At 36.3% G+C, this 43,949-nt stretch carries 42 protein-coding genes and 2 pseudogenes; 25 read left to right on the forward strand and 19 right to left on the reverse strand.

Annotated features, from left to right (window positions below):
* Positions 1-161 precede the first annotated feature (161 nt).
* From RT037_RS10105 to apaG, 4 genes are all read left to right on the forward strand, one after another.
* On the forward strand, positions 162-1,199 hold the full coding sequence (locus RT037_RS10105) for a polyketide cyclase (RefSeq protein ID WP_313030709.1): 1,038 nt from the start codon (positions 162-164) through the stop codon (positions 1,197-1,199).
* 128 nt (positions 1,200-1,327) lie between these two features.
* Positions 1,328-4,120: a 2-oxoglutarate dehydrogenase E1 component gene (locus tag RT037_RS10110; RefSeq protein ID WP_313030712.1), complete on the forward strand. Its 2,793-nt coding sequence runs from the start codon at positions 1,328-1,330 to the stop codon at positions 4,118-4,120.
* 60 nt (positions 4,121-4,180) lie between these two features.
* Positions 4,181-5,416, forward strand: coding sequence for a 2-oxoglutarate dehydrogenase complex dihydrolipoyllysine-residue succinyltransferase (gene odhB, locus RT037_RS10115; protein ID WP_313030715.1), 1,236 nt, complete (start codon positions 4,181-4,183; stop codon positions 5,414-5,416).
* A 75-nt stretch (positions 5,417-5,491) separates the two neighbouring features.
* Positions 5,492-5,878 (forward strand): Co2+/Mg2+ efflux protein ApaG, encoded by a 387-nt coding sequence (apaG, locus tag RT037_RS10120; RefSeq protein ID WP_079665868.1) that lies wholly within the window; start codon positions 5,492-5,494, stop codon positions 5,876-5,878.
* Here the strand turns inward: apaG and RT037_RS10125 are convergent.
* The 3 genes from RT037_RS10125 to RT037_RS10135 are packed head-to-tail and all read right to left on the reverse strand — an operon-like array spanning position 5,875 to position 8,330.
* On the reverse strand, positions 5,875-6,429 hold the full coding sequence (locus tag RT037_RS10125) for a 3'-5' exonuclease (protein ID WP_313030719.1): 555 nt from the start codon (positions 6,427-6,429) through the stop codon (positions 5,875-5,877). The genes apaG and RT037_RS10125 overlap by 4 nt on opposite strands.
* Positions 6,430-6,483: 54 nt before the next feature.
* The gene (locus RT037_RS10130) at positions 6,484-7,446 is read right to left on the reverse strand and encodes a glycosyltransferase family 2 protein (RefSeq protein ID WP_313030723.1); all 963 of its coding nucleotides are present in this window, start codon (positions 7,444-7,446) and stop codon (positions 6,484-6,486) included.
* Complete coding sequence (locus RT037_RS10135; RefSeq protein WP_313030797.1) at positions 7,443-8,330, reverse strand: lysophospholipid acyltransferase family protein; 888 nt, start codon at positions 8,328-8,330, stop codon at positions 7,443-7,445. The genes RT037_RS10130 and RT037_RS10135 overlap by 4 nt, the downstream gene beginning before the upstream one ends.
* An 89-nt stretch (positions 8,331-8,419) precedes the next feature.
* Between RT037_RS10135 and RT037_RS10140 the strand changes: the two genes are divergently transcribed.
* The 3 genes from RT037_RS10140 (at position 8,420) to RT037_RS10150 (ending at position 10,281) form a co-directional block, all read left to right on the forward strand.
* Entirely contained in the window at positions 8,420-8,974 is a 555-nt protein-coding gene (locus RT037_RS10140; protein ID WP_313030725.1) for a thioredoxin family protein, read from the forward strand.
* 107 nt (positions 8,975-9,081) lie between these two features.
* Positions 9,082-9,951, forward strand: coding sequence for an oxygenase MpaB family protein (locus RT037_RS10145; RefSeq protein WP_313030726.1), 870 nt, complete (start codon positions 9,082-9,084; stop codon positions 9,949-9,951).
* Positions 9,952-9,990: 39 nt separating this feature from the next.
* Positions 9,991-10,281: a hypothetical protein gene (locus RT037_RS10150; protein WP_313030727.1), complete on the forward strand. Its 291-nt coding sequence runs from the start codon at positions 9,991-9,993 to the stop codon at positions 10,279-10,281.
* Positions 10,282-10,285: 4 nt separating this feature from the next.
* Here RT037_RS10150 and RT037_RS10155 read toward each other — a convergent pair whose 3' ends face one another.
* Positions 10,286-11,647, reverse strand: a complete 1,362-nt coding sequence (locus RT037_RS10155) for an aldehyde dehydrogenase (RefSeq protein ID WP_313030728.1) — start codon at positions 11,645-11,647, stop codon at positions 10,286-10,288.
* Positions 11,648-11,738: 91 nt separating this feature from the next.
* Between RT037_RS10155 and RT037_RS10160 the strand changes: the two genes are divergently transcribed.
* Together RT037_RS10160 and RT037_RS10165 are read left to right on the forward strand one after the other, a co-directional pair.
* Complete coding sequence (locus RT037_RS10160; RefSeq protein ID WP_313030731.1) at positions 11,739-12,545, forward strand: SDR family oxidoreductase; 807 nt, start codon at positions 11,739-11,741, stop codon at positions 12,543-12,545.
* Positions 12,546-12,627: 82 nt separating this feature from the next.
* Entirely contained in the window at positions 12,628-13,197 is a 570-nt protein-coding gene (locus RT037_RS10165; RefSeq protein ID WP_313030733.1) for a hypothetical protein, read from the forward strand.
* A gap of 2 nt (positions 13,198-13,199) precedes the next feature.
* Here RT037_RS10165 and RT037_RS10170 read toward each other — a convergent pair whose 3' ends face one another.
* The 3 genes from RT037_RS10170 to RT037_RS10180 form a co-directional block, all read right to left on the reverse strand.
* The gene (locus tag RT037_RS10170) at positions 13,200-14,765 is read right to left on the reverse strand and encodes a hypothetical protein (protein ID WP_313030736.1); all 1,566 of its coding nucleotides are present in this window, start codon (positions 14,763-14,765) and stop codon (positions 13,200-13,202) included.
* 130 nt (positions 14,766-14,895) lie between these two features.
* Positions 14,896-15,945: an HlyD family secretion protein gene (locus RT037_RS10175; RefSeq protein ID WP_313030738.1), complete on the reverse strand. Its 1,050-nt coding sequence runs from the start codon at positions 15,943-15,945 to the stop codon at positions 14,896-14,898.
* 3 nt (positions 15,946-15,948) lie between these two features.
* Positions 15,949-17,280 carry a TolC family protein gene (locus RT037_RS10180; RefSeq protein ID WP_313030742.1) on the reverse strand — a complete coding sequence of 444 codons (1,332 nt, stop codon included), beginning with the start codon at positions 17,278-17,280 and terminating at the stop codon, positions 15,949-15,951.
* 136 nt (positions 17,281-17,416) lie between these two features.
* Between RT037_RS10180 and RT037_RS10185 the strand changes: the two genes are divergently transcribed.
* On the forward strand, positions 17,417-18,217 hold the full coding sequence (locus tag RT037_RS10185) for an AraC family transcriptional regulator (protein ID WP_312323137.1): 801 nt from the start codon (positions 17,417-17,419) through the stop codon (positions 18,215-18,217).
* Positions 18,218-18,444: 227 nt separating this feature from the next.
* Here RT037_RS10185 and rplI read toward each other — a convergent pair whose 3' ends face one another.
* The 9 genes from rplI to folP form a co-directional block, all read right to left on the reverse strand.
* Positions 18,445-18,963, reverse strand: a complete 519-nt coding sequence (gene rplI / locus RT037_RS10190; RefSeq protein ID WP_312323135.1) for a 50S ribosomal protein L9 — start codon at positions 18,961-18,963, stop codon at positions 18,445-18,447.
* Between the two features lie 183 nt (positions 18,964-19,146).
* Positions 19,147-19,449 carry a 30S ribosomal protein S18 gene (gene rpsR / locus RT037_RS10195; RefSeq protein ID WP_027382072.1) on the reverse strand — a complete coding sequence of 101 codons (303 nt, stop codon included), beginning with the start codon at positions 19,447-19,449 and terminating at the stop codon, positions 19,147-19,149.
* Between the two features lie 26 nt (positions 19,450-19,475).
* Positions 19,476-19,817, reverse strand: a complete 342-nt coding sequence (gene rpsF / locus RT037_RS10200) for a 30S ribosomal protein S6 (protein WP_300668990.1) — start codon at positions 19,815-19,817, stop codon at positions 19,476-19,478.
* 127 nt (positions 19,818-19,944) lie between these two features.
* Entirely contained in the window at positions 19,945-21,900 is a 1,956-nt protein-coding gene (locus RT037_RS10205) for a T9SS-dependent choice-of-anchor J family protein (protein ID WP_313030749.1), read from the reverse strand.
* A 313-nt stretch (positions 21,901-22,213) separates the two neighbouring features.
* Complete coding sequence (locus RT037_RS13900) at positions 22,214-22,453, reverse strand: T9SS type A sorting domain-containing protein (RefSeq protein WP_409529557.1); 240 nt, start codon at positions 22,451-22,453, stop codon at positions 22,214-22,216.
* Positions 22,410-22,892 (reverse strand): GEVED domain-containing protein, encoded by a 483-nt coding sequence (locus tag RT037_RS10210; RefSeq protein ID WP_313030751.1) that lies wholly within the window; start codon positions 22,890-22,892, stop codon positions 22,410-22,412. Before RT037_RS10210 ends, RT037_RS13900 begins: the two co-directional genes overlap by 44 nt.
* 269 nt (positions 22,893-23,161) lie before the next feature.
* Complete coding sequence (locus tag RT037_RS10215; RefSeq protein WP_313030756.1) at positions 23,162-23,482, reverse strand: hypothetical protein; 321 nt, start codon at positions 23,480-23,482, stop codon at positions 23,162-23,164.
* 541 nt (positions 23,483-24,023) lie between these two features.
* Complete coding sequence (locus RT037_RS10220) at positions 24,024-25,385, reverse strand: chloride channel protein (protein WP_313030757.1); 1,362 nt, start codon at positions 25,383-25,385, stop codon at positions 24,024-24,026.
* A 3-nt stretch (positions 25,386-25,388) separates the two neighbouring features.
* A complete protein-coding gene (gene folP / locus RT037_RS10225) occupies positions 25,389-26,222 on the reverse strand; it encodes a dihydropteroate synthase (protein WP_313030759.1) in 834 nt (277 codons plus the stop codon).
* Positions 26,223-26,346: 124 nt separating this feature from the next.
* Here folP and RT037_RS10230 point away from each other — a divergent pair, with 124 nt between their 5' ends.
* The 15 genes and pseudogenes from RT037_RS10230 to RT037_RS10300 all read left to right on the forward strand — a co-directional run bounded on the left by RT037_RS10230 (position 26,347) and on the right by RT037_RS10300 (position 41,125).
* Positions 26,347-26,883, forward strand: coding sequence for a DUF1599 domain-containing protein (locus RT037_RS10230; RefSeq protein WP_312321947.1), 537 nt, complete (start codon positions 26,347-26,349; stop codon positions 26,881-26,883).
* Between the two features lie 13 nt (positions 26,884-26,896).
* Positions 26,897-27,985, forward strand: coding sequence for a BT_3928 family protein (locus RT037_RS10235; RefSeq protein ID WP_313030764.1), 1,089 nt, complete (start codon positions 26,897-26,899; stop codon positions 27,983-27,985).
* 5 nt (positions 27,986-27,990) lie between these two features.
* The gene (locus tag RT037_RS10240) at positions 27,991-28,341 is read left to right on the forward strand and encodes a TerB family tellurite resistance protein (RefSeq protein WP_079665849.1); all 351 of its coding nucleotides are present in this window, start codon (positions 27,991-27,993) and stop codon (positions 28,339-28,341) included.
* 22 nt (positions 28,342-28,363) lie between these two features.
* Entirely contained in the window at positions 28,364-29,125 is a 762-nt protein-coding gene (tpiA, locus tag RT037_RS10245; protein ID WP_312321945.1) for a triose-phosphate isomerase, read from the forward strand.
* A gap of 384 nt (positions 29,126-29,509) precedes the next feature.
* Positions 29,510-31,060 carry an IS21 family transposase gene (istA, locus tag RT037_RS10250; RefSeq protein WP_313030769.1) on the forward strand — a complete coding sequence of 517 codons (1,551 nt, stop codon included), beginning with the start codon at positions 29,510-29,512 and terminating at the stop codon, positions 31,058-31,060.
* Between the two features lie 88 nt (positions 31,061-31,148).
* Positions 31,149-31,874, forward strand: a pseudogene (istB, locus tag RT037_RS10255) (IS21-like element helper ATPase IstB).
* Positions 31,875-31,978: 104 nt separating this feature from the next.
* A pseudogene (locus RT037_RS10260) lies at positions 31,979-32,266 on the forward strand (conjugal transfer protein TraG); the annotation flags it as partial.
* Between the two features lie 667 nt (positions 32,267-32,933).
* The gene (locus tag RT037_RS10265; protein ID WP_313030772.1) at positions 32,934-33,824 is read left to right on the forward strand and encodes a branched-chain amino acid transaminase; all 891 of its coding nucleotides are present in this window, start codon (positions 32,934-32,936) and stop codon (positions 33,822-33,824) included.
* Positions 33,824-35,500: a dihydroxy-acid dehydratase gene (gene ilvD / locus RT037_RS10270; protein ID WP_313030774.1), complete on the forward strand. Its 1,677-nt coding sequence runs from the start codon at positions 33,824-33,826 to the stop codon at positions 35,498-35,500. Before RT037_RS10265 ends, ilvD begins: the two co-directional genes overlap by 1 nt.
* Positions 35,501-35,506: 6 nt before the next feature.
* Entirely contained in the window at positions 35,507-37,243 is a 1,737-nt protein-coding gene (ilvB, locus tag RT037_RS10275) for a biosynthetic-type acetolactate synthase large subunit (RefSeq protein WP_313030776.1), read from the forward strand.
* Between the two features lie 17 nt (positions 37,244-37,260).
* Positions 37,261-37,800 (forward strand): acetolactate synthase small subunit, encoded by a 540-nt coding sequence (ilvN, locus tag RT037_RS10280; protein WP_313030780.1) that lies wholly within the window; start codon positions 37,261-37,263, stop codon positions 37,798-37,800.
* A 13-nt stretch (positions 37,801-37,813) separates the two neighbouring features.
* A complete protein-coding gene (gene ilvC / locus RT037_RS10285) occupies positions 37,814-38,857 on the forward strand; it encodes a ketol-acid reductoisomerase (RefSeq protein ID WP_313030784.1) in 1,044 nt (347 codons plus the stop codon).
* Positions 38,857-40,101 carry a threonine ammonia-lyase IlvA gene (ilvA, locus tag RT037_RS10290; RefSeq protein ID WP_409529558.1) on the forward strand — a complete coding sequence of 415 codons (1,245 nt, stop codon included), beginning with the start codon at positions 38,857-38,859 and terminating at the stop codon, positions 40,099-40,101. Before ilvC ends, ilvA begins: the two co-directional genes overlap by 1 nt.
* 298 nt (positions 40,102-40,399) lie before the next feature.
* Entirely contained in the window at positions 40,400-40,621 is a 222-nt protein-coding gene (locus RT037_RS10295) for a GIY-YIG nuclease family protein (RefSeq protein WP_313030786.1), read from the forward strand.
* A gap of 102 nt (positions 40,622-40,723) precedes the next feature.
* Complete coding sequence (locus tag RT037_RS10300) at positions 40,724-41,125, forward strand: hypothetical protein (RefSeq protein WP_313030790.1); 402 nt, start codon at positions 40,724-40,726, stop codon at positions 41,123-41,125.
* 204 nt (positions 41,126-41,329) lie between these two features.
* Here RT037_RS10300 and RT037_RS10305 read toward each other — a convergent pair whose 3' ends face one another.
* The 3 genes from RT037_RS10305 to RT037_RS10315 all read right to left on the reverse strand — a co-directional run bounded on the left by RT037_RS10305 (position 41,330) and on the right by RT037_RS10315 (position 43,782).
* On the reverse strand, positions 41,330-41,830 hold the full coding sequence (locus RT037_RS10305) for a GreA/GreB family elongation factor (RefSeq protein ID WP_312323380.1): 501 nt from the start codon (positions 41,828-41,830) through the stop codon (positions 41,330-41,332).
* A gap of 311 nt (positions 41,831-42,141) precedes the next feature.
* Positions 42,142-42,702, reverse strand: a complete 561-nt coding sequence (locus RT037_RS10310; protein WP_313030793.1) for a Crp/Fnr family transcriptional regulator — start codon at positions 42,700-42,702, stop codon at positions 42,142-42,144.
* Positions 42,703-42,783: 81 nt separating this feature from the next.
* Entirely contained in the window at positions 42,784-43,782 is a 999-nt protein-coding gene (locus RT037_RS10315) for an alpha/beta hydrolase (protein ID WP_313030794.1), read from the reverse strand.
* Between the last annotated feature and the right edge of the window lie 167 nt (positions 43,783-43,949).

Consider the following 43,949-nt stretch of genomic DNA (forward strand, 5'->3'; position numbering starts at 1 on the left):
TATAAAATTGTGTTAATTATTTTAACATTTGTTGCACTAGATTTCTGAAACGGCGTTTTTCTTTAAACCGAAAAATAGATTTGTTCGATTAAAGAAACTTACAAACTTAGAAATATAGACCACATACAATTCCTATATTTGCACTTGAATCATTCCTAGATATGCGCTGGATAAAATTTGGAGTTTTAATTTTAATAATACTTTTCGGGATTTACGCCGTTTCGATGACTTTTGTTGAGGAGCAAAAAGAATATACTGTACAGTCAAAAGTCGGTTATCCGATTGACAAGGTCTTTCCGCAGTTTAATATTTTGCAAAATTTTGCGCATTGGCATGATTTCTTCACGAGTGATAAAAATTTGGGATTCAGTTTTTTTACGCCTTATTCTGGACAAGGATCATCGATGAAATTCTTTAATAAAAAGAAACAAAATCAGTATGGCGAGATGTTTGTTAGGTACGAAAACCCAATGAGAACCTTGCGCTATCAACTGTTTTTGGAGGACGAATCTTATCCTTATTTAATCGATGTTAAATTTATGGCTAAAGGAGAATCGACGGATATTGTTTGGAAAGTTAAAACGCCAAAACAACCCTTGTTGAAACGTTCTATTAACTTAATGACCGAAGGTGTCTTCGTTGATAAAATTGATAAAAGTATTAAACATTTGACGGCGATTTTAGGAAATAAAGTTGATAAAGAAAACCTCATTGCGTCTATCAAATATGATAGCATTATGGTCGAAAATCAGGAAAGTGCTTTGTTATTGGGGGTTAATGTAACGACGTCTAACAAGAAGGATGCGCTTATCAAGAATATTGTAATTAACCATAATAAAGTCGTTAATTTTGTTAAACAAGATTTGGGCAAGAAAGATGACGAGTTCGGCAGTCCAATGTTAATCACCAATCCGAATAATTTTAAGGATAAAGAAGTGTCGTATTATTATGGCGTGGCTTTACCCAAAAGAATAGGCATTCAAGACAATAATTATACATTCCGTACAATTAATGGCGGAAAAACCTATGTGATTTATTATCAAGGAAGTTACGCTGGTAGGATAAAAAGCGTCCAACAGTTGATGCAAAAAGCCAAAAAAGATACCATGCGATATAACGATTTGCAAGAACAATTTTTGGAAGAACCCGATGCTGGATCTGACGTAAAACTAAAATTGCAGCTTCCCGTTTACCGATAATTGAAGACTTGGAAAACTGATATTTAACATATTGTTAAAAAGCAAATTCGATTGCCAGTTAATAGATAAAAATTTAGTAAATTTGTTGGCAATATTTGATAATTTTTATAAACAGATAATCTGTAATAATGGATAAATTTTCGTTTCTAAATGCCGCACATGCTCAGTTGATTGACGACATGTATGAGCAGTACCTGAAATACCCAGATTCTTTAGAACCTTCATGGAAGGCTTTTTTCCAAGGTTTTGACTTTGCAAGAGAATATTATGGTGATGATGAAAGCTATGACGTGTCACCTGTTGTACAGTATGCTCAACAAAGCGTAAACACTGGTCAAGCTTCGGAAGATATTAGCAAAGAATTCAAAGTTCTTAACCTAATCGAAGCCTACAGAACACGTGGACACCTTTTCACAAAAACCAATCCGGTTAGAGAAAGAAGACATTTTGTGCCAACTTTGGATATTGAAAATTTTGAATTGTCACAAGCTGACCTTTCTAAAAAATTCAATTCTGCAACAACAACTGGGATGTCTGGTCCCGCGACTTTAGCTGATATCATCAAGCATCTTGATGAGATCTATTGCGATTCTATCGGTATAGAATATATGCACATTAACGATGTTGATGAAAAGCAATTTATCAGGGATTGGGTTAGCGTTAACGAAAATCATCCGAAGTTATCTGCGGAAGAAAAAACGGAAATCCTTTTCAAACTTAACCAAGCGGTTGCTTTTGAAAATTATTTACATACAAAATTCGTTGGTCAAAAACGTTTTTCTTTGGAAGGTGGAGAGTCTTTGATTCCTGCACTTGATCAATTAATTACAAGATCATCTCAACTTGGTGTTGACGAGGTTGTATTAGGAATGGCACACAGAGGTCGTCTTAATGTTTTGACTAATATTTTTCAAAAATCATACAAAGAAATTTTCTCTGAGTTCGAAGGAAAAGAATTCGAAGAAGATGTATTTTCTGGAGACGTTAAGTACCATTTAGGTTCTTCTAAAACTATTACAACAGCAAGCGGCGAAGAAGTGATTATTAATTTAACACCAAACCCTTCGCATTTAGAGACTGTAGCAGCTTTGGTAGAAGGTATTTGCCGTGCAAAAGTTGATCACAAATACAAAGATTATAACAAAGTATTGCCAATCATCATCCATGGTGATGGTGCGATTGCTGGACAAGGTATCGTGTACGAAGTTGCACAAATGATGACTTTGGACGGATACAAAACTGGTGGTACAGTACATATTGTTGTTAACAACCAAGTGTCATTTACGACCAATTATTTAGATGCGAGATCATCGATCTATTCTACAGATATTGCAAAAGTAACGCAATCTCCAGTGATGCATGTTAATGCTGACGATGTGGAGGCTGTTGTACATGCAATTCGTTTTGCTGCGGACTTCCGTGCAAGATTCGGAAAAGATGTGTATATCGATCTTTTAGGTTATAGAAAATATGGTCACAACGAAGGTGACGAACCAAGATTTACGCAACCAAATCTTTACAAGAGCATTTCTAAACATCCTAATCCAAGAGAAATCTACAAGCAAAAGTTGATTCAGGAAAACATTGTTTCTGACGAAGTTCTTAAAACAATGGAGCAAGATTTCAAAAAGTTGTTGGATGAAAATTTTGATGCTTCTAAAGAGATTACGCGTAATGCAATGACACCTTTTATGGCCGAAGATTGGGTAGATTTTCCAATGGCGCCAAAAGGTTCGCTTCTTAAAGATTTTGATACTAAATATGATTTAGCGAAACTTAAAGAATTAGCTATTAAAATTTCAACACTTCCGGCTGATAAAAAATTCTTGAACAAAATCACAAGATTGTTTGAAAACCGTATCAAAATGGTAGATAACGATTCTTTGGATTGGGCAATGGGAGAGTTGTTGGCTTATGCAACACTTTTAACAGAGCAATTCGGAATCAGAATTTCTGGTGAAGATGTAGAAAGAGGAACTTTCTCTCACCGTCATGCTGTTATTAAAACTGAAGATACAGAGGAAGAATACACGCCGCTTAAGCATGTTTCTGACGCACAATTTGATATTTTCAATTCGCACTTGTCAGAGTACGCAGTTTTAGGATTTGACTATGGTTATGCAATGGCTTCTCCTAATACATTGACGATTTGGGAAGCACAGTTCGGTGACTTTATGAATGGTGCACAGATCATCATCGACCAATATCTAGTTGCTGCGGAGGAAAAATGGAAAATCCAAGATGGTCTAGTAATGTTACTACCTCACGGATCAGAAGGTCAAGGTGCAGAGCACTCTTCTGCAAGAATGGAAAGATTCTTGACATTGTGTGCTAACGACAATATTATTGTTGCTGACATCACATCGCCAGCCAACTATTTCCACTTGTTGAGAAGACAAATGAAATTTAATTTCAGAAAACCATTGGTTGTATTTACACCAAAATCATTGTTAAGACATCCAAAAGTGGTTTCTAGTCTAGAAGATATGGCAAACGGAGAATTCCAACCAATTTTGGATGATCCAACGGCTGATCCTAACAAAGTAGAACGTCTTGTTCTTTGTACTGGTAAATTGTATTTCGATTTATTAGCGAAGAAAGAAGAAAGTGGCGACGAGTCTGTTGCTTTGGTAAGATTGGAGCAATTGTATCCGCTTAACTTAGAAAAGATTGATGCTATTTTTGCTAAATATAATAAGAGAAAAGATCTTATCTGGGCACAAGAAGAACCTGAAAATATGGGAGCTTGGAGCTATATCTTGAGAAACTTTAGAGATACAGGTATCCAAGTTATTTCTCCAGTAGCATCAGGAACACCAGCACCGGGTAGCCATAAGATGTTTGAAAGAAATCAAACTGCGATTATCAACAAAGTATTTAACTGTGATGACGCACCAAGTAATAGACCAGTAACAGCTTAATATTAAAAACTAACGATATTTCCAGAGTTTAACTCTGTTTAAAACAAAAAAATTACTCCTATGTCAATATTAGAAATGAAAGTCCCTTCACCGGGAGAATCTATCACAGAAGTTGAAATTGCAACTTGGTTAGTTAAAGATGGCGATTATGTTGAGAAAGATCAACCTATCGCAGAAGTAGATTCGGACAAAGCGACGCTTGAACTTCCTGCTGAAGAAAGTGGTATTATCACTCTAAAAGCTGAAGAAGGTGATGTGGTACAAGTAGGACAAGTGGTTTGTCTTATCGATATGAGTGCTGCTAAACCTGAGGGAAGCGCTGCTCCTGTTGCTGAGGCGCCAAAGGCTGAAGCTCCGAAAGTAGAAGAGAAAAAAGAAGAACCTAATAAAGAAGCGCCAGTTGCAGCAACTTATGCTAGTAATACACCTTCTCCTGCTGCTAAGAAAATTCTTGACGAGAAAGGAATGGAACCTGCACAAGTACAAGGTACTGGTCGCGATGGTAGAATCACAAAGGATGATGCTGTTAAAGCTGTTCCAGCAATGGGTTCTGCATCTTCAACTAACGGAAGCAGAGCACAAACAACAACTAAATTATCTGTATTAAGAAGAAAAATCGCTGCAAGATTAGTTTCTGTTAAAAATGAAACGGCGATGTTGACAACGTTCAACGAGGTTGATATGTCAGAAATCTTCAGAATCAGAAAACAATACAAAGAAGAATTCGCTGCTAAACATGGCATCGGTCTTGGTTTCATGTCTTTCTTTACAAAGGCTGTAACTAGAGCGTTGAAATTGTATCCTGATGTTAACGCATCTATCGATGGCGATTACAAAATCAATTACGATTTCTGCGACATTTCTATCGCTGTGTCTGGGCCAAAAGGTCTTATGGTGCCAGTTTTGAGAAATGCGGAAGATATGACTTTAAGAAGCGTTGAAGCTAACATCAAAGATTTAGCAACTAAAGTTAGAGATGGTAAAATCACGGTTGACGAGATGACAGGTGGTACATTTACGGTAACTAATGGAGGTACTTTTGGATCGATGATGTCAACGCCGATTATCAACCCTCCTCAATCTGCAATTTTGGGTATGCACAACATTATCCAAAGACCAGTTGCTATTGATGGTCAGGTAGTTATCCGTCCGATGATGTATGTTGCAATGTCTTATGATCACCGTATTATCGATGGTAAAGAGTCTGTAGGATTCCTAGTTGCTGTTAAAGAAGCTATCGATAATCCAGTAGAATTCTTAATGGGTGGCGATGAGAGAAAAGCCCTAGAACTTTAATATCAAACTTTAGATATACAGAATCCCGCCCATTTCGGCGGGATTTTTGTATTATAGCATTTATATACTTAAGCCATGGTTTCAAAAACGACTTCTCAGATTCAAGTTACGGTTCATACAGAATATGATTTCAAGAACAGTTTTCCGTTGGATAATCGTTTCACGTTTCGTTATTACATTATTATCGAAAATATAGGTCAAGAAACCGTGCAACTTCTTAGCCGAAAGTGGCAAATTTATGATTTAGGTTATGGTCAGTCAAAAGTCGAAGGAGAAGGCGTTATTGGCTTGCAACCAGTCATTGAAGCAGGACAAACATTTAAGTATTTTTCGAATGTGGTTTTATTGTCAGGAATGGGAAATATGAAAGGTCAATATCTTTTCCTAAATGTCAACACCAACGAAAAATTTGAGGTGGAAATTCCAAAGTTTAGTTTAGTTTCAGAAGTTTTGAGTAATTAAAGTTGCTTGATATTTTTTAAGAAATAATCGTTGATTTCGTCATTTCTTGTCAACATCAAACGCTCAAAACCTAACAACGAAATTTTAGCACAAACTTCTGCATCATCGCCCGCTCTATGATGATTAAAGCTTATTTGGTGATGATCCGCTAGACTTCTCAAACCATAAGTTTTAAGGTCTTTCCAAGATTTTTTCGCTAAAGAAATACTACACAAATAATTGATTTTCGGTTTAAAAAAACCATAATAATCAAGACAACTTCTCAGTACACCAGCATCGAAAGACGCATTATGTGCAATCATCAAATTACCATACATTAATTCTTCAGCTTCGTGCCAAATATCTTCAAAAACGGGAGCGTCAGCAACATCATCTGGTGTGATGCCGTGGACATCGATATTTCTAGGATGGAAATAAGGAAAGCTTGGCGGTTTTATCAACCAAGTTTTAGTTGTTACAATTTCACCATTTTCTACCACACAAATTCCCATTTCACAAGCGGAATTCCGTTCGTGTGTAGCGGTTTCGAAATCTATTGCAACAAAATCCATTTTTTATCTTTTTTAAATTTTATGTTTTAAACCATAAACCAACAACTAAAATTCTTACTTCAAAAAGTGTTTAAAAATAAGCCATTTAGTTTGATAATAAACTTTGATCTGATGTTTTTGACGACGTTTTAAAGTTTCTCCAAATTGCCGATAAAATCCAAAATGTGATCTGACAATTGCCCAGGTGTGCGAAAATCCATCTTTAAACATCATGTAAATCCCCGCAATACCGTCCAAACAAAAACGGAAGAATATTAAATACAATTTGTTAGACGGAAGATTCTTCAACATCATGCTTAGATTATTTCTGAAGTTGAGGTAAGTCTTTTGCGGATTTTGTTTTTTTAAAGTTCCGCCGCCAACATGGTAAACCGTCGATTGTCCACAATAATAGATTTTGCGACCATCATTTTTTAAACGCCAACAAAGATCGATTTCTTCTTGATGTGCAAAAAATCGTTCGTCAAATCCTTTTTCATTCCAGAAATCTTTAGCTCGGATAAATAAAGCACAACCCGAAGCCCAAAATATTTCAGCAATATCATTGTATTGTCCTTTGTCTTCTTCAATAGTTTCAAATTCGCGACCACGACAATACGGGTAACCAAGATTGTCGATCAATCCACCGCCAGCACCAGCAAATTCAAATTTATTTCTATTATTAAAATCTAAAATCTTTGGCTGAATAGCCGCAATAGATTCATCTTTTTTAAATAAATCTAAAATCGGTTCTGTCCAGTTTTCTGTAACTTCAACATCAGAATTAAGAAGACAGTAGATGTCGGCACAAATCTCTTTTAGACCTTCATTATATCCACCAGCAAATCCAAAGTTTTCTTTGTTTAAGATTTGCTTTACTTGAGGATAATTCTCAGCAATCCAAGCCACAGAATCATCTGTCGACGCATTGTCAATGACGTAGATTTCAGCTTGCTGACTGTATTTAATTAAAGTTGGTAAGAATTTTTCTAGCCATGATTTTCCGTTCCAGTTAAGGATTGCAATTGCTAATCTCATGGGTTTGCTTCGTATTGTTTAATAGAATCTTGATATTTCCAACGTCTGTGCGACCAAAGCCAATTATCAGGACGTTTTTGGATGGTGTTTTCTAACAATTTATGGAATTTTCTCACCACTTCATATTGCTCAAATTTTTCACCATCAGGATCAATTCTGTAATAATTAACTTGATAAAAACCGCGTTTCACCTTTTTCATATCGCAATAGATAAAGGCTAAATTTAATTTTTGTGATAATCTGTCATAACCGATAAAAGCTGGTGTTGGCTGATTTAGAAATTTTAAACCATAAGTCACATGCGAGAAATGTGGTGTTTGATCTGCAACAAACATGTAGATCGAATTACCATCGTTAGGACTTTTCAAGATCTGTTTAATCACTTCATTGGCTTCGAGAGATTTGTTGTTAAAACGATTTCTCACGAATTTAATTTTCTCTTCCCAAAATTTACTGTTCATTTTTCGATAAACGGGATGGCAATTTTCTTGCGGAACCATCGTCGCCAAAGCATTAAACCATTCCCAGTTAAAAACATGTCCAGACAGCAAAATAATGTTTTTACCTTCTGCTTGTATTTCTGAAAACAAATCACGGTTAAGGTGCTGAACGCGGACTTTAAGCTCGGTTTCAGAAATTGTAAATGCTTTTAACATTTCCACAATATAATCACAGAAATTGATGAAAAATTGTTTTTGAATGCTCACCAATTCTTCATGCGTTTTGTCTGGAAAAGAATGTTTCAGATTGTCATAAACGACTTGTTTTCTGTAACCAACAATGTGATAATTGAGAAAAGACATCACATCCGAAAAAGCATACAAAACCCGTAAAGGCAGTTTTGATAACAATAATAATATGCTGAATAATATTTGGTTCAAAATTTGTAAAAAAGAATAACGACAAAGTTAAGGAAAAGCTATCGATTTATTCTTTAGTTTTGTAAATGTAAAGCGATTAAAATACTGAAATTATGCGAAAAGTAAAAAGCCTAGTGCTTGGCGTTGGTGTGTTGTTGTTAGGAAGCACTGTTTTCAAAGCGCAAACTGCTGATACAACAAAAGCTCAAGTGACGCAAGATGCAGCAGCAAAAAAGAAAGCTGCAGAAGAGGAAAAAGCTCGTCTCAAAAAACCTTATGATCCCAAGGCGGATGCTGCAAAAGATATAAAAGCTTTGGTGGCAATTGCAAAGAAAGAAAATAAAAATATTATTCTACAAGCTGGTGGTAACTGGTGTATATGGTGTTTGAGGTTCAATGATTTTGTTGAAAAAACACCTGAGTTGAAGTCAATTGTTGATGACAATTATTTGTATTATCACCTCAATTATTCGCCAGATAATAAAAATGAAAAGGTCTTTGCAGCGTACGGAAATCCTGGTGACAAATACGGTTATCCGGTTTTCATAGTTTTAGATAAAAACGGAAAAATGATTCATGTACAAGATAGTTCAGTTTTAGAAGCTGATAAAGGTTATGGATTGGAGAAAGTCAAAGAGTTTTTCAATAGTTGGAAACCGAAAAGTTAGATACAAAGCCAAGATTTTTCTTGGCTTTTTGTTTAATTAAATAAAATCAAGATTAAAATCATATCGATTTAAAATTTTGATAACGTGATAATTAGTATTTTTAAGTCATGCAAGATTTTCAAGCCAAACCATATTATAAAGATTCAGAACATTTCAAAACCTTTTGGAGTAAAGGCAATGGGAAGTTACTTCAAGAATGGAGTGGAGCAGAATTGTCTTTCAAAGATTGGGATAAATTTGCGCCTTATTTTTATCAATGTGACGAAGTTGGCGATCAAGTTGTAAAAGATGTTTATTTTAAATCTTCTTTTGCTGAAGCAACATCGACCATAAAAAACTACATTGAGAATGGTGTTGATTATAATGATCTCGAAATTGCAGAAAGTCTAAAAGTTTTATTTAAACAAACAGAAAATATTCCTGATTGGCTTGATTGGAATCTTATCGAAAAAGGTTCGGAAGTGTGTCAAATTGCTGGTCTCAATGCGTTGATAATTCTTCGCGATTACGTGTTAATGGGCGGTTACGATTACGCCTATCTTAACAAGCCTATTATTTTGACAGGTGCGCTTAAAAAAGGTGCAGTCAAAAGATTGGCGGACACGCTTAATTTTTGGGTGAATGTCACGAGAAAAGATGCTTTGCAAGTTCATAAAAAAGGTTACGGATTCTGTATTACGACACGATTGATTCATTCGTATTCTCGTTTAATGATTTTAGAAAAAAACAAAAATTGGGATACCAAAAATTGGGGACTTCCGATTAATTCGTGGGATATGATGGCGACGTATATTGGGTTTTCGTTGATGTTTTTGCACGGATTACAAAAATTGGAAGTTCAAATTACCGATGAAGATGAAGCTGGCTTGTTTCATCTTTGGAAGTACATTGGTTATCTAATCGGAATTCCAAATGAGATATTACCAAACGATAAAAAAGAAGCTACGGAATTTTTCTTTATGTGGACGGCAACCTAACCATCTTCGGATGAAGATTCTAAGCATCTTGCAAAATCTTTGCTGGACGAAAATCTAGAAACACCAACACTAAAATATCAGTTCCAAAGGAGAAATCTGCGTTATTTGCACGTCGGGCTTAACTGGTTTTTGTTGGATGACGAAACTAACAAGCGCCTCGGAATTGAAGAAGTTAAGTTTCCTTTTGCGTTTGCAAAGTTTTTAAAACTGAGAAATCGATTGTTTTTCCGTTTTGCAAGTCGCGAAAAGCAAATACAAATTGGCGCAAGTGCACAAGAAAAAGTGCTTGCGGATTATTTGAAAACTGCACCGAGAAATAAACATCATTAAATTTTCACATCAATTTCTTTATCCAACTCAGTTTTTTATCAGAATACGGCGGATATTTAATGTTAGGTTCGCCCCAAGTTGCCCTTTTTAAAACAGATTTTTGATGTGTAAAAGCTTCAAAACCATATTTTCCGTGATAATTTCCAATTCCTGAGTTGCCAACACCGCCAAATGGCAAATTTTCATTGGCTAAATGCATGACGACATCGTTGATGCAAGCACCACCGAAAGAAATTTGGGTGGTGAATTTTTCTATTTCATTTGAATTATTACTGAAAAGATAAGCTGATAAAGGTTTTTCGTGATTTCGGATTTGATTCAAAGCTTCATCAAAATTATCGTAAACCAAAATCGGAAGAAGGGGTCCGAAAATTTCTTCTTGCATAATCTTGTCATTCCAATTTATAGGAGACAAAAGCGTCGGTTGAATGTAAAGCTTTTCTAAATCTGTTTTTCCACCGAAAATTATTTTTTTGTCATCAATTAAACTTATAAGTCTATTAAAATGCTTTTCGTTAATAATTCTTGTAAAATGAGAACTGTTCGGTTGATAATCGTTTTTCTGAACTTGATTTTTTAATATTTCAATAAACTTAGATACTACTTTTTTATCAACCAAAATATAATCTGGCGCCACGCAAGTTTGTCCAGCATTTAAGAATTTTCCCCAAATAATTCTTTTTGCAGCCACTTCTAAGTTGGCGTTTTCAGTAACCAAAGCTGGACTTTTTCCGCCCAATTCCAAAGTTACAGGCGTTAGATTTTTTGCGGCAGCTTCGTAAACGATTTTTCCAACTTGCGGACTTCCCGTGAAAAATATCTTGTCAAATTTTAGTTTTAAAAGTTCTGTTGTTTCTGCAACGCCGCCTATTTCTACGTGTAAAACTCGCTCATCAAATTTTTTATTGAATAAATCCGCCATCAATTTCATGGTGTTTTCAGCAACTTCGCTCGGTTTTAGAATACAAGTATTTCCTGCAGCAATGGCAGAAATCATCGGACAAATCGAAAGTTGATAAGGATAATTCCACGCGCCAATCACCAAACTGCAACCCAAAGGGTCTTGATAAATTTTCGAAGAACCTGGAAGATTCGGTAAGTTTGTTTTTACCGATTTTGGTTTCATCAAACTTTTTAAATTTTTCAAATAATAATTGATTTCACCATAAATAATCGATAATTCGGTTGTGTAAGTATCGAACTGTGATTTTCCAAAATCTTTGTGAATAGCTTCGTAGAACAGATTTTCGTTATCAGAAATAACTTGTTTCAGCTTTTTTAATTGCGTTTTTCTCAAGTCTAAACTTTTGGTAGCTTGACTGTTAAAAAAATCACGTTGCTTTTCTAGAATATTTTGGATGGACATTTTAACTGATATTTTACGAATATAAAAATAAGGAAATAAGACTTGCTTTTTGTAGGTTTTAATTATATTTATTGAAAATAGAATTCACTGTATGAACTTCAATGGGAAAACGGTTTTAATAACGGGTGGCGCTTCGGGTATTGGAAAAATTATGGGTAGAAAAGTCCTCGAAAGAGGTGCTAAAACCTTGGTAATTTGGGACATCAACGAAGTTGGAATTGAAGCTGTTAAACAAGAATTTTCTTCTTTAAGAGGAAATATTATCGGTTATAAAGTTGATGTTTCTAATGTTGAAAATTTGATTGAAATTTCTTCTAAAACCAAACAAGATGTTGGTGTAATCGACGTGTTAATCAATAATGCTGGAATTGTGGTTGGGAAATATTTTCACGAACATTCGCATGAGAATATTTCTAAATCGATGGCGATAAATGCCGATGCAATTATGCATATTACTTTAGAATTTCTTCCCGAAATGATGGGTAATAATTCGGGTTCTATTTGTAATATTTGCTCGTCGGCTGGTCTTATTTCTAATCCGAAAATGTCTGTTTATGCGGCTTCCAAATGGGCAGCGGTTGGTTGGAGCGACAGTCTTCGACTAGAAATGGAAGAACTAAAAAAGAATATTTCTGTAACCACCATTATGCCTTTTTACATTAATACGGGAATGTTTGATGGCGTAAAATCTAAACTTTTGCCGATTCTTGACCCCGAAAAAACTTCAGAAAAAATAATTCGTGCCATAGAAAAGCAAACCAAAATGTTAGCAATGCCGCTTCCGTATTGGTTTATCCGACTAAGCCAAGGGATTTTACCTTTAGCCGTTTTTGATTGGACGATGCGCAATGTTTTCGGGATTTATGATACGATGAAAGATTTTAAAGGAAGAAAGTAATGGAGAAACTAAGTATGTTTTTACAGAAATATGATCTAAAGTTTGAAAATTTACAAATTCTGAATTATTTTTTTACATAAAAGTGTGGCTAGTTCCTGGTCAAAGTGATGCAACTTTTATTACCAACGGCATTCAGCTTTTTGTTGTTGAATTTCTAATGATTCATTCTGGCGTTTTTCTGTCAGTATTTGCAAGAAGTAAAAAGTTCATTATTATTGCTTTACTGTATGGATTTATGATTTATGGTCTAGCAAAATCTTTTCATAACAACTACTATTTTTACTTTTATTTGCTGATTGTTATGAACCGAATGCGTGCTGGTTTTGCAGGAAGCAATCCTTTGTTTTTTATTAGAAATATTGCTTATTCGATTGCAGGTGCTATTTTCTTTTTGATTGCGGGAATCAGCCTGGCGATTTTGGAAAAGTGGATTCCGCAATTTGGATTGACAGAAGCGTATCTTAATACATCAGGTTTTAGATGGCAAAATGCCAAAACTGGCGGAATGCTCGTTGATAAGCCACAAACGGTTATGTATTTTTGGATTGTTTATTTCTCGCTTTGGATTTGGTTTGAGTTTTATATCCAAGATAAATTGAAAGATTATAAAGGTGGAATAACCTCTTTCTCATTTAAAACGAAGAAATTTTAATTTTAATAAAAAATATTTCTCACACCAATTTTTGCAGGTTTATAAAGCAAAATGATAATTGTTGTTGCAAGAGCAATCCAGAATAAAATTGTGAAGATTTCCATGTTTGAAAGCAAAAGTGCTTGTGCAGAAATTTTAGATTTAAAACCACCAATCGTTACGCTGACAGCGTCATTGTATGTCAATTTACTTAGATTGGCGTTAAAATTATTATTCCATAAACTGCTAAAAATAGGGTTGGTTGGCGAAAAATTCGTACTCAAAGAATCGGCGTGTTTTAAACTTAAATACAAAATAGCATTTTGCATAATTGAATATCCAATTGCAGTCGTCCAAAACCTAACTGTTGTTCCCATTACAGCGCCATTGGAAACTAAATTTGGAGGAAGTCCCGTGATGATGTACATAACAAGCGGCGTAAACAAAAGTCCTTGTCCAATGCCTTGTAAAAACAAAGGTGGCGCAATCGTCCATAAAGTTGTGTCAGGATAAAATACGTAAGTAAACCAAGCACAATCGATGGCTAAAATTGCAAATCCGGAAGCGAAAATCGTTTTTGAAGAAACTGCGCGCATCAACAAAATTCCAGATATTATAATACCCAAAATTGTTCCTCCAACATTGAAGTATTGAACGTTATTGATGTATTCCCAAGGCCATTTCCAAACGTTAGCCATAATGCTGTACACATTGTTAAGACCTGCACGAATAACATAAAATATAAAAAATAACAAAATTCCGACTAAAATATGGACGTAAGAAAAAACTTCTAAGTGGAAAATTGGTCTTTTGCTGTATTTCTGTTTTAAAATAAATAAACCCGACGAAATCATAAATAGGAAGAGACAAAAAACAATTTGATTGGACTCTAACCACATCAATCTTTTTCCATAAATAATGGCATAAGCGCCAGATTGTAAACTCAACCAAAGTAAAAAACAACTCACATGGTCCAATTGATATAACGGAATTCTCGCAAAAAATCTATTGCTATTAAATATTGAAAACGCTACAATCAGCACAAAAATGTGGAAGTAAGCAATCATTAAAACCATGTGTTGAAAACTATAATTTTCGATGCTGGATTTTAGTAAACTTGTTGTAATCGTACCACCAGTCAACATTATGGCGTAAAGAAAAAGATAAGCGACGATTCTGGCATGTTTGGTTTTTAGTTCGGCGGTGATTAATGGTAAAAAAATAGCGCCTTCCAAAACTCCAAAAATTCCTTCCAAAAATCGCATTACCAAAATCACGTGATAGTTGTTGGTTACCGAGACGACATATAATATAATGATGGAAACCGATGACATCAACAAAATGTAGTATTTGACACTGAAATATGCCATAAATCTCGGTAAAACCAAAAGTGTAACCACGATTGTACCGTACATTAACATCAAAAGATATTGCAAATCGTCTGAATCTACGTCTAAAAATGATGATGTAAAAGCGCTGTTGGAATGAAACAACGACATCAGCATCAAGTGCGGAAACATTGCCATAATCAGCAACGGAAGTTTCAACCATTGCGGAACCCATTTGTGATATATTGTATTGTGTGACAAGGATGTATGTTTTGAGATTTGAGATACGAGATTCGAGTTTCCGGGTTCGAGGTTTAATGTTAAAGGTTTAAAAGTTTAAGGTTTAAAGCCAAAAACCCAAAACCATCAACCATCAACCAACAAACAATCATTATTCATTTTTCTTTGCGCTTACCAAAACATTCATTCCAGAAAGGAGTTTGTCGTTGTTTTGATTGTTTTCAAGAATAATTTTTACGGGAAAACGCTGTTCTATTTTTACGAAATTTCCAGTCGCATTGTCAGGTTTTACCAAAGAAAACTGTGAACCCGAAGCAGGTGAAATGCTTTCTATTTTTCCTTTAAATTCAATGTTCGGGAATGCGTCGGCGGTTATTGTAACCTCTTTATTTTGGTCGATTTCTCCTAATTGCGTTTCTTTAAAATTGGCGATAATCCATTTTTCTTTAGAAACAATTTGCACTAAAGCCTGACCTTCTTTTATCAATTGCCCTTCCTGAATTGTTTTTTTGCCAACCCAACCGTCGTAAGGCGCAGTGACAACCGTATAAGAAAGAAAAAGTTTCGCATTATTAAGGCTTGCCGAACTTTGCTGAATCTGACTTTGCAATGGCGCAACTCTAGTTTGTTGTTCGTTTGCACTTGCTTTTATCGCATTTTTTTGTTGTTGCAAAGCAAGAAGATTGGCTTTCGCTTGTTCGTAAGAGGCTTTTATATTTTCAAATTGTTGTTCTGTTGCGGCATTTTGCTCGAGAAGATTTTTGTAACGATTATAATCTTGTTCAGTTTTCCAAATATCGATTTTTGCGGAAGAAATTTTTGCGTCGATAATTTTAGAATCACTTTCCTTAGTATTTACGCCACTTTGCACAGTTTTTACAGTTTCCGTTGTCGCTTGTAGATTGGCTTCCGCAATGTTGACTTGGTTTTTAAATTCACGATTATCAATAATCAACAAAGTGTCGCCTTTTTTTACAAACTGATTTTCTTTAAACTTAACTTCCTTGATAAAACCAGAAACTTTGCTGGAAACTGGCGTTATATATTGCTCGATTTGTGCATCGTTGGTCGTCACATTTTTTCGACTGAAAAGATAAAAGCTCAGCATTCCTGCAACGCCTGCAATAATGAGAATCCAAGCCAGAAGCGAGATACTTTTGTTGATTCTTTTTTCTCTTTTTGTAAGTTGTTTTGTTGCCATATTTTAAAGCTTTCCAATGATGTATTGTAGTTGATAATATTTGAGTTGTCTGTTGATTTTTACCGAAATTAAATTAGATTCTGCTTCCAAATAAGCATTGTCGGCATCGATAAGTTCTGTGATTAAACTTAATTTGTTAGCGTATTTTGTTTTCACAATTCTGTAATTTTCCTCAGCTTGGGCAATTGCTTCCTGTGCAATATTTACTTTTTGTTCGGTTTCTTCATATTTTTTATATGCCTGAAAAACCTCGTGTTTAAGTTGCTCTTCTTTTTCCTCCAATTCCAGATTTGCCAAGTCGATATGCTGTTTGGCTTCCTGCATTTTGTATTTATTTTTATACAAATTTTCGATAGGATAGGTGAGGGTTACGCCCAACATGCCGAGTCTGTATGCATAAGGTTCTGGCGGAAAAAACATCATATTTGGATATTTTAACCAATATTCGCCGCCCATTGTGATGTTTGGAAGATATTTGCCTTTCACAATTTTTTTGTCGATTTCTGCCAAACGAATATTGTTTTTAGAAACCTCAATACTTTCATTTTCCGTGATGGCTTGGGAATTCAGATCTTCCAAATACGGGATTTTTACTTGTTCTGAAACCAGTTCTGTGGTATCTACATGCAATTCTTGATTGTCGGGCAAGGATAAAAGTGTTTTGAGTTGATGTTCCGCAATTTGAATATCGTTATCCAATTCTGTCCAAGACATTTTGTGGTTAGAAAGTTGCAAAGACGTTCTCAGAACTTCATTGTAAGTCACCACGCCGTTTTTTTTTAGGATTTTTGTTTCCTTAATATTGGCGCTGTCTTCTTTCATTTTTTGTTGAATTAAAGACTGTTGCTCTTTCAAATGATAAATTTGTAGAAACGCAGTAATGATTTGCATTTTCAATTCTCGCTCATCGATTTGTGTTTTTAGCTTTGAATTTTCTGTATTAATTTTTGCTTTTTTTTCCTTATTTTTTAATTTCCTACCAAGATAAAGCGGAATGGAAGCCGATAATGTGAAATCACACATGCCATTAACTGCATCATATTTTGTGGATTTGTCGAAGATTCCGTTTTGATATTGGTGCAAATTGCTCACTTGTGTGTAATTGGTATGGAACTCAATATTGGGCAATTTTTCCATTTTTAAATCTTTTTCTTTAGTTTCAGAAATCGAATTTTTTAAACGACTAATTTTTACAGCTTTATTGTTGTTAAGTCCTATTTCTAAAGCTTCCTTCAGAGAAAGTTGATTATAGTTTTGAGCTTTTATGTTTAAACTTAAAAGAATTAGGGCCAAACTTAAAACGTGATATTTTCTGATGTGAAATATCATTTTCATAATTTTATAAATGTATTTTTAGGGATTCTTATTTTGATAAAGCAAAGTTACGACTAGAAGTGCGTGACCGTCTTTGTGAAAAATGAAAATGATTTGCGCATTTACGCCAAATTGATATTTTTACTAAATTTGGGAAATGGGAAAAAGTCACTACGATGAGCTTGAAGAAGCAGATGCAAGCTTTTATGTTTACCATCTTTTAACGGGAAATGTAGAAACGAAAAAACATTCTCATCATTCGGCGCAGTTGATTTACGCCGAAGGCGGAATTATTCACATTTTTACGGAAGAGAAGCATTGGTATTTGCCTGCGCGCTGTTTTATGTGGATTCCTGCTGGACTTCCACATTATATTCTGTCTTATAGCTCAAAGGTGAGTTTATTTAATTTTTATTTTAAACCAGAAAAAGAAGAAGATGATTTTTTCTCGGAAGTTAATATTTATTCCGTAAGTCATCTTATGCGCGAAATGATTCTTTTTACCAAAAACTGGAGCGGAAAGGTGACAGAAGCCGATCAACAGAAGTATTTTTTTCTAAAAGCCATGAAGTATATTTTGCCAACAAGTCGGGATCGTAAGTTGGCTTTTCCTGTGCGACATCCTTTCCCGAAAGACGAAATACTTTTAAAAATTGCAAAATTCTTGAATACCAATTTAGATAAAAATCTTGGTTTGGAAGAAGTTGCAAAAAATTTTGGAGTTAGTAGCCGCACTTTATCCAGGAAATTTAAAGAACAATTGGGAATGAATTATGTGCGTTTTCTTCGTGCCTTGCGTATTACAAAATCTTTAGAATTAATGGGAGAGGAGAAGTACAATATGTATGAAATTGCGATGCTCGTTGGTTACAATTCTTTGTCGTCTTTCAGTAATATTTTCAAGCGTGTGACGGGCATTTCGCCAACGGATTATCAACAGCGGTTGAAATCAAAATAACCTGAGTTCGCGATAAGAAAATTAACGTCAGTTTGAGTGGTTTTCGAAGAAAACTGTATCGAAAACAAGTGAATTTTCTTATCATTAAAGCTTCTCGATACAAAAACTTTCAGATTTTTACCGGAAGTGACGGACTCGTATAAATAAAAGTACTTTATCCCAAACTGACGTAAAATAACAAAAAAACCTCCGAATTCGGAGGTTTTATATTTATTAAAGAAAAAATATTAAGCTTCTTCAGCTGGAGTTTCTTCTTCTTTTTTAGGAGCTGGAGCAGCTTTAGGAGCAGATTCAACAGGAGCATCAGATACAACGTCGAATTCGTAGTTGTACTCAACATTTCTGTGAAGTCTGATAAGCGCTTCGAACTTACCTGTTCTTTTGATAGTGTTACCAGGGATTTTGATGTATTTTTTATCTACTTCAACACCTGCTTTAGCCAAAGCTTCAGAAAGGTTAATGTTGTTGATAGAACCAAATAATTTGTCTCCTGTACCAACTTTCGCAGCGATAGTTGTCGTTGTTTTTTTCAATTTGTCAACGATAGCGTTAGCAGCAGCGATTAATTTTGCTTCTTCTTCTTTTCTAGCTTCTAGAGTTTCTGCAAGGATAGCTTTGTTTTTAGGCGTTGCTAATACTGCGAAACCTTGAGGCATAAGGAAGTTACGTGCGTAACCTGGTTTTACATTTACTGTATCGAACTCAAGTCCTAAGTTTTCAACGTCTTTTTTAAGGATAATTTCCATGTTGTTGTCTTGTTTAGATTTTAGAGGAAAGAAGAAAGAGCAAAGAAAAAAGATTTAAGTCTTTCATCTCTTATCTTTTGTCTTTTATCTAAAACAGTTAGAATTAATTATTTATTCAGCAACTAAAAATAGCTATAAGCTTTAGGTATAATACTTAAAGCTTATAGCGTTTTGCTTTTTGTTTTATTTTAAAAGGTCTGCTACGTAAGGCATCAAAGCTAAATGTCTAGCTCTTTTGATAGCTGCAGATACTTTTCTTTGATATTTAAGAGAAGTTCCTGTGTAACGTCTTGGTAAGATTTTACCTTGCTCGTTAACGAATTGTAATAAGAAATCAGCATCTTTATAATCTACATGCTTAATTCCGAATTTTTTGAATCTACAATATTTCTTTTCAGATTTTGTATTGATATCAAGTGGTGTTAAGAATTTTACTTCAGATTCTCCACCAGCTGAAGCTTGTTTAGCCATATCATCTATTGCCATGTCTTTTTTGTTTTAGGGATTAATAATTAAGCTTTAGCAGCTTTAACTTTAGCTCTTCTAGTTACAGCGTAGTCAACAGCGTGCTTGTCCAATTTAGTTGTTAAATAACGGATAACTCTTTCGTCACGTTTGAAAGCTAATTCTAACTCAGCTACAACGTCACCTTCACCTTTAAATTCGATTAAAGTGTAGAATCCATTCTTTTTCAATTGGATAGGGTAAGCTAATTTCTTAAGACCCCATTTTTCTTTAGCAACGATTTCACAACCTTTTTCTTTTAAAAGGCCTTCAAATTTTTGCACTGCTTCCTCCACCTGTGCATCAGATAGAACGGGAGTTAAAATGAAAACAGTTTCGTAATTGTTCATAATGATTAATTAATTGGTTAATTATTTTGAGTTGCAAAGATATAAATATTTTTTAAAATAGAAAGTATTAAATAAAAAAAGCTGCTCCATTTCTGAAGCAGCTCTTGTAAAGTTAAATTATAATTGATTATTTTTTGATTACTTTAATAGTGTCTGAACCGTTATCTGTTTCAACAACTACTACGTAAGCTCCAGGTGTCATTCTTGACATGTTAACTTCGTTAGCTGTTGTTTTTGCAGCTTGGTTAGTTACTAATTTACCATTCATATCAAATACCTTGATAGATTTAGCATTAGAAGCACTTGTAACTTTTAATACATCTACAACTGGGTTAGGGAATACCTGAACTTTTGCTTTGTTAATATCGCTAACTGCTAATGTTCCAACTTTAACGCTATAGTCTTCAGCTTGACCAAAAGATGTTCCTACAACACAAGGATCAACGTATGGATTTGCGCCATAAGTTTTCTTAATTCTTAACCTTGTTTCACCTGTTGCAGCATCAGCTGGTACTGGGATGCTTACAGATACAGTTTTGCCATCCAATCCAGTTGAAGCTTCTAGAATGCCTTCTACAACGTAAGTTTCAGCGGTTGGATCAAAAGTTCCATCTTGATTCCAGTCAGCAAAAACAACGAATCTGTTTTTATAATTACCTCCCGTATTACCTTCAAGAGTCATTGTGTAAGATTCTCCTTTAGTAACTGTTGCAACTTTATCAAGGAATGTTTCGTGTGCAGGTGCTGTTGTTGCAGCTGAAGTTGCATTTGTTAAATCAGCAAAAGTTACTTTAGTAATAGGTTCAACATAACCAAAAGCAAGTGGACCGCAATATGGCTCGTATGGACTAGGGCCTGTTGTTAATTTGTAAGAAGGACAACTTGCAGCACTTGTACCATCAGTGTTTACTCCTACAACTTTCCAATAATATGTTGTGCTATATTGTGTGTTAGTAATATTAACGGCTGTATTAGTTGTATTGCCTAGTTTTGTTAAAGATGCAGCATCTGTTCCCCAATATACATCATATGATACTGGCGTACCTCCTGTTGTAGGAGCTGCCCAAGATAATGGTGTTGTTCCTCCAGGAACTCCTGTTGCACCGTCTGCTGGTGTTACGTTCGTAATACATCCAGGTGGATTTGTATCTAAAGTTTTGAATGAAAACTCTGTACATCCAGTAGCTGATCCGATAGTGTTTTTAGGTACAACTTTCCAATAATACGTAGTTAAAGGACTTAGTCCAGCAGCAGTTGTTGATGTAGAAGTATAGTTGCCTAATAATGTTGTTGGGTTAGGAGATGTTCCTAAGTATACATCGTAGCTACTAGCAGTACCTCCAGTTGTAGGCGCTGTCCAAGATAAGGTTGGGGCAGGATTAACGCCCACAGCTTGATTTCCATTTGCTGGAGCAGTTAGAGTTGCACAGCCAGGTGCTTCTGTCTGCGCTGCAGAACTAGTTACCATGAAATCATCTATCGCAAATCCAAATTGATCATCTGATACACATTGAATTGCAATATATACATTTTGACCAGCGTATTGGCTTAAGTCATACGTGTATTTGTGCCACGTAATGTCAGCAGGGGAAGATACTTCGTTAGGTGTGATAGCTGTAAAATTACTTACTGCAGTACCTGTTGTTGAAATATGTACTTTGAATTTTTCATTACCATATTGACCATCGCACGATTTTCCCCAGAAGCTAAGTTCTATAGTACCGTTGTTTAACTGGATTTGTGGTGAGATCATCCAGTCATTGTTTTTAGGAGTAGTTGCAGCAAAAGCAGCCATCATTTTATTCCCTGTTCTTGCTGTCCAATCTGATGTAGCACTTGGTGTAATTGGCGGTGTTGTGGTTGTGGAGTTGAAAACTTGGAAAGATTTTTTTGCTCCAGAGTTTGCGAATTGGATTCCCGAGAAACCGTAGGTCGTAGACTGATCTACATCTGTAAGGGTCCAACTTCCGACATTTGCAATTGCGAAGTCGGTGTAACTTTCGAAACTGTCTTGGAAAAGTACCGTTTGCGCGGATGCGCTCACGCCCAATGCTACAAAGCATGATAGTAAAACTTTTTTCATAATAATTTATTTTTTGATTTTGAGATTTTCAAATATATTAAAAAAAAATTAAAATGCAAATTTGATATGAAAAAAATAATATTTATGATTGTTTGGTGATTTTATTTTAAATTTATTAATGAATCTATATTGTATTAATTGTTAATTAAACTAATTGATAAAATTCGTTATTTTACATTTTAATAGATTTTTAATTTATATTAAAGTTATTTAGTAGGTAAATTATTTATTGTTTTATTAGTATGTTATTTTATTTTTCATAAAAAAAGACCAACAGAATATGCTGGTCTTTTCCCTTAATTATTTTAGTTTATTATTTTTTGATAATGTTAGTGGTTTCGATACCGTCTTCAGATTTTATGTTCACTGTGTATGTGCCAGTTTGTAATTTAGAAAGATTAATTTCTTTTTTACTTGCATTGACATCTATGCTGTAAACTAATTTTCCAGTAAAATCAAAAATCTTAAAGTTTTCAATTTTTGACGCTGAGTTTATTGTTACTATATCCTTAACTGGATTTGGATAGGTAACTGACTTGTTTTTTTTGTAGATCGCTAACCGCTAAATTACCTACATTAACAGTGTATTCTTCTGCTTGGCTGTATCGTGCACTTGCACAAGGATCGTTTAATGTTCCAACATCTGCTGCATTATCATTATATATTTTTTTAACACGCATTCTTGTATTACCCAATAATGCTGATGCGGGTATTGTGATAGATTGGCTTACAAATTTATCATCTTTTCCGTTTGAATCAGTTAGCGGGTTATCTATTAAATATACTTCGCCTGCATCATTGAAACTGCCGTTTTGGTTCCAGTCAAAATATACTGCGAATTTTGCTTCGTAAGGTCCGTTTGTATTTCCAAATAATTTAATATCATAAGATTGTTCTTTGTTAACATGAGTAATTTTATCAACGAATGTTTCGTGGGCATTGTTTTGTCCAATCTCCGCAGGTGAAGTGTTAGACAGGTCAGTCAACTCCACTTTTGTAATTGGTTCGACAGCATTTATTTGTGTTCCGAAAATTTCAAAACCAAATTAAAGTGGACCGCAATACGGGTTAAATGGACTATCTTCTGTTTTGAAGGATTGTACAGTACATCCAGCCGCTTCTCCTGCATCGTTAACAGGTCTAATGGTCCAGTAATACGTTTTTTTATATTCTAAATTACTTAGAGTGATGCTAGTTCCTGGTGTATAGCCAATAAATTGCAGGTCGTTTGCCGAATTTCCTAAATGGAAATTGTAAGCACTTACATTTTGAGTGGATGGAGGAGCTTCCCAACTAAATTGATTATTATAAGTAGTACATTTTGTTGGTTGTTGGTTGGCGTTAAAAGATTTACATAAGTAGGTAAAATCGGTGGTACAAAATCATTAACAAATTTTATGTTGTCAATTGCTAAAACGTACATGTTGTTAGAGGTGTTAATAAATGCAAAACGAATACTTTTTTTACCAAGATAAGGTGTAAGATCCGTATATCGCGTTGTCCAGCTAGCATTTTCTGCAAATTTACTGAATAGTTCAACGGTGAAGTGTGCGATGGTGTTGCCTCTATTTGGCGCAAGCATTACTTTGTAACCATCTGGGAACTGCGGATCTTCAGCTTTAGCTTGTCATACTAATGATGGATTGCTTCCAGAAATTGCTACACTTGGCGAGATTAGCCAATCCTTAGAGCTGTTCGCTGGGTCATATCAAGATGTGCTCATCGCAGCATTATTGACTACTGGTTCTTGAAATTCTCCATCTGGACCTGATCTGTCATACACGGTACACGCGTTAATGAAGGAAACATGTTGAGCAGGTACGTTGCCATCAGCGTCAATTACCGTCCAAGCACCAATTCCAGAGCCGTTGCCATCAAAATTTTATTGAAAAATATGAATGTAGCCTAGTAGTGGAAGAGTGCAAAAGGCTAGCTTAAGTAAATTTTTTGTCATATTATTTAAAATTGTTTTGGTTTGGTTTCAAAACTATGAAAAAAATTTACAATTTAGTAATATAAAAGTTAAAATATTTTCAAAAATAGTTATTGGTGGTTTAAAACGTCTTTTTAAGGCCTTTGTTTTGGCTTTTATTTCCTATGTATAAGTTTATTTGAGAATAAAATTAATCATTAATGTGGTTTTTACTTCTTAAATCTTTTAAAAAATTGATTTTTAATTCTTCATATAAAGAGTGACGACTCACCAAAATCGATGCAATAGAAGACATCATGCCGGCCAACATCAAATAAAATATCAAAGAATGTCGATCGGTCATTTCCAAAACAATAATAGCAGCAGTAAAGGGCGCTCGGGTTATTCCGGTTAAAAAAGCAACCATCCCTGCAAGTATAACGACATTGGTCTCGTGCGGTGATAAATGTATTAAACCAGAAATTACCGATCCTACACTTGCTCCCGCAGAAAGTGCTGGTGCAAAAATTCCGCCTGCACCACCAGATGTGAAAGCTAATGCAGGGCCAATCATCCTAAGAAGAGGGACGTACCATTCTTCGTGTTTGTTGTCGGTAAATAGGACACGTTCCATAATTTCTTTCCCAGATCCTAAAATTTCACGATTTACAAAATAAGCAATACTCGCAATAATCAAGGCGCTAATAACTAGGAAAATGATATTAGAAACGTCGGTTTTTAATCTTTTTTTCCATGCACTTATTTTTAACATAATCACAGAAAGTTGACTGGCAAAAATTCCTGAAATACACGCTACCAAAATCACAGGGAAAATAACACTTAATGAGATGTCACTTGTTTTTGGATAACCAAGATAAAGATAAGAGCCAGCTAATGTTTGGGCGGTTAGACCTGCGATAATTACAGCTGTGAATAAAGCTGTTTTAAAATAGTTGATGTGCGTCTTTGTCAACTCTTCAACTGCAAATACAATTCCGCCCAAAGGTGTGTTGAATGCCGCTGCTAGACCTGCAGCCGCCCCAGTCATTATCATATTTTTCTTAGAAATTTTCGGATACCAAGAAGGAAGATATTCATTAACTTTTCTAAAAATGGAACCTGCAATTTGGATGGTCGGACCTTCGCGACCGATTGCGCCACCACCAATGACTAATACGACCGATGAGATGATTTTTAAAATTAAAATTTTAATGCTTAACAGGTGTTTGATCTTGTTGTGCTCTTTAGGATTTGCCATTTCGACTGCTGCCATAACTTGCGGAATTCCAGATCCTTTGGAATAGGGCGCAAATGCTTTAACCAGCCACCATGACAATACAAAACCGATTGGTGCGATAATAAAAATCATCCAGTCATGCCAGTTCATGATAAGTTCGAGAAGTTTTTCGCCCCACGCAAAAATTTTGGCATACATCACTGCGAAAAATCCCGTAATAACCGATCCAATCCAAAAAGGAATTGCCTGCAAAAGATTATTTTTTAGTTGTTCGTTGCGGATGTTGTCGAAAGAATGTTTTAACATGAGGCGAAGGGTGTTAAGCATCTTTTTCATGTTTTAAAATTTTAGCAAGGCTGGTTCGTGAACTCTGAAAATTTTTGCACCTTTTTCGAAAAGTTGTTGATGGATTTTTTCAACTTCATGTTGGATTTCTAGAGGACTTTTTCCTAAAGGTTTATAAATAAAAGATTTTCTTGAAATTCCTATTAAAATAGGGAAGTCGCCAAAACCAATGTATTCTAATTCGTTAATGATTTGTAATTGATTGTCTTGTGTTTTCGAAAATCCAAAACCCGGATCGAGAATAATATCTTTTATTCCAAGTTGGTTAATTTCATCAATTTTTTTCGAAAAGAATTTATTTAATTCAAGAATAATATCGTCAGAATGTGGTTTATTATGCATATTGTCGTAACTCGAATTAATATGCATCAAAACGTATGGAAGTCCAGTTTTCGCAACTTCGGTTAACATCTGGTCATCAAATTGTCCCGCCGAAATATCATTAACAATGTCGATGCCTTCGTTGTAACCGAATTTCAGTACTTCACCATAAAATGTATCCAAAGAAATTAAAACTTCAGGAAATTCTTTTTTAATTAAAGAAATAATGTTGCCGATTCGTTTGATTTCTTCTTGTGCAGAAATATGTTCGGCGTTTGGTCGCGTCGATTGTGCGCCGATGTCAATAATATGTGCGCCATCTTTTAATAATTGTTCGGTGTGAAGTAATGCATTTTTTTCAGAATTAAACTTTCCGCCATCAGAAAAAGAGTCTGGCGTGAGGTTTAGAATCCCCATAATCTTGGGTTGGCTCAGATCGATTAATCTGCCATTGCAATTGATACTGAATTGTTTATCTGCTGAAAATGCTGAATTGGAAAACTTCATTTCACAAATTTATAAAACAAGATGCGGAACGCCAACCAATTATTAAAATTCCTTTATTTTTTGAGATAATTGTCATCCTCTGCGATTGGCTAAAATTTGTATCTTTGACCAATAACTCATTTTTATGGCGAATACATCGGTGCAGTTTGAGGAAGTTATCAAAAGCTGCCGAGATCTTTTTAAAAAAAAACTTAGCGATTATGGTTCGGCTTGGCGTGTTTTGAGACCGAGTTCGATTACGGATCAAATTTACATCAAAGTCAATCGTATTCGTACTTTGCAGATGACGGATGTCAAAATGGTGGACGAGGATGAAAAAGACGAATTTGTGGCGATTGTCAATTATTCCATCATTGGTTTAATCCAGTTAGAAAAAGGTTTTTCAGATAAATTAAATGCCGACGAGACCGAAATTATGAGTTTGTATGACAAATACGCAAACGAAGCCAAAGCTTTAATGGAACGGAAAAATCACGATTACGGCGAAGCTTGGCGCGAAATGAGAATTAGTTCTATAACTGATTTAATTTATCAAAAAGTCTTGAGAACCAAACAGATTGAAGATAATCAAGGTAAGACTTTGGTGTCCGAAGGTTTGGATGCTAACTATTTTGATATGCTCAATTACGCAGTTTTTTGCTTGATAAAATATTCATCATAAAATTCAATAACATATGATCAAGAGACTTTTACGTTATATTATTGCGGTAATTTTTATTGCATCGGGTTTTGTAAAAGCCGTTGATTTAAAAGGTTTTTCTTTTAAGTTGGAGGAATATTTTTCCCCGTCTGTTTTTAACTTGCCTTTTTTTGAACAATATGCCTTAGAGCTGGCGACAATTGTTGTGGTTTTAGAACTGGCTTTAGGTTTTATGCTTTTAATGAAGATTAAATTAAAAGCTACCTTGGTTGCACTTATCGCGCTTTGTGTATTCTTTGGATTTTTAACATTTTATTCGGCGTTTTATAATGTTGTAACCGATTGTGGATGCTTTGGTGATGCGATGAAGATGACGCCGTGGCAATCCTTTTGGAAGGATATTGCACTTCTTGTAGGCTTGTTAATTTTATTGTTATTGAATAAGAATTATCACGAAAAAACAGATTTAGGTTGTGTCAAAATGCCTGTTCTTGGTATTTTTGTTTTAGTAATGACTTACGTAATGTATCGCGGAATTACACATGAACCTTTAATAGATTTTAGAGCTTATAAAATAGGAACTGACCTAAATGCCGAGCGTCAAAAAATAGAACAAGATCCATCGATTTACAAGACTTTTTATTCACTTAAAAATTCTAAAACGGGAGAAGTGAAGAAGGTTGATCAAGATGAATACATCAACAAAAATTATTGGAAGGACGAAACTTGGCAGATTGAAGAAGGTAAAACCACATCCGAAATTGTTAAGCGAGGTTACGATTCCGAAATCAAAAAATTAAAGTTAGAAACGCCGACTGGTGAAGATAAAACCACCGAAATTCTTAATGAACCAAAAGCAATTTTAGTATTCGTTTATAAACCAAAAGAAGCGTCAACGCAATTGGTTGCTGAGATTGAGAATATGATGATGCATGAGCGTGCGGTAAAAGTCTACGGTGTGTCGACGCAACCAGATTTTTTCAATAAAATTCCGAATCTTATGATGGACGAGATCGCGATTAAAACAATTGCAAGAAGTAATCCTTTTGTTATGGTTTTAGAAAAAGGAAAAATCGTTGAAAAATTGGGAGCTAAAGATTATTTAAAAGAATATAAAAAATAAGAATAATGCAAAAATCAAATAAATCAATCGCAGGATATCACATGTTGATGTTGTTGTCAGCTGTCGATTACAAATTTAGTCCAGAAGAAGAAAAAGTTATTTTAGAATATCTGGCGGAAGAATTTCCTTTTCGTTTAAATCTGGACAATGAGTTGGATGTTATTGCGAGTCTTCAGCCAAGCGATTGGAAGGATCATTTCGAGTTTCATGCGAGATGTTTTTATGACGATTCGACACCAGCAGAGCGTGAGGAATTCCGTGCTTTTGCGAAGAAATTGATCAAGGCAGATCAAGATGTGTCACGTGTAGAACACCAATATTACACGATGATGAAGACCATATGGAAAATGGATTAATATTAAATTTAATAAAAATAAAATGAGAAAAAACATCGTTGCAGGCAACTGGAAAATGAACAAAAACTTTGCAGATGCAGAGGCTTTAATGATCCAACTTTTAGAATACAAAAAAAACAATACAACCAATTGCGAAGTCTATATCGCACCGCCAGCTTTGTATTTAACAATGGCTAAAGATATTTTTAAAAATGGAGAAGTTGAGGTTTTTGCACAAGACGTTTCAGAATATCAAAGTGGTGCTTACACAGGCGAAATTTCCGTTCAGATGATCAATTCTATTGGCATTGACGGGAGTTTGGTGTCGCACTCAGAGCGTCGTCAATACCATGGTGAGACCGACAGTCATGCGAATAGAAAAGTAAAAGCTTTGTTGGATGCTGGTCTTACGCCGATCTATTGCAACGGCGAAACTTTGGAACAACGTAAAGCTGGTCAACACTTCGAAGTCGTAAAAAACCAGACTGAAGTTGCTCTTTTCACGCTTTCTGCGGACGAAATCAAAAAAGTGGTTATCGCTTACGAGCCTGTTTGGGCGATCGGTACGGGTGAGACTGCGACGCCAGAGCAAGCGCAGGAGATTCACGCGCACATCAGAAGTCTTATTGCAGCTAAGTATGGTCAAGAAGTTGCGGACGAAATTTCGATTTTGTACGGTGGTTCTGTTAAGCCGGACAACGCAAAAGAGATCTTCTCGCAGCCAGATATCGACGGTGGACTTATCGGTGGGGCAGCGCTAAAAATCGAAGATTTTTCAAAAATTATCGAAGGTTTTAATCCATAGCATATTTTTAATTTGGGCGTGCCCTCAAAACAAAAAAAACGCGGACGACATTGTCGTCCGCGTTTTTTGTTTTGTCGGTCGGTCTACGCGCAGTCGCTGTGATGCTCGGTCGGCTCCGCTGCGCTCCGTCGCCTCACATCACGAGCTCCAACAATGCGCTTCGCCCTCACGCAGATGCGGGATAATTAGAAAAATACATAATCAATAGCTTCGATTTGTTCGAAAATTGGTATTACGTGTAGAATCCTGCAAAACTGACCATATCATTCCTGTCAAAGTGATCAGTTGTTTCCTGGGCAAATTGACCAGGGCATTCCTGCGAAATTGACCACTTAAAAAAGTCGATCAATGTGTCTTAGAAATAACTTCGCAAAAAAGCGAGTTATGGCTAATAAAAAAATAGGCATGTTACATTTAAGACAATTCTTACGACTTTACACCTCTGGCGTTAGCAAATTGCAGATCAGCAAACAGCTGGGCGTATCGATGAACACCGTCAAGAAGTACATTCATCTTTACAACGAGCATCAGTTTACTTTTGACGAATTACAGGCACTTAACGATGAAGATCTGGATGATCTTTTCGGAGCAGCACCAGTTGACGTACGGGATCAAGATAACGTTCATAAACAATTAGAAAGCTTTTTTCCATATTTTTCTAAAGAACTAAAATGTGTCGGTGTTACCCGATACCTACTTTGGGAAGAGTATATCGACAAACACCCCTTAGAATACAGTTATTCACGCTTTTGCTTTAATTACCGAACTTGGTGCAAGAGGGTTAATCCCTCCATGCACATCGATCACAAAGCTGGAGACAAAATGTTCGTTGATTACACGGGTAAAAAGCTTCAAGTCATCAATAAAGAAACAGGGGAAATAAAAGATGTAGAAGTCTTTGTAAGCGTACTGGGAGCAAGCGAGATGACCTTTGTCGAGGCAACCTCCACCCAGACCAAGGAAGACTTTTTGTCAAATCTTACAAAAATCTTGCATTACTACTGCGGCGTTCCAGCAGCCATAGTCACGGATAATCTGCGTACAGCAGTAAAGAAAAGTCATAAATATGAACCCATAATCACAGACTCTTTACTCGACTTTGCTTCCTATTACAGCACCACTATTTTGCCCACACGAGCTTATCATTCCAAAGATAAATCCTTGGTTGAAAATGCTGTTAGAATCGTTTATACAAGAATATTTGCGCCCCTTCGAAAGACGCAGTTTTTTAGCTTGGAAGAGCTTAATAAAGCCATAGCTCTTCTTTTAGAACAGCATAACAAAGCACCTTTACAACGCAAAAAGTATTCCCGAGAAGATGTTTTCTTGGAAGTACAAAAACCTGTTTTATCACCACTTCCATCATTGATGTATCAGCTAAAATATATCACCAGGGCAACACTTCATAAAACGAGCCATGTTTATCTCAATAAAGACAAGCATTATTACAGTGTTCCCTTCAGTTATATTGGTAAAAAGATGAATATTATTTTTAATAAAAACACTGTCGAAATTTACTTTGAGCAGCGCAGAATCGCTTTTCATCATCGGGTTTTACTGAAGTATGGCTATACCACGATTAAAGAACATATGCCTTCCTCACATCAATTTATGACAGAATGGAATCCTTCGAGGTTTTTGTCGTGGGGACGAAGTCTTGGCGAATCTTGTGAAAAATACATTGAGAAAATATTAGAAAAGAAACAGTATCCCGAGCAATCTTATAAAACCTGTTTGGGTATATTAACCTTGTCTAAAAAGACCGGAAATCACCGCCTTGACAACGCTTGCAAAAGAGCAATGGACTACGAAAGATACAATCTTGCCATTATTAAAAGTATCCTGGAAAGAGGTTTGGACAACCTTAGCAACGATGATGAGTTTTTCCAGGAAAAGAAGCTTCCAAAACATAAAAACATCCGTGGTGCCAAGTAATATCAGTAGAGACAAGAGATAGGAATGAAGAATAAAAAAATCAAAAATCATTAAATTTTAAAAAGTGAATCAATCCACTTTAGACAAAATGAAGCATTTAAAGCTTTATGGTATGCACAGAGCCTTTACAAATGCTATGGAAGTTAACAGCCAGAGTTACACCAACGATGAGCTTATCGCTTATCTAATCGACCCCGAATCCGAATACGACGATAGGGAAAGTCGTAAGGTCGAAAGACTGATTACTACAGCAAAGTTCCGCTACCGAGCATTTATGGAAGAAATTACTGCAAGCAACTCCAGAAATATTGATAAAAACACTATTGGAAGGCTCGCGTTTTGCGATTTTATCAATCAATAACAAAATATTTTGGTAACGGGAAGTACAGGTGTGGGAAAGAGCTTTATTGCAACAGCTATAGGCTATAAAGCCTGTACAATTGGTTACAAGGTCATGTACTTTAGCATTAACAAGCTCTTCTCAAAACTAAAAATGGAAAAAGCAGACGGTTCTTACCTCAAAGAAATAGACCGTATTGAGAAGCAAGATTTGATCATCTTAGACGATTTTGGCTTGCAAACCTTAGATAATCTAAAACGCCAAGATTTTATGGAAATCATTGAGTACAGACATGGTAAGAGATCAACAATTATTGCATCACAGCTTCCTGTAAGTGCTTGGCATGAAGTTATTGGTGAGCAAACCATTGCAGATGCAATCCTTGATCGAATGGTACATAACTCCGTAAGAATAGACCTTAAGGGAGAATCACTAAGAAGAAAAAAAACAGATCCAAAATCTGCCACTGAGTAATTTAAAATTTTATATTTTTAACCCATCTCAAAACACCTTTTTTTGACTTCATTTTTGGTGGTCAATTTAATTAGGAATAGGGTGTCAATTTAGCAAGAATATCTACACAGGGTATGTTTGTTGGTTCTGTCTCTGATAACTTTGACGAACGTATCGAGCAAAAGATATTATACGCTGAAATAGTTGTCGATAATGAAAAGGTTGCTTCCAAAACCAAAGCCTATCAGAAAATACCACAAATCCTATCTTTTGCGGATGAACACGGCGAGGTTAAAATGAAACAAGAAATTGAAAGCAATTACCGTCAAATAAAATCAGACATTTTGAGTATTGTAGAAAACGAAATGGAGCGTATCAAGAATGACCCAAACATGCGACATTTGATTCAATAGATGGGCAATCTAAAAAGACATGACAGAAATATCTTCAAGACAAACACCGACAAGAAAAAATTTTAGCCACCCCAAATTTGGCACATTTGTTTTTTGTTGAAATACAGCATTAACACTTCAAAGATATAAGTGCCAATTAATCGTGTAAATCCTAAACACTTATAAAAATAGATATTGAATTAAAAAAATTAAATCTGTTAAAACTTAGCGTTTTGTATGTCACATCATATCAATTTGCATACACCTTACAAGAAGGTATTTCTCTCAACATCTCTGGCACATAGAAACTTTACATTAAAAAATATCAAAAAATTTGGATAATTAAAAACTTTGTATTTACATTTGCACCCGAAAACAAAAAATATGTACAATCAATTCATTATTTCTTCTATTATTATTGCGGGTGTGATTTCACATTCCGGGAAGGAATAATTGTATAGATTCAAAAAAAATATACACGTAAGCCTTCCAAAATTTTGGAGGGCTTTTTTTTTGAATTCAAATTAGAAATAAACAAAATGAAATTATATAACAGCAACATTATTATCAGCATTATTATTTACTCGCCACCGTGAGGAAAGCTGATATGTCTATAAGTCAACAAGCCTTTCTCATTTCGGGAAAGGCTTTTTTTATGTCCAAAATTTAATTTTAAAAATCAATTAATATGTATTTCAACAATCAAACAGTCTTATTTTTAGACGGCAAATTTACCAAGGCAACAAACGCCAACACCGACCTTTACAGTCAAACTTTACACTACGGTTATGGCGCATTTGAGGGAATCCGTGCTTACAAAACCGAATCGGGAACAGTCGTTTTTAAAGCAAAAGAACATTACGAACGCTTACTAAAATCTTGCGAATTAGTAAAAATCCCTGTTCCATATTCAGTAGAAGAATTGATGGCATTCACCTACGAATTGCTCGAAAAAAACAAGCTGCAAGATGCGTATGTTCGTCCTTTAGTCTATTGCGGACAAAATATGAGTTTATCCGCTCCGAGTAGCGTTTCCGTGATGATAGCCGCTTGGGAATGGGGTGCTTATTTGGGCGATAATTTGCTTCGATTAAACGTTTCTTCTTATTGTCGTCCTCACCCAAAATCCTTGCACATAGAAGCCAAAGTTTGCGGTCATTACGTTAATTCTATCTTGGCAACCCGCGAAGCAAAAGACAACGGATTTGATGAAGCCTTGCTTTTGGATTGTGAAGGAAATTTAGCCGAAGGTCCGGGTGCGAATCTATTTTTTGAGAAAGATGGCATTTTGTTCACACCGCAATTGGGTCATATCCTACCTGGAATAACAAGAGCTACCGTTTTGGAATTGGCAGAAGAATTAAATCTGAAAGTGCAACAAGGTCAATTTTCTTTAGATGATTTATTACAAGCCGATGCTGCTTTTTATTGCGGTACTGCTGCTGAAGTAGTCGGAATACAATCGGTGAACGATTATCATTTTCCACTTCCTTGGGAAAAATCGTTAGGAAAAAAATTACAAGAAGCGTACAGCAAAGCGGTTCGTCAACCATTAAACGTTTTAAAAGCCGAATTCTAATGCAAAAACTGAATAAATACAGCCAAACTTTTACCCAAAATCCAACACAACCAGCTTCCAAAGCGATGTTGTACGGCATAGGTCTGACCGATGAAGATATGGACAAAGCACAAGTAGGTATCGTCAGCACAGGTTACGAAGGAAACACTTGCAATATGCACCTCAACGATTTGGCAAAAACCGTGAAACAAGGCGTGGTTGATGCCAATTTGGTAGGATTAATCTTCCATACAATCGGCGTGAGTGATGGTATGGCAAATGGTACAGACGGAATGCGTTATTCCTTGGTTTCACGAGACATCATCGCTGATTCCATAGAAACAGTTGTTGAGGCACAACATTATGATGCGGTGTTGGCGGTAGTGGGTTGCGACAAAAATATGCCGGGTTCTATCATCGCTTTAGGAAGATTAAATCGTCCGGCCATCATGGTTTACGGTGGTTCTATCCATTCGGGAAACTATAAAAACCAAAAACTGAACATCGTTTCTGCTTTTGAAGCATTGGGTCAAAAAATAAGCAACAACATTTCCGATGAAGATTACAATGGCGTGGTTCGCTGTGCTTGTCCAGGTGCAGGTGCCTGTGGCGGAATGTACACAGCCAATACTTTGTCTTCGGCAATAGAAGCGTTGGGAATGAGTTTGCCTTACAGTTCGTCCAATCCTGCGGTTGATGAAGTGAAACAAAAAGAATGTTTGGATACAGGAAAAGCCATCCGAACACTTTTGGAAAAGGATATCAAACCAACCGACATTATGACACGCAAAGCCTTTGAAAATGCACTGACAATGGTGGTGGTTTTGGGTGGTTCAACCAATGCGGTGTTGCATTTAATTGCGATGGCAGATGCGGTAAATGTGGAATTATCCTTAGAAGATTTTCAGAAAATGAGCGATAAACTGCCTGTTTTGGCTGATTTAAAACCGAGCGGAAAATACCTGATGGAAGATTTACACAAGGTAGGTGGAACTCCTGCTGTGATGAAATACCTGTTGGAAAAAGAGCTGCTTCACGGTGATTGTTTGACCGTTACTGGAAAAACAGTTGCTGAAAATCTGCAAGATGTTCCCAGTTTAACAGAAGGACAAAAAGTATTTCTTCCTTTGGAAAATCCAATCAAGAAAAACGGACATTTACAAATCTTATACGGAAATCTCGCCACCGAAGGAAGTGTAGCCAAAATCAGCGGAAAGGAAGGTGATTTCTTTGAAGGTTCAGCAAAAGTTTTTGACGATGAGCAGTCCGTTAATCACGCCATCGAATCGGGTGAAGTGAAAAAAGGCGATGTGGTTGTTATCCGTTATTGTGGTCCGAAAGGTGGTCCGGGAATGCCCGAAATGCTGAAACCAACTTCCGAAATTATGGGTGCAGGTTTGGGAAATGATGTCGCTTTAATTACCGATGGAAGATTTTCAGGCGGAACCCACGGTTTCGTGGTTGGACACATCTGTCCTGAAGCGCAATCGGGTGGAAATATCGCCTTGGTTCAAAATGGAGATGTTATCACGATTGACGTGAAAAACAACAGTATCAATATGAAAGTGAGTAACGAAGAATTAGAAAAACGCCAACAACAGTGGAAACAACCACCACTAAAAGTGCAACGAGGTGTATTGTACAAATATGCCAAAAGTGTGTCCAGTGCATCAACAGGTTGTGTAACCGATAAATAAATTAGTATGACAACAACATTAGTAAAAGAAGAATTAAAAACAAAAATGCGGGAAACACGCACTATGACAGGTTCAGAGGCAGTTATCCAATGTTTATTGCAGGAAAAAGTCGAAACTATTTTCGGCTATCCGGGTGGAGCGATTATGCCAATTTATGATGCTTTGTATGATTATTTGGATAAAGTCAATCATATATTAACTCGCCACGAACAAGGTGCAATCCACGCTGCACAAGGTTTTGCTCGTACTTCAAAAAAAGTGGGAGTTGTTTTTGCAACTTCGGGGCCGGGAGCAACTAATCTCATCACCGGTTTGGCAGATGCGATGATAGATTCCACGCCTTTGGTGTGCATCACAGGTCAGGTTGCATCGCCATTGTTGGGAACAGATGCTTTTCAGGAAACTGATGTCATCGGAATTTCTATGCCGGTTACGAAATGGAATTGTCAGGTTACGAAAGCAGAAAATATCGCAGAAACCTTGGCAAAAGCGTTTTTCATTGCACAATCGGGTCGCCCCGGACCTGTGGTGGTGGACATTACCAAAGATGCACAATTTGAGTTGGTGGATTTTAATTACGAAAAATGTAAAGCAATACGAAGTTATCAGCCAAAACCACAACTCAATTTGGAACAAGTAAAAGCAGCGGCAGAATTGTTGAACAAGGCAAAAAAACCAATGTTGATTGTGGGTCAAGGTGTGATGCTTTCCGGAGCAGAAAAAGAGCTTTTGAAATTTGCTAAAAAAACAGGAGTTCCAGTAGCATCTACGCTTTTGGGATTAGGCGTTTTTCCCGGAAATCATCATCAGTTTGTAGGAATGGTTGGTATGCACGGAAATTATGCACCCAATGTAAAAACCAACGAATGTGATGTGCTGATGACCGTAGGAATGCGTTTTGACGACCGTGTAACAGGCGATGTTTCAAAATATGCCCGACAAGCAAAAATCATCCACGTAGAATTAGATGCTGCGGAAATCAATAAAATCATCAAAGCCGATGTGCCGGTTTGGGCAGATGCTAAAGAAGCCTTGGAAGCCTTGACAACATTGGTTGAAGCAAAAAAATATGACACTTGGCTGAATGAATTTAAAGAAGCGAAAGCGAAAGAAAATCAGGTGTTAAAAGAAAACAGAGCACAAGAATTTTCCGAGAAAATGACAATGGACGAAGTGCTGAGTTTACTTTCTGATTTGACCAAAGGTGAAGCGATTGTAGTAACGGATGTCGGACAGCATCAAATGATGGCTGCACAATATTACGAATACAATCAAACCAAAAGCAATGTTACTTCGGGTGGTTTAGGAACTATGGGATTTGCTTTACCAGCAGCAATGGGTGCAAAAATGGCGAACCCAAAAAAGCAAGTGGTAGCGGTGATTGGCGATGGCGGTTTTCAAATGACGTTGCAGGAGTTGGGAACGATTATGCAAAATAATATCGGTGTAAAAATCATCATCTTGAACAATGGATTTTTGGGAATGGTGCGTCAATGGCAACAACTATTCTTTGAAAAACGCTATTCTTTTACCGAAATACAAAGCCCGGATTTTGTAGCACTTGCCAATTCTTACGGAATAAAAGGTCAGGAAGTTTCGCAGAAAACAGATTTAAAATCAGCATTGGAAGAACTGTTGAATAGTGATTCTGCTTATCTCTTGGAAGTGAAAGTTGCCAAAGAAGACAATGTTTTCCCGATGGTGCCCACAGGTGCTTCGGTTTCAGAAGTCCGTTTACAATAATTATAAAAATAGAAAAAATGGAAAATTTAGAAAAAACATTTACAGTATCCATATTCACCGAAAACACAATCGGAATGCTCAACCGCATCACTATCATTTTTACGAAAAGGCATTTGAATATCGACAGCATCACAGCATCGGAAACAGAAGTGAAAAACGTGCATCGCTACACCATTGTTTTGCGAACGACCAAAGAACAAATAGACAAGGTTGTGGGACAAATCGAAAAATTAATCGATGTACTGAAAGCATTCGTACACGAAGACAAGGACGTTGTTAATCAGGAAATTGCCTTGTACAAAATCAGAACAAGCAATCTTTCCAATGCCGATGTGGAGCAGATCATTCGGGAAAATTATGCAAAAGTGCTTTCGGTAGATCCGCAGTTTATCGTCATCGAAAAGACCGGACACAAATCAGAAACACAAGCATTGTTCGACAAATTAAAACCTTTCGGTGTGTTGGAATTTGCCCGTTCGGGAAGAGTGGCAGTAACCAAACCGATGAAAGAATTGAGTACCTATTTAAAAGAATTAGAATTAAACAAACAACTATAAAAAATAAAAAAAGATGGCAAAATTAAATTTCGGCGGCGTAGTAGAAAATGTGGTTACCCGCGAAGAATTCGACTTAAATAAAGCAAAAGAAGTATTAAAAAATGAAACACTTGCGGTTTTGGGTTATGGCGTTCAAGGTCCGGGACAAGCATTAAATTTAAAAGACAATGGCTTCAACGTAATCGTGGGTCAGAGAAAAGGAAGTGCTACTTGGCAAAAAGCATTGAACGATGGTTGGGAAGAAGGAAAAACATTGTTTGATTTAGAAGAAGCCTGCGAAAAAGGCACGGTAATGATGAATTTACTTTCTGATGCCGGACAAATACAGGCTTGGCCAACGGTAGAAAAGCATTTGACCAAAGGAAAAACTTTGTATTTCTCTCACGGTTTTGGCGTTACTTTTCACGAAAAAACAGGCATTGTTCCACCCAAAGATGTTGATGTGGTGTTGGTTGCACCCAAAGGTTCTGGCACATCGTTGCGAACACTTTTTAAAGAAGGCAGCGGACTTAATTCCAGCTATGCGGTAGAGCAAGATGCGAGCGGAAAAGCATTGGAAAAAGTATTGGCATTGGGTATCGGAATCGGTTCGGGCTATTTGTTTGAAACTTCTTTTCAAAAGGAAGTATATAGCGATTTAACAGGCGAAAGAGGTGTTTTGATGGGTGCTATCGCAGGCGTTTTTGAAGCACAATACAATGTGCTGCGTCAGCGAGGGCATTCACCCAGTGAAGCATTCAACGAAACGGTGGAAGAACTCACTCAAAGTTTAATGCCTTTGGTAGCTGAAAACGGTATGGATTGGATGTTTGCCAACTGTTCCACTACCGCACAAAGAGGTGCTTTGGATTGGAAAGGAAGATTTAGAGAAGTAACAGAACCCGTTTTCAATGAATTGTACGATAGTGTGGTTTGGGGCAAAGAAGCCGAAGTGGTTATCACAGCCAATTCCAAACTCGATTATCGAGAAAAATTAACCGATGAATTAAAGGAAATCCAAGAAAGTGAACTTTGGGCAACCGGTGCGCAAGTACGAAAATTAAGACCTTCAAAATGATGATGAATTTAAAGCAAATACAAGACGCTGCACTGAATTTAAAAGGTGTTGCAGCGGAAACTCCGTTAATGAAAAACGAAAATCTGAGTGAGCATTTCGCTGCTCAGGTTTTTTTAAAACGAGAAGATTTGCAACCTGTTCGTTCTTACAAACTGCGTGGAGCATATCACAAAATAAGTTCGCTCTATAAGGAAGAAACCGCTAACGGTATCGTTTGTGCGAGTGCAGGAAATCACGCTCAAGGTGTAGCGTATGCCTGCAAAAAACTCCAACTGAAAGCAACGATTTTTATGCCACTTACGACACCTGCACAAAAAATAAAACAAGTGAAATTGTTTGGCAAAGAATGGGTAGAAGTCGTGCTGAAAGGCGATACTTATGATGATGCTTTTGTCGAATCCCAACTTTTTTGTGCTGCAAATAATGCCGTTTTTATCCATCCTTTTGATGATGAAAAGGTGATTGCCGGACAAGGAACAGTCGGGTTAGAAGTATTGCAACAAAGCCAACAAACCATTGACTATTTGTTTTTTCCAATCGGTGGCGGCGGATTGGCTTCGGGTGTAGCTTTGGTTTTCAAACAGTTGAGTCCGCATACCAAATTAATTGGTGTAGAACCCGAAGGTGCGGCTTCGATGAAAACATCTATAAAAAATGGTGAGAATACCACCTTGGAACACATCGACAAATTTGTGGACGGTGCTGCGGTAAAACGTGTTGGCGACAAAACGTTTGAAATCTGCAAAGATTTTTTAGATGATATCCTTGTCGTTCCCGAAGGGAAAGTTTGTACCACCATTTTGCAGTTGTATAATGAAGAAGCCATCGTGGTAGAACCGGCAGGTGCATTGAGCATCGCTGCGTTGGATTTGATGAAAGATAAAATCGTCGGAAAGTCGGTTGTTTGCATCGTAAGCGGCAGCAACAACGACATTACCCGCACGGAGGAAATCAAGGAACGCTCCTTATTGTATGAAGGATTGAAACATTATTTCTTGGTCAATTTTTCACAACGTCCGGGTGCATTGAAAGAGTTTGTCAATGATGTTTTGGGCAAAGATGATGACATCACTTATTTCCAATTTACCAAGAAGAATAACCGTGAAGAAGGTCCGGCAGTGGTTGGAATTGAGTTGAAATGCAAAAGGGATTTGGACTTAATCGAACAGCGTTTGCAAAATAAGAAAATCAATTTTCAGTATTTGAATGCACATCGGGATTTATTTACGCATTTGGTGTTTTAGTTGGTTTCAACTTTTTTCATTTATCTTAATGGAACACTTGAAATTTGTACTTACTTACACACAAATTAAAATTCAAAATAGTTGGTAATTGGACTTTAGAATATACAAATACCATTGTCAAAATATGGGCGATCCGCTAACAAGGGCTTGGCATAATGGCGGATGAAGTGCTTCGTATCAACTTTTTTGCTAAATTTGAACTTTCGGCTTCGTATCAACGGTAGTGCTAAAATACCGCCACTGCGCCAAGCTCCGAACCGTTATCGGCAATTTGAGACCACCTATCAAAACAGCGTCTATGAACCAATTTCCAAAAAATGTAATTGAAAACTTAAAAAATTATGTTTACATTTATTCGGATCCAATTACTGAAAAAATGTTTTATGTAGGAAAAGGAAAAGGGAATAGAGTTTTCGACCATTTAAAAGACAAAAAAGAATGCGAAAAAGTTACTTACCTAAATGAATTGCTTGAAAAAGGGTTACAACCGAAAATTGAAATATTAATTCATGGATTCTAAAATGATTCTGTTTTAAGAATTGAATCAGCAATTATAGATTTACTCGGAATTAAAAACTTAACAAATAAACAAGTTGTATTTAAAAGTGCTGAATTTGGAAGAATGACGGTAAAACAAATTATTTCAGTATACTCAAAACAAAAAATTCCAATAGATGAACCTTCATTGCTAATTAGAATTAATCAACATTTTAGATATTCAACGACCGAGATGGAATTGTATGACTTTACAAGAGGATATTGGAAAATAAGTTCTAAACGAGCAAAGAATGCAAAATATGCATTTGCTATTTACAACGGAATTATTCAAGAAGTATATGAAATAAAAACTTGGCTTAAAGCAGGCGAGTCTATGACTGTTCGTGGTAAAATTAAAACTATTGATGATAGAGTTGAATTTATTGGAAACATTGCATCTGAAACAATTCGAGCCAAATATAAATACAAATCCGTTGAAGATTATTTCAAAAAAGGAAATGCAAATCCAATTATGTGTAATAACTAAGCTTTAGCTTCGCTCTGTTCACTTCGTTCGGGTCGTCTTGTCCGCAGGACAGAAGATGAAAGCCCGTTGAACGGAAGCTCCGGTGGCTTTTCTTGAGTTTCAGTTTATTATCGACGGAAAATTTTAAAGATATTCAAGAAACTTATAGAAAAGTCTCTTTTTTTGAGTGGGTTTCATCCGTTTTCAATAAACTTTACAAATCCCTCAGTATTTTATCGACTGAATTTCAAATTGCTTTTCCGCTTTTCCCAATTTCAATGTCACGCGGTCGCCGACCTTTCTATCCATAAAGATTTTCGCAATCGGAGAGGTAAACGCTATTTTTCCTTCTGCAACATTTGCCTCATCGACGCCGACGATCTGATAATGCTGGATTTTGGGATCGGAATCAACTTTAAAGTACACTTCAGCACCGAACTTCACTATATTTTTTGGTTGTTTGGTAAGGTTAACAATTTTCGCAGACGAAATTCGATCGAGTAACAACTGCAGTTTCGCATTGATTAAATTTACGGTAATGCGATTTTCATTTTCATCCGAAATCAAGGTATTGTCGCGCTCGTGAATCATTTGATCACGTTCGGCGAGTAACTGAGCGTATCCCAACTCGGTAACGAAGTTTACCGTACCGGGCGGTAAATCGGCACGCGGCGGAATCATCGGGAATTCCTCCTGATCACCCTCTTTCACAAATCCTCTACTCATATATTCCTTTCTTACATTTATTCTGTTACACTTAAAATTATTGATACGCGCTGAGTTTAAAACTACCAGATAAACATAATAGTTTTAAGGCTATAATGTTTGAAACCTGTTTCGAAAAGCACATAACTACAAAGCGCGCAATTCAGACAACCGCTGTTTAGCCGCAATTGTTTCATTGTCTGCAATGTAAATATACATTTTTTAAGGAACTTCGCATTCTTCAGACGCAAGAATAAAATCTTTACTAAATGCACATTTATTTTTCGCACTGCCACTCAAATAGCATCTCTGTATGTACTTTGATAACTTTTCTAAACCTCACTTCTGATCCTACTCAAAGTTTCCTGAGATATGCCAAGATAAGAAGCTATCATCCCAAGCGGCGCGCGCAAAAGTATATCCGAATTATCTTCTAAAAGCTGAACATATTTTTCCTTTGCCGTCATATACTGCAAAGAATTGATGCGCCTTTCCATATTCGACATCAGAAGTCCCAAAACACGGCGGCTGAAATTGGCAATGGTGAGCGAAGTTTCGCAGAGCTCTTCCATTTTAGAGTAACGGAAAAAGACAATCTCACTGTCTTCTAAAGCTTCAATGGAATGCCTTGCCGGAATTTTCTCAAAGATGGTGTCTTTATTGGCGAGGATGCTGTTTTCGGGGTAAAAATTGGTGGTGATGTCTTTTCCTTTTTCAAAATAAAACGAGCGCAGAAGCCCTTTTTCTACAAAATACACCTTGCGGTTTAACGTGTTTTGATCGCTGATAACGGTTCCTTTTTTCACAGATATTTTTTCGGTCTGGGTGTTCAGAAAACTGCGGATATCATCGTCGATGGTGATGTAGGTGGCAAGGATTTCGGGAAAAGTCATCAGGATTCAATTTCTACAAAAATAAAAATAATGCCCCAGAAATAAGGCATTATTCACTAACTAAACATTAAAAATAAACTATTACAAACCAATCTTCAGCAGCCAACTGAAAAGCTCGTTGTACACTTTTTCGCGCACCGGTTTTTTGGAAAGCACCAAATCGTGAATGCCGCCTTTTACAGGAATTATGGTCACATTTCCTTTTAAATTTTCAGCATTTTTATGAATATCCTTCACGTTCAGGATGATGTCGGTAGAAGTCACTTCCTCATTCCAGACTTTTGGATAGCCCGATTTTTTAGAATGCATCACCAATACCGGCACCTTGAGTTCTGCGTTGCGGATGTCTTTCTGTGCACGGTGAATAGCTCGGATAAAGCCAAAATTCACTTTCCCGTTGGCATTGGGTTTCAGTTTTAAATCATAATTCCATTCGCCCTTGAAATTTTTATGCAAACTTTCACCGTAGAAAGTGGAAAATCCACCGCCAATTTTAGTGTCAGGATGATGTTTTCCCAAACCACTGATGATGGGAACCCCAATTTTTTTTGCCATATACCCCATATTGAAATCGTAAAACGGACTGTTCACCCAAAGTCCGGCAATGTTCGGATTTTCAGTATGATATTTGATATACCGTGTCGTAATCAAGCCGCCGGTTGAGTGTCCTGCCAACAGAATTTTGTTATGATTTTCGGCAGCAATGATTTTTAAAGCCTCATCGATTTCGGCATTGTACTCGTCCAGATTTCTGACATTGTTAAAAGTTTGATGCGGCAAATAAGAACGCCCATATTTTCTTAAATCCAAAGCATAAAAGTCAAACCCTTTTTCATTGAATTTTTCGGCCATTTCTGCCTGAAAAAAATAATCGTTAAACCCGTGAATATACAACACTGCTTTATGGGTGGGACTTTCCGCTTTTTTACGGATGACTGTTGCGGTAACTTTTCCTTCGTAATCGTTTGGAAAATTCAATGTTTTCTGCTCAAAACCGTTTCCCAAAATATCCGGCATATATTCCTGCGAGAAGAAAAACCCCGAAAGGAAAATCAGCAGCAGTAAAAAGTTCTTTTTCATTGTCCAGTTGTTTGTTAACGCAAAGTTCGGGCTTCTTTTGAAATTTGGCTTTGACATTTATCAAAAAAAACGCCCGGAAATTTCCGGACGCTCTTTCTATAATAATGAAAACACTCGTAGTGCATTATTAAATTAATTCAATTTTAAGTCTATTCATTTTTCTATTG

Source organism: Soonwooa sp. (genome assembly GCF_032062245.1).
In the GTDB taxonomy this organism is placed as follows: domain Bacteria; phylum Bacteroidota; class Bacteroidia; order Flavobacteriales; family Weeksellaceae; genus Soonwooa.

Bases quoted from the DNA above. Each gene is read 5' to 3' on its own strand.
- RT037_RS10180 (WP_313030742.1), bottom strand. From the start codon at position 17,280: ATGAAAATGATATTTCACATCAGAAAATATCACGTTTTAAGTTTGGCC.
- RT037_RS10300 (WP_313030790.1), top strand. From the start codon at position 40,724: ATGACGGTAAAACAAATTATTTCAGTATACTCAAAACAAAAAATTCCA.
- ilvA (WP_409529558.1), top strand. From the start codon at position 38,857: ATGATGAATTTAAAGCAAATACAAGACGCTGCACTGAATTTAAAAGGT.
- RT037_RS10240 (WP_079665849.1), top strand. From the start codon at position 27,991: ATGCAAAAATCAAATAAATCAATCGCAGGATATCACATGTTGATGTTG.
- RT037_RS10295 (WP_313030786.1), top strand. From the start codon at position 40,400: ATGAACCAATTTCCAAAAAATGTAATTGAAAACTTAAAAAATTATGTT.
- RT037_RS10155 (WP_313030728.1), bottom strand. From the start codon at position 11,647: ATGTCCATCCAAAATATTCTAGAAAAGCAACGTGATTTTTTTAACAGT.
- RT037_RS10105 (WP_313030709.1), top strand. From the start codon at position 162: ATGCGCTGGATAAAATTTGGAGTTTTAATTTTAATAATACTTTTCGGG.
- RT037_RS10125 (WP_313030719.1), bottom strand. From the start codon at position 6,429: ATGGATTTTGTTGCAATAGATTTCGAAACCGCTACACACGAACGGAAT.
- istA (WP_313030769.1), top strand. From the start codon at position 29,510: ATGGCTAATAAAAAAATAGGCATGTTACATTTAAGACAATTCTTACGA.
- rpsF (WP_300668990.1), bottom strand. From the start codon at position 19,817: ATGAACAATTACGAAACTGTTTTCATTTTAACTCCCGTTCTATCTGAT.
- apaG (WP_079665868.1), top strand. From the start codon at position 5,492: ATGGTTTCAAAAACGACTTCTCAGATTCAAGTTACGGTTCATACAGAA.
- RT037_RS10160 (WP_313030731.1), top strand. From the start codon at position 11,739: ATGAACTTCAATGGGAAAACGGTTTTAATAACGGGTGGCGCTTCGGGT.
- RT037_RS10220 (WP_313030757.1), bottom strand. From the start codon at position 25,385: ATGAAAAAGATGCTTAACACCCTTCGCCTCATGTTAAAACATTCTTTC.
- RT037_RS10205 (WP_313030749.1), bottom strand. From the start codon at position 21,900: ATGAAAAAAGTTTTACTATCATGCTTTGTAGCATTGGGCGTGAGCGCA.
- tpiA (WP_312321945.1), top strand. From the start codon at position 28,364: ATGAGAAAAAACATCGTTGCAGGCAACTGGAAAATGAACAAAAACTTT.
- rplI (WP_312323135.1), bottom strand. From the start codon at position 18,963: ATGGAAATTATCCTTAAAAAAGACGTTGAAAACTTAGGACTTGAGTTC.
- ilvN (WP_313030780.1), top strand. From the start codon at position 37,261: ATGGAAAATTTAGAAAAAACATTTACAGTATCCATATTCACCGAAAAC.
- RT037_RS10130 (WP_313030723.1), bottom strand. From the start codon at position 7,446: ATGAGATTAGCAATTGCAATCCTTAACTGGAACGGAAAATCATGGCTA.
- RT037_RS10315 (WP_313030794.1), bottom strand. From the start codon at position 43,782: ATGAAAAAGAACTTTTTACTGCTGCTGATTTTCCTTTCGGGGTTTTTC.
- RT037_RS10265 (WP_313030772.1), top strand. From the start codon at position 32,934: ATGTATTTCAACAATCAAACAGTCTTATTTTTAGACGGCAAATTTACC.
- odhB (WP_313030715.1), top strand. From the start codon at position 4,181: ATGTCAATATTAGAAATGAAAGTCCCTTCACCGGGAGAATCTATCACA.
- ilvC (WP_313030784.1), top strand. From the start codon at position 37,814: ATGGCAAAATTAAATTTCGGCGGCGTAGTAGAAAATGTGGTTACCCGC.
- RT037_RS10215 (WP_313030756.1), bottom strand. From the start codon at position 23,482: ATGCTTGCGCCAAATAGAGGCAACACCATCGCACACTTCACCGTTGAA.
- ilvD (WP_313030774.1), top strand. From the start codon at position 33,824: ATGCAAAAACTGAATAAATACAGCCAAACTTTTACCCAAAATCCAACA.
- RT037_RS10175 (WP_313030738.1), bottom strand. From the start codon at position 15,945: ATGGCAACAAAACAACTTACAAAAAGAGAAAAAAGAATCAACAAAAGT.
- RT037_RS10235 (WP_313030764.1), top strand. From the start codon at position 26,897: ATGATCAAGAGACTTTTACGTTATATTATTGCGGTAATTTTTATTGCA.
- RT037_RS10110 (WP_313030712.1), top strand. From the start codon at position 1,328: ATGGATAAATTTTCGTTTCTAAATGCCGCACATGCTCAGTTGATTGAC.
- RT037_RS10145 (WP_313030726.1), top strand. From the start codon at position 9,082: ATGCAAGATTTTCAAGCCAAACCATATTATAAAGATTCAGAACATTTC.
- RT037_RS10305 (WP_312323380.1), bottom strand. From the start codon at position 41,830: ATGAGTAGAGGATTTGTGAAAGAGGGTGATCAGGAGGAATTCCCGATG.
- folP (WP_313030759.1), bottom strand. From the start codon at position 26,222: ATGAAGTTTTCCAATTCAGCATTTTCAGCAGATAAACAATTCAGTATC.
- RT037_RS10230 (WP_312321947.1), top strand. From the start codon at position 26,347: ATGGCGAATACATCGGTGCAGTTTGAGGAAGTTATCAAAAGCTGCCGA.
- RT037_RS10140 (WP_313030725.1), top strand. From the start codon at position 8,420: ATGCGAAAAGTAAAAAGCCTAGTGCTTGGCGTTGGTGTGTTGTTGTTA.
- rpsR (WP_027382072.1), bottom strand. From the start codon at position 19,449: ATGGCAATAGATGATATGGCTAAACAAGCTTCAGCTGGTGGAGAATCT.
- RT037_RS10310 (WP_313030793.1), bottom strand. From the start codon at position 42,702: ATGACTTTTCCCGAAATCCTTGCCACCTACATCACCATCGACGATGAT.
- RT037_RS10185 (WP_312323137.1), top strand. From the start codon at position 17,417: ATGGGAAAAAGTCACTACGATGAGCTTGAAGAAGCAGATGCAAGCTTT.
- ilvB (WP_313030776.1), top strand. From the start codon at position 35,507: ATGACAACAACATTAGTAAAAGAAGAATTAAAAACAAAAATGCGGGAA.